Origin of the sequence: Corynebacterium sp. p3-SID1056, assembly GCF_025152525.1 — a bacterium.
GTDB lineage: Bacteria > Actinomycetota > Actinomycetes > Mycobacteriales > Mycobacteriaceae > Corynebacterium.
In genome coordinates, this window is sequence record NZ_JALXXL010000007.1 from 1 (window position 1) to 56,355 (window position 56,355).

A 56,355-nucleotide genomic window follows, 5' to 3' on the forward strand; every position below is an offset into this window, starting at 1 on the left:
CTGTGGTGGGATACTCCAAGCAGCTCACCGACCTCCGTGTAGGCGCGTTGCAGTGAGCAAGACTCCAGGCGGACCATTTCGATGATCTGATGGACCGCCTTCTCCTTGAACTCGACGGAATACTTTCTAGGCATAGTGCCAATCCTTCCTTAGCAGAGGTAGGAACTAAACCCAGGACGCTTCAGTTTGGTGCTTCATCAACGATGAGTTTCCCCGCCCGGGGTAGCCCTTTGTTTAGTACACCCCAATGCTTGTGATTCATGCTTCATCTACACGTAGACCGCACCACCAAGCCTCATCGCGATGAGCTGTTAGAAGTCGACCACAAGGGACAACAAAGGACGGCACCTCCCAAAGCGATATTGACATGACTCAACCGAATTGTGGCGTTGCCAACATCCTCTATAAAAGAAAACCCCTGCAGTACCGGGTACACGGAGCACCCCTGCAGTACCGGGTACACGGAGCAACAGTACCAACTGCACCGAATCGTCATTTAGGCCAAAAATCGTTACCCTGTTGGATTTAGCCCCCTAGGTCCCCAAAGCAACTCGACGATTAGAGCTAAAATAGACTAAAAACCTCATGTGCCGCCCTGACCGAACTGGAAAAGGTCATGGCAACCAACACCCGCTACCCGATCGTCCTAGAAGTCGAACTGCGCACCGAGCTGAAAGCTTCCAAACGACACTGCTACACAGGGTTTATCCTCCCTCAAACAAGGGTTTTCAAGAGCGCAAATCCTGCTCTCCGAAAAAGATAGAAAGCTCATCGCTGAGTCGCCACCAGCCTTCACGAAGTTCCTCGAACGCTCGGTCAAACGCGTCCACTAAGTGTACAGGCTCGGTAATTGCACTTATATCTGAGATAAGCGGAACCGGCTGTTTCTCCCCATGCCGCCAGCGAATACGAATCCCGTCAAAGTGGCCGGCAAAGATATCTCCCTCTGGCTCAGCGCTATTATCGACGCCACTGATCCTGTGCACCATCAGCTGGGCTCCATCTGGGAGAAGAGACGGTGAGAAGATATATTTACCTGCTAACCAAGCACCCCTTGTTTCGCCCATAGAGAACGAATCATGCACCCGCATCGAGTTAGTATCCTGAGCCCGGTTAGGAAACTGGCGAATAGGTTGCCGCTTGAAAAGCAGCGCCGGTTTCTGGGACTCCGCCAACATCAATGCGAGTGGTTGCCCTTTAGGTGAAATAGGCAGCTCATCGATGTCGATGACACACACCGTTTGAGCACTGCTTGAAAAAGCCCTTCTACAATGCTCCCACGATATGTGCTGTCCGAAATCGGAGTCCCAAACGCTATTTGGTCCACCGGTTGCGCCGTAGGGGGTATCCCACTTCACGACGATGTGATTCTTAATGCCCGGCACCCTCGAAATAACCTGGTCAACCAATTCGGCATTGTAAAGCGAACTAGAATTGTCGTAGACGATTAATGTGTCTACGCCGTTAATTTGTGAGTTAAAGTACGCCCAGTAGGCAATCCACTCGAGCCGATTATCTTGCTGCTGTGTCACGAGAATATTTGCCCCTTCGAGACATAAAGGCACGATCGAATCCACATTTAGCTTCCATAGCCCTAGAGGCCCCTCGATCTTGAGATGCCCATTGTCGTGATCTACTGGGAAGGATGCTCTCGACATCCGGTTGAAGTTCTCAAACAGAACGTCCTCCGTCACGTCAGACCAATTCCAATGAAAACTAGAAGCTCTCAGTTCCGCCTCTAGGTTAAGGAATGGTGGCCCGATCATCCAGACCCGACCATCCTGAATAAACACATCTGAAAAGAGCGTATGAAAATCGAAACGGTTAAGGTAGTCGGCCTGACGGTCCTTCGGATCCCTCGGTGGCACTCGCTTAAAGTTACCGTCTTTAGCCAACGCCACTCGTGTCGGAACGTAAATCATCGATATGAACTCCGTTATTTCGACGCCTTCTAGGAAAGGCTTTCAACTCTTGTCGAGCCAAGGAGATCCACGAGCCGATTTCCTATTTCCCAGAATTATCGATGCCCGTCACAACCATGGCCCTAATCAAAGGATACACTGACCGCTTCCTCGATCCTGGTTCTGGGCTTCCTCGAAAAATGTTGCGAGTCGAGGACCAGGCTTCCTGAGCGAAAGGAGCAAGGTCAAGGCTCACGGTCTTAGGGTTATCGTTCCCAAGCTCCCTGACATCATGGAGAATCACTAACCTCAATATCCAGTCAAATCTCGATCTAGAACTTAGAGTAGCGAAAAATTAACTGCAGCTGCCTTTGACAGGCTTATTGGCATCCAACAGGCCTGTGCATCGTTTCTAGGCTCGATATCACCAAGCGTTGGGGGTTGCTTTAAATGCACTGCAGCGCAGCGAACATTTTATTGTCCACGATCGACTGAGAATTTCCAAGCTTCACAACAGATCGCGCTACCGCGACCGCGTCATCGTACGCATCTGCTGCAGAGAGAGCCTTTAAGTCGTCTCGTACATTGGTAGGCGTGAACCGGAAGATACCGTGATCACCGAGGTTACTCCAGATCCCGGCACGCAAATTCTTTCCGATTTGAATCCCGACTGTTGCACGCGCGCCCGTGCCCAAGCACAATGATCCTGAAGCCAGCGCTCGCATTCCCGCCATTCCCGCAGTAACCGTAAGGTAGGCGCGATTCATCATCTTCGGAACTTCATCCGGTTCGACCCAGCCGTGCATGACATGCGAAACGTTTCGCACCGAGTGGGATAGCCGCCGATACCGTTGGTCGAAATGATCACGGAGCGGCCCATCGCCACAAACGTCGATAACCCATCTAATGTCTGGATAGAGTTCTGTGAGCACGCGTACTGCTTCCTCGACCGAATCGATTTGCGGTACTTTATCTTTCGAGAGTCTAGACGCAGTCACAATGTGACCGATGCCATCCTTGAGCTTGTCATCATGGCTGATTAGCGGTAACTCGAAGACTTCATCAGGCGCTGCGTTTGGAAGGCTCGTGACCTTCCAGGGTGCAACCCGGCCAAACGCCTGCACAAAATGTACGAGCGATGGACTCGCAGCCACAAAGGCATCCACTTGATCCGACCATTCATACATATAGTCGTGATAAGCACCGTGTACCATTACGACGTGTTCCTTTTTCGCAATGGAATTAGCTGCTAGGCCAAATTGTCTCCCAGCTGGGGCATGCGAAAAGATCAAGTCAAAGTCGCCCTTTTCCCCCATTTCGTGTGCGATTGGTTTCCAGTCACGCCGCCAATTCACTACACGGAAAGACGCTCCGGTTGCTTCAGCACGCTCTTTGAAGACAACGCCACTTCCGACAAAGGTCACCTCGTGACCGTTCTTTATCAGCGCCGATGCCGCATCCACGGTCCATTCGTGCACGCCGCCCCACTCTGCAACGGTACGGACCGGCATAAGAATCTTACGCTTCGCCATAATTCAGCAACCTTTCCATTGCGCTTTTCTCAACAATTCGAAGGCCAACACCGACTGAGGCACAGAGTTCGACCAACTCAGCACAAGTCGCTCGAGACAGTCCACCAATATTCTCGACAACGAGCATCGACGACTTCCAATCCCCAGCGAGCAGGAGACCAATGGACACCAAAAGCGTTGTTTCGTTACGCCCCGCTTGTACAGCGAATATCTTGTGATTGGCGGCGAATTCGACTCGATCTAGAGTAAACAGTTTCCCCGACCAACGAACGCTATCTAAGCATTGGACGAGCACATTCCGCCCCTTTCCTTCAGGCTGTAACGGAAATGCTCTATCACGGTAGTCTGCAAGGACCAGCTGTGTATGGTTCTGTGCATCAACCTCGCCTAATGGGTCTACCGTCAAGTGCGGCGACCTCTCTCCGCGTTGGCTTCGCAGCGTCCGATCCAGCTGCATTGTGGCACGCGGTGAATTGATAAGACCGTGTGTCTCATCAATGTCAAAGAGAAGCAAACCCGCCGTGAGCGCTTTTAGTGGATCAACATCAACGAGAGTGAGGTCCATGTGAAACTCTCGCGGAAACCTCAATACGTCAGTCTTTTCGTCGCTTACCTGTTGCAACGAAAACTTGCCGCTATCCCTATTCTCAAACGAAAAATGCACGGTCCTAAGCACCCGCCAATCCTGAATCATCTATCGACTCTTGAATCAAGGCGTCTTCTATCTCCTTGCCGATTTCAGCAAAAATAGTCGCTGGTTCTTCGTTCATGAGAAACACTCCGTCTGCGGCCTTCTGAACAGCCAACGTGTTCAATGTTTGGATCGCCTCACGCGCAGAATCGAAGCCGGCAAGATACATGCCCATCAAGACGCCAAATTCGCCGGTAGCAACAACGCGTCTGAGTACCGAGGGTCCACATACCCGTAGGTGGTCCTCACACGCTGAGTTCTCCCCGTGCGAGGAAACGACGACGTAGTGTAGGGGACCAAATTCCTCAGAGAGCTGCTTTGCTGCGTATCGTAAGCGCTCGAGGAGCAAGCCCTCGACGCGCTGTTCGACTTCTAATTCGACCGACTTTTCGTCAATGAAGCCGACACCACCTTTACTCTGTTTTGTCGGATGAACAGTGCCGCGAACTTCAAAATCAGTAACCCCTGCTTCACGAAGCGCTACCAAGTCAACCTGACGCACGTCTTTGATCTTGCCCTCTTCAGAAAGAAGCTTCCCACTGATGAGATCTCGGTCTGTCACAATGGAGGTAACACGCTCTGGCATGTCCGCCGCTCGCGACTTGGTCACCGAATTGCCGCGAAAAACCAACTCTCTCCGAACTAAATGATCAGGCAAGTAGCCCGAGAATTCTCGTGCTAACGAACCGGAACCTCTAACTGCCGGATACGGCGAGGCCGACCCTTCTGCAGCCATCTTCTGGAGTGCGGATTCTGAAGTAAGAAATCGATTCGCCAGCTTTGAGAGCGTGTGCCCAGCCTTTTGATTATCTGTGTCTTGCGAAGTGATCTGTAGATCATGTACACGCCGTAGATACATGAATTCCTGGACATGGTGCCACCGAACACCCGCATTTGCCAGGCGAGCAGCCAGCTCATGATCGACAGACGATGTTAACCGCTCGTCATACATGAATTGTTTTACTAGACGTGTCGGAACAGTCCAAGTGCTATGTCCAGGTCCAGAACCGTTGAACGCAATAAGATTCTCATTGAAACCTACTCGAGTGAGGAAACCTTTGAGTTCGCCGGTTTTATCATCAAAGTTAATCCAGCTCCCATATGTGGCATCAATTTCATCGCTTAACGGTTTGATCCCATTCAGCAAGCGGTCCGGAAGCATGAGGTCATCATCATCGTGCACGGCGGTGAGTAGGCAAGATGAGTGTCGTGCTGCTGTATTTCGCGCAGCCGCAACACCTTTACTTTCAGTATGCGCATAGAACCGAATTCGGGGGTCCCGCAAGTTTTCAACCAGCTCCCGCGCTTCCTCCTGGTTCTGGGATCCATCATCAACCACAACAATTTCAAATTCTTGAAAGCTCTGATATCGGACCGAATTAATGCTTTCAATCAACATTTCGCCACGATCTTTTGTGGCGATAGCTACGGAAACTAGCGGTTCTCGGAGACTTGGGGCAACGGACCAAGATTCCAGGTTCCTATACAAAGTACGATTCGTAACTGCAGCTTCTTTGAATTCCGTCCCGATTGTTTGCTCCACGCCGAATTCTTGATTTGGGATGAGCGCAGAAGGTCCCGTCCGAATTACTTCGACGTCCAAGCCAGCGCGACGTTGCCGCAACAAGAAGTCAAAGCCAAGCGCCCCGGAGATTGATTCATCTTCATCGTAGCCACGCATCTCGAGAAAATGTTTTTTAGAAACCAACAACGCCATACCCAGGGTCTCGTCCGGAACCGGAAGTGCCATTGCCTGCTCGTCCACATCAGCGTCGGCGGTAACACGATCGGAAATCTTCCGCTTAAGCTGCTTGACTAAGCGTGCGCTCGAGAATTCGAACCAATCGCTCGACGCCCCGGCAAAGGTCAGCCAATACGGCTGTTCAAGGAGCAGCAGCGTTTCGGATTTCGCCGACGCCGCTGCTTGGTTCAGCAGCTGGGCATCGTTATCGTCAGCATCACCAACGGCGACGGAAAAGAAGTCGTCGGAAAGCGACGAAACTGCCTCGCATTCGGATCCATTTCGCTCAGAGATTACAATTCGGCACTCGGATACATATTGAATCTCACGGAAATGGTCGATATACGACTGCCACAAGCCTTCGTCAGCCGGAAGAGACTTTAAAACAACCGATACAGTCACTTCGCCCCAATCCTTCCCGTCCAAATAAAGTTATTACCGCTGTCCTTCGCAACAACGAAAAGCTTATTCTGCACCTCATCTGCCTCGTAACCATCTCGCCGCTTCCAGGGTTGCACTTCCACGTGAACGGTCTTGGCCGGTGTACGAAGTCGGACCGGTTTCACAATATCGTTGCCGACTCCCACGCTTGAGGAAAGGAGGTATCGAAAGTAGGCGCCCAGCTTATCGGAGTAGCTGGCATCCAAATCGCTTTCATTCAGCGGATTTCCCGCACGATCAAAGAACCGGAAGGTAGCCACAAAATCCCGAAATTCAAACGATGTGACCTCGCCAAGCACAAGGCGAAATTCAGTAAAATCACTCGGAAAAGAGATGCTCTGTAAATGTCCTGACAATATATTGATATCCCTCTACGCGGCTTCTTCGGTCACTTTGCACAAACTGCTCGAATTCAATAACTTTGCGGATATTCTATAACATAATCCAGGCTCTCGGCTATGCATACCGCATATCAAACAGAGCCTCCGAGCTGTACCCCCACAGGGAAGCAATAGTTGCCGCCGGACTGCCCAAAGCACACGCTGCCGTCGGCCGACACGCTGGCGGCACAACAGAGTGTTACTACATCCGGGTCTTCCAACATTGCATCAAAGTGTCGGATACAAGCGCCGAAGACTGAAAAGGAGCGTCCACATGACGTCTAGAAAGATCAAATCGATAAGTTTCCACCATTATTCATCGGTGCAACAATTCCGTGAATCCTGGACCCCGGAAATCGTTGGACCAATTCGCATCGACGATGATTTACCGATCCTATTGAACTGGGAAAACAAGAACTCAGAACACACAATCATATGTTTTAGTGCCGCATCTCAGAAGATCCGCGAGTTACCATTTTGGTCAGGGCGTAAACTGGTAGCAGAACTCGACGCCAATGTGATTCTGGTATCCGACCCATCACTGTCGCTCGATCAAACTCTCAACTTAGCTTGGTACGCAGGAAGCCAGAAGCAGCCACACCTAATAGCAACGCTGTCTCGCATTTTAAAAACGATGATTCGTGATACAACGCCAGTCTTTTTCGGGGCATCCGCCGGTGGCTGGGCAGCTTTGACTTACGCAGCAGAGTTTGAAAACTCCATCGCAGTCCCAGTGAACCCGCAAATTGATATCTCTCGCTATCTTTACTTCCCGTACTACACGAGGAAAGCCTGGGGGACGGAACCGGATTCCGCCGAGCTTCCTTTTGAAGGCAACGTGGCCAACCGCTACTCGGATGAGAGCGTCCCAACCGTTATTTACCTCCAGAATAAGGGTGACACCCACCATTACGAGGAGCATTTCCTGCTGTTTCAACAGAAGCACGGCAACCCAGAACGTCTGATTGCTTTAACGCCCGAGTTAGGGGATGGCCATATTGCTCCAAGTCGAAACTCCCTCCGAAGAATATTGGAACTAGCAACCGATTCCTTGGGCCTCACTGAACTTACTTCTTCGCTCAGAGAAGTTCACATTGCTTCGAGTGGCGTCGATAAAGAAGCAAAGGCCGATGACTTGATGAGAAGCGGTAGCAACCTCGATGAGCGGTACCCCATTCTCTCGAAACAATCTTTTAGCGTCCCGGATAACACTGAATTATTAACTATAGAGATAAAGGCCACCTCCCCGCTCGCCCCCAAGTCGCTGCTGTTTGAAGTCAAGTTCGACGGGAGTACCAGCTCACCGACCACCGCGAAGCGACTAGGACTTAGCTGGTCACGCGCATTCGGCTCCCCATTTCAGTATTCTCCGGCTGTCGAAGCGGGCCAGTGGGTCGACGGCAAGACAATCAAAGTCCCGGCAGATGCAAGATCGATTGTGTTGACGATACGCAAGTGGAACACGGCTCCAATGCGATCCTCGACGGAATTCTCCACACGGCTCTCGTTTCACACCCCAGCTACAAGCGGTACAATCACCGCCACGTAGTGAAATTGTTATATTTATGCGCGCTACCTCCGCCACATCCGTGCATCGACGAATCGCAGGGCACGAGCGACGCAGGAACTATCGTCTCACCGCTCGATCACACCACCAGCCGCGCAGAGGTGCTTACCAGTGCCAAACCGTTCATCCCCGCCAATGAATCGGCCAAATTCAAGGGCGCACCGCCGATGTGGGCGGCCAGCTTGTCAACAAGCAACTGCTTGTTGACATTCAAAACAACTCCCTCCCGTCCAACGGCGATAATACGCCGGCTTTCAGGTTCCAGACCTTGGATAGGCAGAGTTCAACATAATTAGCCCCTTATTCTTGTCCTGTGCTTCCGGCTCATCTCGCCTCATGGTTTATGGTTGAAAGCAAGTCCTTAGCTCTCGAAACTATAGGTAGGAACATCTTGAACCCGTTTGCCAGAAATACAGCGCGATACGGCTCACCTGAGTTTGTTTACTCATCCCTCGAGGATTTTCAAAACAGGGAGATCCCCGATGGAGTCCACTCTATCGCTTACGGTGATGGCCACCTCGATGTTTTGACGGAGGACCGCGGAGCAGAAGCATCACTCATTTTCTTTCACGGAGCCGTTCCCTGGCGCAAGACTACGCTGCCAGTATTCAGCGGTAAAAGCGTGACAGACGGTCTAGAGGCGAACTTGATTTTGGTATCCGACCCGTCTCTCGAGCTGACACTCAACCTCGCTTGGTTTGTAGGAGACCACGAGCGGCGACTTCAACAGGATCTTCCGGCCGTTTTGAACCATATTTTGGCGTCCTTTTCGAATCACAAACACGTCATCACCTACGGCGGATCGGGCGGCGGTTTTGCATCGCTCTTCTACTCGACCTTTCTGAACAACGCGATTGCCATTGCTGCAAATCCGCAAACCAGCATTGCTAACTACCACCAGCAAGCTGTAGACCGATTTGTCAAAGCGACGTGGCCCGGCCGAAGCATCGAGGACATTGATGCGGTTACTGATGTTTCAACGCTTTACTGCAGACCAGTCGACAACCCAGTCATTTATGTACAAGCGCTCGGCGATGACCATATTGAACTCCACATGAAGCCCTTCTTGGACGCGATAGCGGCAGAGAACAGGCATGGCGTTCGTTTTCTTTGGAACGGCAAAGGCCACATTCCGCCTTCTAAAGGCAGCATCAATAAGATGCTCAAGGACGTTGTCGCATGCAGTGGTAACTGGAGTGATACGAGCGATCGTCTGTCGCTCATAAACGGGATTGTCACCCCAGACATCCTCGCCATGCAGCGTCAGTATTTAGCAGGGTTGGTCTAAGGCATTCCTCAAAGTGGCCTAGTATTAAGGAAGTAGGCCACTTTGGAGACTAGTTACTGCACGGTTAGCGCGAAGTCCCAACGCTTGGAAACATCTTGCCCACCACGCAGAACGCTTTCCAGCCTGATTTTCCACAGCGCCGGCTTGAATTGCTGGATGATCTCAAATTCCCCGCTCTCCTGATCTGCTACCACGGTTGCCAGCTCGGTGTACGTCCCCGACCTGCCTGTGGCGCTTAGGGTAACTTTTGCTCCCGGATTAGCTGCGCCTTTGAATCGGACATTCCCACGCCGCACTTTCGCTGGCGGAACATTTGGATAGACAAGGTATAAAAATGGCACGCTCGGATCGAAGATTCCCGAGTTCGTCTTAACTATCCCCTTTTTTAGTTTGCCAATCCGCTGATCTAATTCACGGATCTGATTTACTTCCGGCATGGTGCGGCGCCAGGTTAGACCGAGTGTTTGCTTCGCGCCACGTTGAAGGTCGGACCAACGCTCGAGCTCGGCAGTATCAATCCCGAATCGTTGTCGTATGTCTTCGTCTGCCACGCGCCAGGACTCGATTTTCTTGAGACGATCCTCATATGACCCGTCGCCCTGTTTGTGGAATGTATACAGGAAATACCGGCCGCGTCCAGTGATTGCTTGAGATTGAAAACCGACTTTCTCCGCATTCGACAACGCCTTGGTGTGGTTGTTCCAAAGGACCCTGCCCACCTCTTTAGTCGTGCCGTAGTAGTAGGTATTACAGGTGTTCGCTCGGTATGTCCATTCCCCGATGAGCTGCTCTGGACCGTTAAACGCATATCCTTCACTCAGGGAAATAACGGCTGCTCGCCCCCTGTCGGCAATCGCGTTCTCGACTACCTCGAACGCGTCATTGGAAATCGCGTCGTCATCATCTATTCGGATCACGATCACTCGATCAACGTCACCGGCTACAGAGCGTATGCAGTTCAACCCAGTTCGATTAGCTTCAACAGAGGTTCTAACGAACTGGAGACGGATATCGTTCTGCCCTCGGACCTCTTGAATCGCCTGACGCAGCTGACCGAGCGCTTCGATGGGCATGTTTTCGTCCAGTAACAAGAACCATGTAAAAGACCGCCCCTTAGCAGCGGCGAGCATACTGGGAAGAGTAACTGCTCGAAAAAGAGCAAGACGGGGTTCCCACCATTCCATGTCAAAAATTCCGATGCCGCATTTAGTTAGGGCTACTGCAGGGATGGGTGTTGACATACATTCCTCCGTGTGCGCGTCTTAGTCTAAGGCTGATTGCAGAATTGGTAAGTGTTTTTGGACTAGCTCAGATGGCGTGAGACACGACGGCGGAGCCTCATTGCCAGCGCTTCTGGCTCCGGTTTCTGCACAACCCAGCTGGCTTCTCCAGCATGGTCGCCTTCGACGAGTTCGACCCACGCTCGATCCATCAGTTTTTTGTAATCCTGGTTTGTTGTCACAGCCGGGCCGTAAATCTCGGCAATTTCCTCAATGAGCCGGTACGATTCTGCACGTTGCGCTGGCTCGACTCTCTCAAGTTTCTTGATGTACCAAAGATCGAGGAACTTTATAAAACGGCCTGTGGAGTAGTGTTCATGCAATCCAATCTCCTTAAGCCAAGCCGAACGTGCGGTCTCAAGCGGGAGGTACTTCCGGTAAAAATTCGGTGAGATTGAGTTGACCGTCGAGTTAGCAACCTCGGCGTAGTAGATGTGTACAGGCGTTGGGTCCAGCGCTATTTCCCGCGCGTAGTACAGCATCTGCTGGAAAAAATAGGAGTCCTGCCCCACTGCTCCTACAGGCTGGGTCAATTGGAGGCCAGCCAACCACTCGCGGTTCGCAACCAGCGCCTGAATACTCATCGGCTGGTAGTTCATCTGGCGCAAAAGCTCCGCGTTCCTTCCACGGAGATCGAACTTGTTCTCCGTTACAGGCTCAACATCTAGGGCTTTCAGAGCTTTCTTCAAAGCCCACGAGTTATTCACAAGGCTGCGCTTCCCCTTGTACCTGACCATGTTGCCTAGAGCGAAGTCAGGAGTCTCAGCCTCCATTATGTCCAGCAACATTTCGTAAGCATCATTTGTTTGCTCATTATCTGGATCCAAGTACGTGATATACGTCGTGTCGGCCAGTTCTAGCCCCTTGTTGCGTGGCCGGGAGGCGCTACCAGAGCCACCCTCGGGGAAGCGATATACCTGAACATTCTCGAAAATCTGATCGAGCAGGTTAAGGGAATGTATTGTCTTGAGGTCAGATGAGCCATCGTCTATCAATAGGATCTTCGACCTGGAGAACACCGAACTCCGTAATAGCGACTGGAAGCACTTGTGCACAAGGTGACGGCCATTATTATATACGGGGACAATGACAGAGAGATCCGGCGTTCTCTCGGTTCTATACTGGGCAACCCCAGAAGATGCACTTGTTCTAACCCGAATCTTGGTCTCCAGTCGTGTGGAGTCGAACGTTTCTCCTTGACCAAGCCACACCGCATGCACGGAAGACTTCACATCGACTGATTCAATCTCGTAAGCGCACGTCGGCGCATCAAACGCGACAAGTTCAACAGCATCCACTTCGCAGTAGCGGAACGGAACGACGATATCAGCAAGCAAATCCGGAGACTCAAAGTCAAATTTGTCTGCAAAGACTACAAGGTCGCCCTCATGCGACCCTTCGACGCTCGATACGTCTTCAGGTTTGAGCCAGACCAGCTCGGCTAAGTCGATTTTGGTCTTCGCGAAATCCTCGAAGCGTTCCTGGCTCTCTGTAACAACGTAAACTTTGTGGGTCGGCTGCTCAACGTCGAAGCCCGCCGTCTCTAGCAAGGTATCGATTCGGTCGAATGCGGTATCAGACAGAAAAACATCCCTGATTCCCTCCGCCCGGCTAAAACGTATGTAGTCGTCACTAATATTATCGACAAATTGGCGCGCATCTGTATCCGAGTCAATCATTGTGACATACGGATATAGGGAGTTTACTCCGTTGCTATAGTTTGAGAGTACTACCGTCCCCATTGCCAATAATTCGACGATTCGGTTGGCAAACATGGTCGAACTATCAGTAACCGAATTCAAATTGATAGCAAGCGGTAAGAGTTTCTGCAGGCGCAGCACTTGATCATGCGAGAGCGGCTTCCTAATGCTCTCTATGAAGCGATCAGGATACTGGTACTTAGTAAGGTCCTCAAAATCTTCGTCTCGGAGATTCAAGTTGCGGTCGAAGATTGTCAGGCGCGATCCAGATGCCTCAATCCCATCAAAGATGTTGGTTGCCGCACGCAAACGTTCCTTATATTTGTGCGCGAGCCACGAACCTGCGAACACCAGCTCCCGGCTGGTATTCCGCTCACACCCCAGAGGATTGTGCTTTCGGTAGTTTACCGCAAAGCGGAGAGATTGGATCGGGACATCATCGCCGACTCGCGCTCTATAACGCGGAATGACCTCTTCCGCGGATGTAAAAATGAAATCAGCAGTGTCAGCCAAATGGACAAACTTGTTAAAGTTTGGCGGATCCTCCTTCGAGTAGAAAGCAACAGGTATTGAGAGCTCACGGGCTAACGGTTCAATCTCATTCTCATAGAGTTTCCTGGCTTCTGAATTTCGGTTACCAAATCCGAGCCATTCACCGTTGAGTCCTCGCCAAGCAGACACAACCAGCAGAAGGTCGCACCCCGGCAGCACCTCACGAAAGTTTTCTGGCGTCAGAGGACGGAAATCCGCGGCAACTTCAATCGAATCGAAAAAGAAATCGTCTGCGATGATTCCAATTTTGACGTCACGCGGTCTATCCCACCGTTGACTTACGGGTGTTGGAAGCTGATCGGCTTCCTCGAGTAAGGCGCGGATACGAGGGGCATCCTCTTCGTCGAAGACTTCCGCGCGCTCCCGGTACTCGTCATAAGAAAAAGCTGGCTCAAGAAAATCGTTCTCTCCACGCAGCGCTGCTCGATGCACCCTCGACCCCATATAGTCGATAAGCTTCTGCGTGTTTTGGATGCTCTCCTGTGCCTTGGCACTAAGGGCATCAAGCCTCTTAAGTTGTTTTTTAATCGCACTGCGTTTCATCTGAACTCCCCAATCAATCTATTTGCTTGCCCAATACATTCGCTTCAGGCGCAATATGGGTGCGGGAACATCAGTACCCCGCAGACTTGCCGGAAGTAGGCAGCCGAGGCGTAGCCTGTGCAAGAGCTTGCCACCTCCAGGCTTGAACTTGAGCACCCTCGTTTTAAGAGAGGCGTCCGATCTAGCGGCTTCAAGCTCCGATTTCAGTCGGGCAATCTCTTTGTCCCTCTTCTGGATTCCTGCCATCAGCTTGCGGTCGCGCTCTATCTCCGCAATGAGCCGATGGTTGACAGCGATAACCTCTTCCGCGAGGCGCTCCGCTTGCAGAATGGCTCGGTCGAGTAACAGATCGTCGCCGGAGCTCGATTTCAAGATACGGTCCACCTCGTGACCCTTTCAGACTTTGTGTAGGGGTGACTGACAATGGCAATTAATTAACGATGATACTAAGAACTAGTGGCGGTATGGTACCCCACCCTTCGTCGGGTTAATGCCCTGAAAGGGGACGCGATTTCTCCGTCTAATTCGGGAGTACCTTCCACAATCTGTAAACTGTACCTGCAAAACCCAAGTACAGGACATTGGTGAAACGAATCAGAGGTCAACTTTGGAAAGCGACATCCTCCCCGTAAAGCCTATCGACGACTCGGGATTACAGGCCCTTCGTGCTAGGCCGACGTTCCGTCGTTACCTCGCACAACTCTGGCAGCGCCGTCACTTCATCTGGGCTGACGCACGCCGTAGGGCTTTCTCTCGCGGCCGCGATATGTACCTCGGCCGAGCGTGGATCATCTTGCAGCCCCTTCTGGATTGTTTGGTGTATGTCCTAATTTTCGGAGTAGTTCTCAAGCTCTCTCGAAATATTGACTACTTCATCGGCTACTTGGTTTTGGGTGTCATCTTCTACGGTTTTATGAACCGTGGCATCTCCAATGGCTCGGGCCTCATTCAATCATCTAAGGGAATGATCGCATCCTTCTCGTTCCCTGCGGCTTCGATTCCGATTTCTATTACGCTGCGCCAGCTGCTTGACAACATTCCAGCTGCCCTCGTTGGACTGCTGATTGCGATGGGATTCCACCAGATTGTTCCAGCTATTTCGATCATCGCGGTTATCCCTCTCTATTTGATGATTCATCTTTTCTCACTTGGTTTAATGCTCGTAACCGCTCGAATTACGGCATTTATCCCAGATATGAAAGCAATCGTCTCAACATTTTTGCGAGCATTGTTTTTTGTTTCCGGTGTGTTCTTCGATATCCATCGTTTCGATTCGAACGAAAATTTGCAGGCCATTATGCTTGCAAACCCCGTCTTTCAGTTTCTTACCGCAGTCCGCGAGGCCACGATTTACCAGCATTTTCCGCCGCTAGACAGGTGGCTGTACCTGGTGGCGTGGGCTGCCGGGACTCTTGTTCTCGGCATTGTATTCTTTTGGCGCGCGGAGGATAGGTACATCAATGTCAAGTAAACCGACGATTGTTTCTCGCGAAATCTCAAAAACCTACAGTTTGACAAGCTCCGGGTCGAGCTTGGGGCTGTCCCTGCCTAACCGCAGGACCCTTATTCATGCCCTAAAGCCTGCAAGTTTTGTTGCATACCAAGGCCAGTCCATCGGAATCATCGGAAAAAACGGTTCCGGTAAGTCCACCCTCATGCGTCTGCTGGCAGGCAGTGAAAGCCCTACAGCTGGCGCAGTTTACGCCTCAACAACCCCTACCCTGCTGGGGGTATCCGCTGCGTTGCAGTCATCACTGTCTGGGCGCCAGAATATCCAACTCGGATTGCTTGCGTCGGGAATGCACCCAGATGAAGCCAGTCGCCTTGAGCAACCAGTTATTGACTGGGCAGAACTCAATGACTCTATCGATAGGCCGCTACGTACATATTCATCCGGCATGGCAGCGCGTCTAAAGTTCGCGATCTCTACAGCCTCACCTGCGGAAATACTGCTCATTGATGAGGCGCTTTCTACAGGTGACGCAACGTTTAAAGCCAAGGCCAATAAGCGAATGGAAGATTTTCTCAATAACTCCGGAACCGTCATGCTTGTTTCGCATGGCGTTAAAAGCATCAGAGAGAACTGTGAACGGTCCATTTGGTTACACGAAGGCGAAATAATCGCGGATGGCGAAACCGGTGAAGTCAGTCGGGCGTACGTCAAATGGACCAACAGGGCCGTTAACGGTAAGCCCGAAGAAGCAGAGGCCATCATTCGCGAAGCCCGAGAGTCTTATCAGCGTCCAAACATAGTTTTTCAGAGCGAGATTACCAATTGAATTGAGTCCTAAACTTCCACGTTCAGAGGCCCGCTGCCGGTGGAAACGACCTTGCTGTTGGCCAACAGTTCAAGCTCATCAGCTTCCCAGGTATGCTCGCTTTTAGCGAACCGCATTTGCACAAAGTTGAACCGATCAGATGAATAGATTTGCATTCCGTTTTTCGTGACGTCGTATAAAAACGAGGAATCCTCGCCCCTATTCTTGTCGGGAAAACGCACTTTCTCTGTTACTTCGCGTCTCCAAACAAGCGTGGGTCCAGCTACAAAGTCCGTGAAGCAGTGTTCGTCTCGAGGATTACGCAGCGCGAAGAGATCCTTGCCTTCGATGTATATATACGAAGCTTTCTTTCCGACTACATCTGCCCCGGAATACATCAAAGCATCGATCTGGTCACGCAGGTAGAATTCACCATAAAAATCATCATCATCAAACTTCGCGATGTATTTGGCAGATGCCTGATCTACCAAGAAGTTCAAATTCTCACCAAGTGTGCTCTCCGCCGAGTGGCGATACACGTGCAGCGCCACTTCCGACGGGAGAATCCCTTCCATCTTCTCCGGACCCACATCGATCCCATGAAGCAGGATGTGGCACTCCACATTCACGTTTCTCTGTTTCGCTACCTGTTGGAGGAGGTGCTCAATCTGATCTGGACGATTAGTGGATGCCACCACCGAGACCGTCGGCACAGCCTCAACCATGCCTCCAGAACCGACGCCGGTCAGCTCGACTATTCGCTGCGCTCGGTGGGTATAAGTGTGTTCTTTCCAGATTTGACGCTGAGCTCGATGCGCTATTCGATCAGTCAGCTCGGGCGACCTTGCCAGTACTTCCAGCAATTTGCCACCGCGGGTTCCTTCTGGAAGTAGAATCACCTCATCTTCCCTAAAGAAGCTACGAACTGCTCTTCCTTCAGTTGACACCACCACCGCTCCGCACGCGGCGGCCTCGAAAATACGACGAGAACACATCGTAGGGCTGAAGGGAACAGTATTTACATTGAGGACAACTTTGAAGTTCTTGTAGGCCGTGACCATGCGATCGTAAGGCAAGAACCCCTTCTCATATTTACGATACTGGCTCGGAAAGCTGTATTTCGAGTCCTCATGGCCGAATCGCGAGTATATAGTTAGGCCGTCGTCGAGTCGTGTACTAGCCTGCTCGGCTGCATTAAGGATTCGCTCGGTTTGGGCTTTCCTTGAAGGAAACTTTTCAGTAAAATACGTTCCACCGAAAACGAAGTCTCTCCCCCTAACGTGCCCGCTTTCAACAATCGGGTTGTGTATTGCAGGCTGCGCTGCAAAGGGAAGCACTTCAATCGTTCTATTCGGAACGGCTTTCTCGTACTCCGAGATCGAGGCCTCATCCGTGGTAAAAATGTAGTCAAAGAGACGGGCCGAATCAATAAAATCATCGAAGTGTGCAGGATCTTCCTTGTTCCAAAAAACCGCTGGGATCCCATTCTTTTGCGCACACTCCACGAGAGTTCGAAGTTCGGCTGAAGGAGCGCTCGGGCCGACAATGTGCCCATTCCACGCTCCACCAGATCCACGCCACGCAGACTCAACTAAAAGGAGATCAAATTTAGAATCCCCTTTATGCGACAGGATGCGCTCGAAGTTTCCAGGTGTGACGGGAACTAACTCAAACTCCTGCCCCCAGGCTACTTCGGAAAACTCATCGAGAACCGCAGCTACACGAATATTCTTAAAGGGCTTACCCTGTTGTTTTAGAAGTTGGTAACGAGCAAAACCGTCGTCTGCCGACGCCACTTGCCGCCTTTGTTTACGCAAATACTTCTTGGTCTTTCGATACGCGTGCTTTACGCCTTGTCTGCGAGAGACAGCGATAAACTTCGTTAAATGTCCTTGAATCCTAGAAAAATACATAACTACTATCTTCCTTGAGGCAGCGGCCCGACAATCAGAAACTGACTAATCGGCAGGTCTCAGTTCAGTTCTTCGTAAACACTCTGAAGTCTACGGGCACTCGCTTCCCAAGAACGGGATTCTACAAATCTTCGCATTTCTTCCATGACTTCTGGTTTGTTTTGTTCCCGTGCAGCTCGTAGAATGCCGTCGGCCAAAGCTAGCGGCGATTCGGGCTCTACGAAGCACGCGAAGCCTCCAGTGGCCTCTCTCAACGCTGGAAGATCTGAAGCGACAATCGGTACCCCGACCTGCATGGCTTGCAAGGGCTTAAGCGGCGTGACCCTACGGCAAACGTCATAATCTTTTCGGGGAAGTACGAACACGTCTAAAGCCGCGTACCAATCAATGATAGTTTCAGCCGACTGCTTACCAACGAAAATGACGCGTGCTTCAAGTCCGCGTTCCTTAACTAGCTGCTCGAGCTCCTGGAGCGCGTCTCCATCGCCCACTATTAGAAGATGAAACTCCGGTGGTAAGTGTTCCAAAGCAAGGATCAGGATATCCAGACCTTCATACGCAACAATCGAAGTGACAGTTCCTACGATCACTTGATCTCTTTGGATTCCAAGCCAATCCCGCACACAACCAGAATTGGGTGAGCGCTGGGGTTGACTGACACCGTTTGGAACTACAACAATCCTTTTAGGATCGACTCCGCGTTGCTCTAGCGATCTCGCGGAAACATCGCTCAACGCAATCACCACACTTGCGGATTGCATTGCAGCGTTCTCCTTCTCACGCATTTTCTCTGGAATTTGCATCTGAGTCGAATCGCTCCGAGATTCTAGCGCGGCCCTCACTGACTCGTCGCGTTCGCCTCTAACCTCATACACCCAAGGACGACCGGTTCGATTTGCAACTTGGCTAATAATTGCGGCATTCCGAAAATCGGTCGTCGCGTGAAGAATATCGATGTCTTGATCCTCAACGAAACGCGAAAGCAATTCTACTGTTCGGTCCACCCTCTTTGAACGAGATACTGGCGTAGGTAATGGCAGCAAGTGCAGGTAACGCACTTCACCAAAGAAAGTAAAACTATTACTCACAATTTTGCCAATAGATGCAGGATAGCCCAGGCGCGTCACGGGCATGACTACCGTTTTCGAGTGATCGATTGATTCAAGTAGTGCTTGTGTGCGCAGAGTATAACCACTCGAAGTATGGGGAAGACTGCTATTTACAAAATATAGGATTCGGAGTTGACTCCGTGCGGTTCGGTTGCCCGGGGTAACACGCGTAATGCGGTCGTCGAAGTCTCCAGGAACGATGCCAATCGGCATCCTTGGGCGAACACCGATCTTTTCAAACAAGATCCTCAAATAGGGACGTCGAGCTGCAACTAACCCCGCTTTGTTAAGGAAATCCCTCGGGTTCGAAAGCATCTGTGCCGTCAGTTCGCAAATACTGGCCACTATTGTTCTCACAGACCGCCCCCTATCCAATCTGAATCTACTTGCTCGGATCGCAGACGCCATTGATAACTTCAAGGAACATAGAGGGAGCGACATTCATTCGCTGATTCACTACCCATCTGCGGCCGGAGTCCGTCGTACGAAGGCGACTGCGATCACTAGCGAGTTCAATCCACAGTGCCGCCAACTGTGTGGGATCTCCTGGCTCAACTACATCACCGGCTTTCAGCTTTCTGACTAGCTCTGCAGCCTCACCCTGAACTACAGCCGAAATATGAATTCCTCGCTCCATCAATTCATAGGTCTTTGAGGGGACCGTCCGCTCAAGCGGTTCCCATTCTGTGAGATGCACTAGCGCTGTATCGGCCCAGGTGTAGAAGCGGTCAAGTTTACCAGGAAGCTGTTGATTCACGAATGCTGCGTCTACGCCCAATTGCTCCGCTTGCTGCTTCAAATTCTCCTTGGATGCTCCTGCTCCGACAAAAGTGAGGGACACGTGAACACCTTGCTGTTCTGCGAGCTTTGCGGCCTCTAACGCGTTAAGAAGATTCTGCGCGCGTCCAATTGTTCCGGCATACAGCACCTTTAAGGTTGCATCGCTTTCGTACCCTTTGCTCTGATTCTTCCTCCAGGAGCTTTCTAAGGGAAATACGTTACGAATCACTTCAACTCTTGGACGCCGCCCACGCCTAAGTAAAGAACGTCGACGCTGCAGATTGTCCCGGAGGTTTGCCGAGGTCACCAAAATGGCTGATGAATTCCGGAGCACGATGTTCAGCGATATTTCGGTACCGCGGGAAAGAACCTGTAGTGGACCAAACTGTGCTATCACTTCCCTAGCCGACTTTCTGCCTACTCCGGTATTCCACTGATCAGCTTGACGCAGGAGGTCCGGCCATGCGTCTCGGAGATCAATTATGTACGGCGTTCTGCTCAGCTTGGAAAGGATATAGGTAACGACTGCTGTCGGAATAGCAGGAACCGTTCCAATGATCAGGTCCGGAGCCACATCTTTAACGACTCCTCGGCCTACAAGAATCTGCCCAGCGGCCACTAGCAGTTGCTCAGCCATCTTCGCGGAAATCGAATTGCCTGACTTGGGCCGGAAACTCCGGTAGACAACTTCAGCGTTCCTGCCCTCAATGGCTGGTCTTGAGTCTCGATGCCGTCCCGCGACATCAATCTTCTTTCCACGGCCAGTCCGCGGGGGAGGTGCGATGACAAAGACCTCGTTACCAGCGTCGATCAATACATCACAGAGCCAAGACCATCGTCGTTGGGGCACACCAGTTTCAGGAGACCAGTACTGCGTTAAGAATAGGATTTTCAACCTACGATGCCCTTGGCTTTCAGATAGCTAGTAAATATCGAGGCGAGAGGTGCCCTAGCCCGTTACCTACGGATTACGAGCTCTCGGCACCAATCACCCAAGCGCTAGTCGTTATTAGCTCCGCCCATTGGTTCGTGGAGCTAAAACGTTTGGACTAGAGCTGTCCCCAGATGCCCCGAGTATCGATCACTCTCTTACCCGCAATCGCCGCTGGATTAACAGCAATGAACTCGCGGTGGTCGACCAGTACTGCTACCACGTCTGCTTGTTCGACGGCTGGCTGAAGCTGTTCCAGTTTAATGTTCGACATACCTGCAAGGCTATCGGGCAACTTCTCGACGTTCGGTTCCACAACGGTGATTGTGCAATCGGGGTTGCGTGTCGCTAGTTCCTTGACGATATTGAGCGCCGGAGACTCCCTTAGATCGTCAATGTCCGCTTTGAACGCGATTCCAAGTGCAGCAACGTTCTTTCCATTCGTTTCCTTAAGCGCCGACTGGATTTTCTGCAACACAAACTCCGGCTTGTGATCGTTAATTTCACGAGCCTGGCGAATAATTTTTGCCTCTTCCGGTACCGCTGACACGATGAACCACGGGTCTACAGCGATGCAGTGCCCACCTACGCCGGGGCCTGGCTTTAAAATATTCACCCGAGGGTGGTGATTTGCAAGATCGATCAGTTCCCAAACATCGATGCCCAGACGGTCACAAATCAGAGAAAGCTCGTTTGCAAATGCAATGTTGACATCACGGAATGAATTCTCAGTGAGCTTTGCCATCTCTGCTGTCGTAGCATCCGTAAGAAGCAGCTCGGCGGTGCAGAAAGTGGAATACAGATCGCGGGCGAGCTCAGTACCTCGGCGGGTAAGGCCGCCGATGACCCGATCGTTATTCTCCATTTCCTCCATAATTTGCCCAGGAAGTACGCGCTCCGGGCAATGCGCAACAAAAATCGCGTTCTCGTCTTCTTCATTGAGTGAAAGGTCTGGGCGCTTCTCAATGATGTACTCAGCCATGTTGCGAGTAGTTCCTGGAGGAGACGTCGACTCCAAAACAACTAGTGCACCAGGGCGCAAATGCGGCGCCATCGCATCCACAGCTGCATTGATAAACTTAGTGTCGACCTGGTGATCATCGCCCTTGAACGGAGTAGGCACACAAACGATGTAGGCGTCTGCTTCGATTTGATCAAAACGAGCGGTGAGCAACCCCTTCTCCACTACGTCTTTCAGCAACTCGTCGAAACCCGGCTCGACGAACGGCACCTCGCCGCGGTTAATGGAGTCCACGTAGGTAGGGTTTACGTCCACACCTGTTACCTTGATGCCCTTCGAGGCGATAAACGCCGCCGTTGGAAGGCCAATGTAGCCAAGGCCAACGACACAGACGTTTTCGAACTGTTGCTGGGCAGCAGATGACATTGTCTTTTCCTTTCGTATTAGCCAGACCCCAAAGATGAGGAGATTCTAGGGCCCTCACTTATATTGACAAAGACTACCTTGCTTTGAAAAGTAACTCTTGCCTACGAGTACCCTATTTAATCGCGATGGTTGGAGCGAATTCATCAATCCGCTCACCGACGCCCATTAATGCGGAGATTGCGGCAATCGCGCGCTCAGCAGCTCTACCATCGCCGTAAGGATTGACTGCATTCGCCATCGCTTCGTATGCAGCATCCTGATCAAGCAAGTTTTTCGCTTCCGCAACGATCCGGTTGCGGTCAGTGCCGACGAGCTTGACTGTCCCAGCAACAACTGCTTCAGGACGTTCTGTGTTTTCACGCATGACCAAAACAGGTTTGCCCAGGGAAGGTGCTTCTTCCTGCACACCACCGGAGTCGGTGAGCACGAGGTAAGCACGGTTCAAGAGTGCAGTGAATTGGTCGTAAGGCAGAGGATCAGTGATGATGACATTCGGCAGGCTCTCCACCTCCGGCAGCACCGCATCGCGAACTTTCGGGTTCAGGTGAAGCGGTAGCGCGAACACAAAATCGGGATATGCCTTTGCAAGGTCTTGTACGGCTCCGCCAATTTCCGCCATTGCGTCAAGATTTTCGCGGCGGTGGGTGGTGACTAGGACTACCTTTTGGTCGCTATGCTGCAGCGCCTGCAGTCGCTCATCATCAAAGGTGACGTCCCATTCCTTGGCGGTCAGAAGGGCGTCGATAACCGTGTTGCCCGTGACTACGATGTCTTTGCTTCGGAAGTTTTCCCGCCTGAGATTCTCCTTCGACTGCTCGGTCGGCGCGAGGTGCAGGCTTGCGAGCTGCCCGATAATCTTGCGGTTCGCCTCTTCGGGGAACGGAGAGAAGATATTGCCAGTCCGCAGGCCAGCCTCCAGGTGGACGATTTTCACACCACGATGGAAACCTGCGAGCGCAGCGACCATTGCGGTAGACGTATCGCCCTGCGAGATGATCGCATCCGGCTGTTCTTCCTCGATGATGGGGTCCAAGCCCTGGATGGCACGGGAAACCAGCTCATTCAGACTCTGTCCTGGTTTCATCAGCCCCATGTCATGATCGGGCTCGATGCCAAAGCGCTTGTTTACCTGTTCCAGCATCTCACGGTGCTGGCCAGTTGACACTACGACAGATTCAAATCTGTCATCCTCCTCCAGTGCTTTGATGACTGGGGCCACCTTGATCGCCTCTGGGCGGGTGCCGTAGACGGTCATTACTTTGGGTTTGTGAGAAGACACGATTCCTCGCAGCCGGGTCAGATTCTAGGTACTTCTATTTAAACTACCGCATCTGAGACAACCACGTTGTCTTGGTACGTACCACAAGTATGGTGGTAGCCATGTACCAATTCGTTGTCGGAGCAGCCGCCGGGTACGTGTTCGGCACGAAAGCCGGCCGCAAGCGCTACCACCAGATTGTTAACGCCACCCAAGCGGCGATGAACTCGCCAATGACCAAGCAGGTGGTGGAGTCCACCCGCAAGGCCATTGCAAACAAAATCGACCCCGAACCACGCATGCGAGAGGTGAAGGACCTCCGCAGGGGTCGCAAGCTGCGGGGCAAGAAGAACGCAGAGCTCGAGGATCAGATCCTCGAGCCCGACGAGGACTAGTCTGCGAGTAAGCCGGCGACGATCCCGTCGAGAATGTCCTTCTCGCTGATGATGAAGGATGACGGGCCAGCTTCTCGCTCGAAAGCGTCCGTCATCTCCTCCACGACTGTTGAGCCGGATCCAATCACGTCTGCTCGCCCGGGGTGCATAGGCTCGTATTCGAGGCGCTGCTTCGCGGTGCGGGCGCGCAAATCCGCGGTGACCTGACGCATGCGGTCGAAAGGAATCTCCGACATGTGGATGCGCTCCGGGTCATAGGAGTCAAGCTCCTGTGCAAGTGCAGAGAGCGTCGTAAAGGTCCCCGCGCAGCCAACGAATGTGCGTGCTTGGGCAAAGGGAACTGCTTCGGCGGCCTCCGCGATACGCTCGCGGATGTAGGCGCGTGCTACCGCCGTTTCCTCTTCCGTGGGCGGATCGGTGCGCATGAAGCGCTCCGTGACGCGCACGCACCCCATCTGGGTGGAACGTGCCCCTTGCTCCATAACGAACTCCGTGGACCCGCCGCCGAGGTCGATAACACAGAAGGGCCCGCGTGCCGGGTCAATGTCCGCAGTGGCACCAAGGAACGACAGGTGGGCTTCCTCGTCACCGGAGATTACCTCGGCCTGCGCGCCCGGCTGGATCTGGCCGAGGAGCTCGCGAGTCATAGCGAAGAAGTCCTCACGGTTTTCCGCGTCGCGTGTCGCTGAGGTAGCGACCATGCGTACGCGCTCGACGCCTTCGGCGCGCATTCTTTCGGTGTAGGCGGCAAGCGCCTTGCGCGTGCGCTCAATTGCCTCCGGGTTAAACCTGCCGGTCTCGTCGACGCCCTGCCCGAGACGGACGATCGTGTTTTCGCGGGTGATCTCGGTGAGCGTGCCGTCGGCTTCTCGGCGAGTGATAAGCAGGCGGATGGAGTTGGTGCCGCAGTCGACGGCGGCGACGGTCAGTGGGGCGCTCATGCGAGCCCCTCCCCTGCCTCGTCGAGGGTGATGCCGAGGTCCTCGAGCCTGGGCCAGTCCGCAGGGATCGCTGTGCCGCGCAGGTTGCCGTGCTCGGCGGCAAGGGCTACGGCTTCGTCGCCGAAGCGGACGCGGCCGGGGCCTTCGGCAAGCGCGTAAGCGATAAGCACGTGGAGGCACTTCACACGTTCAGGCATCCCGCCGCCGGAGAAATCGGTCCCCAGGTCTTCGATGGCGTTGCGCTCGGCGAGGTAGTGCTCGTGCGCGGCGAGGTAGTCCTTGCGCAGGGTTTCGCTGCTGTCGGAGTCCTCGTTAAGCCGGGACTCCATCCACTTCATCACCTGGGCGACTTCGAGGCGGGACGCTTCGGCGGTGAGGCGTGGGTCTGTGAGGTAGTAGAGGGTGGGGAACGGCGTGCCGTCGTCAAGCTTTGGGGCGGTCTTGAGCACGGCGGGCTGGCCGTCGGGCGTGCGGTAGGCGATCGCGAGCACGCCGCGGGGTACGCGGCCGAGCTGGTCGGCGACTGTGGCGAGATCCTCCGGAGTGGGTGATTCATGTTGCATGAGCCATATTGTGACACAGGGCGGGGTGGGTGCTTGGACAGGAAACGGATTAGGCATCTTGAGAGAGCAACAGAGAATGCCATGAATCACTAGGCTCTTCTCTTATGAGCGACGAAAAGGTGCACCAAGCGAGCGGCGACCATGTTGCGAAACGTTTGCTCGACAAGAGCAAGGAGGCCTTCGCACTAGCTGTCGAACTTTATAACCGCCCAACGCTGCGATACCACGCAGAAGCTTGCTCAATTTTTCTTTGTAACGCATGGGAGCTCATGCTCAAAGCGCACCTGATTGAAGAAGAGGGCCTGGAGGCAATTTACTACCCCGACAATCCCGATCGAACAATCTCGCTCGAAGACTGCCTCAAAAGGATTTTCTCCAACGACAAATCACCGCTGCGGGTGAACATGCGTGAGCTCATCAGGTTTCGAAATACGAACACTCATTTCATTACTGATGAGTACGAACTTTTCTATGGTCCTTTTCTGCAAGCAGCGGTGACAAACTACGCGGAGCAGCTGGAAAACCTCCACGGCGATTCGGTGAGCGACATCATGCCAGAAAACCACCTCACACTGGCCGTGCGAAGAGGGTCGATCGAACCCGAAGTGATCCGAGCTAAATACGACCCTGCCGTTGCCAAAAAGCTTCTCGAGAACCAGAGGGACTTGGCCAGCGTTGTAGGAGACGAAGGAAATAGTTCTGTCGCCGCCGTATATGAAACTTCTCTTCGCTTAGTGAAACGCCAGCAAGACGCTGACCTGAATGTCTTTGTCACCAAAGACGCCAGCGAGGGGGTAAGCATTGTGAAAGATATTCGCGATGCCAGTAGTTATTACCCATTTCGAACTAGCGCGTGCATCGAAAAGGTTAATGCGCGCTTAAAAGGTCGGGGCGTGAAGATATTCTTCGGCGGAGAGGAGATCCCGCGATTTAACAAATTCCATTTCAACCTCTTTGTGAAGGGCCATAACTTCAAGGGCGATAGCAGGTTCAGTTACAACCGAAATAGCGCAGATGAAAACCCCTATTACGTCTATAGCCAACGAGCAATCGAGTTCATCGTGGAACGTCTCTCTAAGGAGCCGGATACGTACCTAGACAAACTAAAACACCATTCAACCAGCGCAAAGTAAAAGACACCAACCCCCGGAGCAAAGGAATTCTCGGCCTGAAGCCTTACTCCCATTCGGGAACCCAGCTTTATCCTTCTCGGGTTGGTGCCTACGCCCAAGGCTACTGTGCCGGCGCATCTCTGGCAAGAGCAAATCAGTTCAGTACCGCTACTCCTCGGTGTCCTCGGCAACTCCGCCAACTTCCTCTGGAACAGCTGAGGTGAGATCGGTCTGGGATGCATCTGTTGGTTGTTCGGAATGCTCCGTTGGCGCAGGAGCGTCCGGCTCCGGGAGTTCGCGGAGAGAATCCCACATGACTTCGCTCCAGGAGCGCTCGTCTGGGACCTCGTCGGTGGTGATGGACGGACTGTGGGACATCCGCGGGTCGATGATGCGCCACGCGGACTCCCCTTCTGCCATCACGCCGAGGCGGCGGCGCGCCTCCTGCTCCACGTAGGCGGGATCCTCGTACTTGGCGATGTCTGCTTCCAGCTCCGCCTTGCGGCGCTCGAGCTGCTCGATGGAAGACTGCGCACGGGCGATCTCGGCGCGGCCCTCGTAGTAGTTGCGCAGCGGGACGGCGATGGCGATGAGGACGGCGATCACCAGGGCGATCAGGATCGCGGTGCTGGTGATGTCTTGCTGGAACATCGCCGGGAGGCGGCGCTTCTTCGCCGTTGCCTTGGCGGCGCGTTGGTCCTTGCCGCGCTCGCGGGAGGCCACCGGAACGGTGCGGGGCGTTTTGCCTCGCCCGCGTTTCCGGTTCGTGGACTGCGATGCGCGTGGGGACATAGTGGTATTTGAGTCTAGTCCGTCGGCCTATGCGTGCGCGTAGGCGCGCGGGAATGCGAACGCCCCCTCCGGCCGCGGCGCGGGGCCGGGCGAAGGGGGCGTCGATAAGCAGGCGGGGCCTACTTGAAGCGCGGGAATGCGGAGCGGCCTGCGTAGACGGCAGCGTCGTCAAGCTCCTGCTCGATGCGCAGCAGCTGGTTGTACTTCGCCACGCGCTCGGAGCGAGCCGGGGCACCGGTCTTGATCTGGCCGCAGCCAAGGGCGACGGCGAGGTCGGCGATGGTGGTGTCCTCGGTCTCGCCGGAACGGTGCGACATCATGGTGCGGTAGCCATTGCGGTGTGCGAGGTCGACTGCGTCGAAGGTCTCGGTGAGGGTACCGATCTGGTTGACCTTGACCAGCAGGGCGTTGGCGGCCTTCTCCTCGATACCGCGGGCGAGGCGCTCCGGGTTGGTGACGAAGAAGTCGTCGCCGACGATCTGGACCTTGTCGCCGATAGCGGCGGTGAGCTTGGTGTAGCCCTCCCAGTCGTCCTCCTGCAGCGGGTCCTCGATGGAGACGATCGGGTACTCGTTGATCAGCTCCTCGTAGACCTTGGCCATGTCCTCGGCGGAGTGCTCGCCGCCCTCGAACTTGTACACGCCGTCCTCGAAGAACTCGGAGGATGCGACGTCGAGCGCCAGGGCGATGTCCTCGCCCGGCTTCAGGCCGGCCTTCTTGATGGCCTCGACGATGAGGTCGAGCGCAGCCTTGGTGGACTCGACGGACGGAGCGAAGCCGCCCTCGTCGCCCAGGCCGGTGGACAGGCCCTTGTCCTTAATCACGGACTTGAGCGCATGGTAGACCTCAGCACCCATGCGCAGCGCCTCAGCGAAGGACTCCGCACCGATCGGGGCGATCATAAACTCCTGGACGTCCACACCGGAGTCCGCGTGCGCGCCGCCGTTGAGGATGTTCATCATCGGCACCGGCAGGATGTGTGCGTTCGGGCCGCCGATGTAGCGGTACAGCGGGAGGCCGGCGGACTCTGCGGCGGCCTTCGCCGCTGCGATGGATACGCCCAGGATGGCGTTCGCACCCAGGCGGGACTTGTTGTCGGTGCCGTCCAGCTCGATCATGGCCTGGTCGATCAGGCGCTGGTCATCCGCCTCGATGCCGGCGATGGCGTCAGCGATCTCCTCGTTGACGTTCTCCACGGCCTTCTGCACGCCCTTGCCCAGGTAGCGGTCGCCGCCGTCGCGCAGCTCGTGCGCCTCGTGCACACCGGTCGACGCGCCAGACGGGACGCCTGCAATACCGTTGGACATGTCGTCCAGCAGCACCTCGGCCTCGACGGTGGGGTTACCGCGGGAATCAAGGATCTCGCGAGCGAAGGCGTGGATAATCATAGCCATTTTTGGACACAACTCCTTAGAAGAGTGAATGGAAGTTTCCAGCCACCAATTGTTCCAGAACTTCGCCGAAAATGCTTGCGCGTGGTGCGATTTTCGACGCTAGCGGCGGGCGGGCTGGTTCAGCGCGTAGTTTGCCGCGGCCTCGCGGACCTTGGCCACGTAATCGTTGGAGTTGTTGTAGCCGAACACGGCGGCGCGCCAGCCCTGCTCGGTGGCCAGGTCGCCGCCCTTTGCGCACAACAGGTTGGCGGCGGCGAGTGCGGAGTCGTCGATTTGCTGCGGGTCTGGGTAGCCGTCGCCGTCCGCGTCGCGGCCGTAGTGATACCAGGACTCCGGGATGAACTGCATGGGGCCGAGTGCGCGGTCGTAGACCGTGTCGCCGTCGAGTACCCCGCCGTCGGTGTCGTGGACCGTAGCGAAGCTTTCCGAGCCGTCGAGCGCCGGGCCGATGATATGGGGGTCGGCCACGCCCGCCTCGTTGAGCCGGCCCGGGTCGAAGGCGTGGCCGGTGTAGGTGCCGTGGCGGGTTTCCACCCAGCCAATGCCCGCGAGCGTGTTCCACGAGATATGGCAGGCGGGCCAGGCATCGGCAGCGATAAGCGCGGCGTTGCCGTAGGCGCGGACGGCCTGCGGGTCGATGCCGGTGGCGTCGGCGATCGGCGCGGCCCACTCGGCGAGCTGGTCGGCGGTGCGGCCGGGGCCGTGGACGTCGATAAGCGGCGGTGCCTCTGCTGCGGCCGGCGGAATGGTGTCGGGGACCGGCTCGCGGTTTTGGCCGGGCATTGGCTCGCCGAGGAAGGACAGTACCCACGCCACAAGCGAGATCGCCAGGATGATGGCAAGCGTAACCACGAGGAGCCCGGCGCAGCCGCAGCCCCTTGCGATGCGGCGAGGATTTGTCATAAGGGCACAGCTTACCCACGGCCCGTTGGGCATTGATGGTGGGCGGGAACGACCTGTTCGGTCGTCACATTGGCCACCTAATTCACACCTGTCACTTCAGTTACGTGTAGGCTGTTGCGCGAGCGGTCACGCTTCGTGGCCGACGCTTCCTCAGAACCCATTCGAAAGGACCCGAAACCATGAAGCGCATCACCACCGCCCTCGTTGCTGGCGCACTCGCATTCGGCGCGCTCGCCGCACCTGCGAACGCGCAGACCAACTACGCCGAGCTCATCCGCGCGCTCAACGGCAATGTGAAGACCATGGACTGCAACGCCCTGCGCACCGTCGTGCGCGGCGCTGGCTTAGCCAACGAGAACACCACCCGCTCCGAGTTCGTGGGCAACGTAAACAAGGCCGTCGGCGAGGATGCTGCGCTGCGCCTCGTTGCTGCGCCGACCGTGAACACGCTGGGCGACCGCGCGCTGGAGTGCGGCGTTGTCAAGCCGGACGAGGTCACCCCGCTCAACCAGGCCATCGCCATGAGCTCGCAGATGTCCTCGCAGGCGGGCCTGCCGGAGATCCGTAACCTGATCCCGGCGCTGCCGGCGCGCTAGTCGGGGTTACTCGGCCTGTTCGCGGGCCTTGCCCTCGGTCCAGAGGCGCTCCTGCGTTTCTAGGTCGACCAGGCCCGTTGAGCCGTCGAAGAAGTACGGGGCGCGCACACGCATCTTTTCCACGAACGCCGCCGCGACGTCCGCGAAGTCGAAAGCTTCGCGCTCGGCGGCGATTTCGGCATGGAAGAGGACCTGCAGGAGGACGTCGGAAAGCTCTTTTTTGAGCTCCTCATCGACGGCCCCCGACTCGATTGCCTCGGCCAGCTCCGCTGCCTCCTCGCGCAGGTAGGGCACGAGTTTTTCGTGCGACATGGTGCGCTCCCACTCGCCGCGGCGGCGGGCCTGCCCCATCACGCGCACGGCCTCGGCCACGGGGTCTTGCAGGGAGGGCACGGTGAGGATCTCCTCCCCGGCTGCCGCGCGCTCGCGGACCTGGGGGTCGTCGGGGTCGGTTGTGATCAGCCACGGGGTGCCCACCGTGGAGGCGGGGTTGAGCGACCAGCGCACCGAAATGGGCACCTCCGCCGTAAACTCCAGCGGACCCACGAGCCTCTGCGCAACGTCCACCGGCACCATCTGCGGCCACCGAGCATCAAGCACCAACACAGTCATACACCGCATTGTAAACGCGGGGCGTTGCCACCAACGCGTGCGGACATGCAAGGATAGACCCATGACTATCGCAGAAGCGCTTGCCGCCCAGAAACCGACCGCCGAGGACGTCGCCGCAGCGTCGTCGACCTTCTCCCCCATCCGCTGGAAAACCGGCTGGCCACACCACCTGCGCCGCGTCCCGCCCTTCCGCGACGACGCGACCGCGTCGCTGACCCGCCGCGATGTCTTCCTCTTCGCGCAGGACGTGGTGGACTCCGGCTATAACCGCGACCAGATCATCGACTTCCTCGGTGCCGCGTTTGCCTATGCAGCTGGCCAGAGCAACCAGGTCCTGCAGCTGCAGCAGTTTTTGCGCAACAAGCACAACGCCAACCAGCTACTGCAGGCCATCCGTGGGATTGAGGGCAAGGACGCGGTCGCGGCCTACGGGTCTCTGGTTGCGACCGGGCTTGCACCGAAGTTCGCCTCGCACCTGGCGTACTTCCTCGCCGGGCCACAGGAGGCCGCGGACGAGAAGCCGGTGATTATCTGCTCCAAGCGCGCGGCCGCAGCCGGGCTGGAGAAAACCGCCGACTGGACGGCAGAAGACTACGCCGAGTACCTCGCCGCGCTGAAGAAGGCGCGCGACGAGTACGACGCGTCACTGCCGCTGGATGCGGTCGAGTACGCGATCCGCAAGAACGCGGAGAACTAGCTACTCAAGCCGGCACCCGCAGTGCCGAGGTTGTTGAACTTGTAGCCGATAGCCAGGAAGAAGCCGATCACCGGTGCGAAGGGAGCGACGTTTGCGTCCGTGGTGATCGTCTTCGGGTAGCCGGAGAACTCCGTGATCTTCTGATCCTTGACATAGCACCCCTGCATGCCTGCTTTGGCGTTTGACATACAGAGAACGCGATCGCCGTCGAACTTGCCAACGACGCGCACGCCCTGCGTGCCATAGTCGAAGAAACGGCGGTCACCCAGCCGGATGACCTCGTAGCTGCGCCAGGCCGTGGCGTAGCCGGGGTCCGACGGGTAGTCCTCCTCGGGGACGTAGTAGCCGCCGGTCCAGTCGGGGCCTTCGAAAGGCTCGTCCGCGAGCGCGGTGCCGGTGCCGACGACGGAGGTGGCGGAAAGTACAAGAGCTGCTGAGAGAGCGGCGACGCGGGCCGCGTGTGTGTTCTTGGTCATACTCTAGAAATCTACGCGCAGACGGCTGGCGTTACAGGCGTCGTGATTGTTTTGGTACGGAAAACTGACGCGGCCGTGACGCGCGCTCACGCTCGCGAGGCGCGGTCGTTGAGCTCCCGGCGCGCCTGCTCGAGTGCGACCAGGTCGGAGAAAAGCGCGTTGTAGGCCTCCGGCTCCTCCGAGGGTCGCATGCGCTCGAGCTGGGATTTCAGCTGCGCGATCTGGTCGCCCACGCGAGTTTCCTGCAGTCGAGAGAGGACGGAGTCGACGTAGCGGTCGATGTCGTCGGCGTGGATCGGCTCGACGGCGAGCTCAGAGACGAAGTTACGTCCGGCAAGGTCGCGCATCTCGCCGGCGACCGCGGCGAGGAAGTTCGGGCCGTGCTCTTCCGCGGCAGCTACGCCCCCGGCGGCACCGATGGCCTCGCGGACTTGGCGGTAGGCGTCGTTGGTGAATGCGTCCGGGTTGATGCCCTCGAAATACGTACCGGCCTTGTCCGGGTACTGCAGCGCGACCTTGAGCGCTTCGCGCTGGGGCCACAGGATCGGGTCCCGCGGGTTCGGCGGCTGCAGCGCGGGCGGTTGGCCGGGTGCTGCGGTTTCTGTGTCGCGCTTGACCGCGACGCGGCGCTGGTCCTTCTTCGGGCGTTTTGCCTCGGCGCGTACCTGGTCGAGGACTTCGTCCGGGTTGGGCCAGCCCACCCAACCGGCCAGCCTGCGTGCGTACTCCTTTTGCAGGACTTGATCCTCGATGGCGGCGACGACGGGCACGGTGCGTCGTAAAGCTTGCACCCGGCCTTCAGCGGAATCGAGCGAGTAGTCCTTGAGCAGCGACTCGATGACGAACTCGAACATGGGCACGCGGCGGGCGACGAGGTCGCGCAGGGCCGCATCGCCCTGGGCCAGGCGCAGGTCGCAGGGGTCCATGCCTTCGGGCGCAACCGCGACGAAGGACTGGCCGGTGAACTGCTGGTCCCCCTCGAAGGCGCGCATCGCGGCCTTCTGGCCGGCCTCGTCGCCGTCGAAGGTATAGATGAGCTCGCCACGGAAGTAGCTGTCGTCGAGCATGTGGCGGCGGATGGCGGCGAGGTGCTCCGCACCGAAGGCGGTGCCGCAGGAGGCGACGGCGGTGGTCACGCCCGCAGCGTGCATCGCCATCACGTCCGTGTAGCCCTCGACGATGACGGTCTGGTGGCGCTCGGAAATGTTGCGCTTGGCCAGATCCAGCCCGAAGAGCACCTTGGACTTGTGGTACAGCAAGGTGTCCTGGGTGTTCATGTACTTGCCCATGGGGTCGTCGTCGAAAAGCTTGCGGGCACCGAAGCCGATCGTGTTGCCGGCCGCGTCCTTGATCGGCCAGATCAGGCGGCGGCGGAACTTGTCGATGGGTCCGCGGCGGCCCATGGAGGAAATGCCGGCGTCGATAAGCTCTTGCACCTCGAAGCCGCGGCGCAGCAGGTGCTTGGTCAGGGTGTCCCAGCCGTCAGGCGCGTAGCCGCACTCGAAGCGGTAGATGAGCTCCTTGTCGAAGCCGCGCTCCAGCAGGAAATTGCGGCCAGGCTCGGCCTCGGGGGTCTCGAGCTGCTCGCGGTAGAACTCGTGCGCCGCCTTGTTGGCCGCCAGCAGGCGCTTGCGGGTGCCGGGCTTGACGTCGCGCGCGCCCGTGGAACCGCCCTGGTAATTGATGTGGTAGCCGATCGTGTCCGCGACCGCCTCGACCGCCTCCGGGAAGGTCAGCTGCTCCAACTCCATGAGGAAGTTGAAGACATCGCCACCCTTGCCGGTGGAAAAACAGTGGTAGTAGCCGCGCGCGGGGCGGACGTGGAAACTCGGCGTCTTCTCGTCCTTGAAGGGGCTTAAGCCCTTCAGCGAATCGTGGCCGGCCGGCTTGAGCTGGACGTACTCGCCGACGATCTCTTCGATCGCCGCGCGCTCGCGGATCGCCTCGATGTCGCTTTCCGGAATCCTGCCCCTTGCCATGCGCCCATCCTATCCCGCAACGCAAAACGACCGGATGCGCGTGCCGCTATCAGAACATTTTCTCAACGCGCGGGGTGCTCACCGGCGTCAGGCGCTGGCCATCGACGCGGTAGGTTCCCTCGACGAGGAGCGAAGGTGCCGCCATCGCGTCGCCCTCGTCAGCGGCCCCGTACTTCAGGCGTACGGTGTCGCCCTCCGTGTCGAAGACGTAGAACGGCCGGCGCGCCAGCGGACGCTGCGGATCAACCTGCAGGCCGCTACGGTTCTCGCCGACCCCGACGAAATTCAGGTCCTTGTCCAAGAGGAAGAGACTCTGCGGCCACCCGACGCCGCCTGCGAAGCACTGCGCGACCAGCAGGATCCGCTCCTCGCCGTCGACGGTGATCTGCTTCGCGTTGACGGTGCGCGGGGCGTCGACGCTCTCGCCGACACGCGTCCGAATGTCAACGAACCCACCGGTGTAGGTGATCGCCGATTCTTCCAAACGGCCGTCGTGCAGCCGCCCGCCGTTGTGCCCGCATACCGCGGGGATCTGCATGTTGAGCATCTTGCGCTTCAGCTCATCTGATACCTCAGTGCCCTCGCTCTCCGTCGTTACGCCGCTGTCCTTGTCAGCACAGCCAAGGTCCCACTTCTTCTTCAGCGCCTCGTTTTTCAGCTTGAGGCTGAAAAACTCCAGCGCTGCCCAGTCGCCCAACAGGGCTCCAGTCGGTGACTCAACGGTGATCTCGCCCTTCGGCGCGTTGAGTGTCAGCGTCGCGTCGCAAATTTCTTTCTTCCGTTCCGCTTTGGCCTCAAGGCTTGCGCCAAGCGCACCGTTGAATGTCTTCCACAGACCGGCGGTCACCTGCGCGCCGGGCTCGATCTTCGCGGTAAAAGCGACCTCCCCGTTCTTTAGCTCAGATGTCACCTTCGCTGGGGAAACTTCGCGGGAAATCTGCTCGAGTCGGTCTTCAGAAGCATCGAACTTGTAGCCAATGACCTGTTCCTTCGAGGCGTCGAGGGTGATCCCCCATGCGCTCTCGGCGGAGAGTTTCGACGCAAAGGTAGGCTCAATCCCTGTCTCCAGGTAAATCCACACGGGCCCTGCCGGGAACGTCCACTGCCTCGTCGCAGAAAAACGCTTCTGCAATTCCTTCTCGACGATCTTGCCCAGGTCCTCACCAAGGTCAACCTTGGCGCTTGTTTTGGCGTTGAAGTTCACGTTCAGCTTCGTTGTCAGCTCAAAGCTCTTATCCGCTTCCTTCTCGGCGCTTTCCTTATCCAGGCCGAGCTGCGTGGTGAAGGTTGCGGTGCCGGTAAGCTTTGCCTCGGACAGTGCATCGGCACCTGCGATCTTCTTCGCCTTGGCGAGCTTCTTCATGTCCGCCTCCAGCTTCAGTTGCGCTTCTCTGCCCGCATCCGCCGTCTGCACCGCGTCGATCTCTACGCCGGTCACCGGGTCCGTAATTTTCATCGGCTCGGCGGTGTACAGGACGCCGTCGAACTTCACCTCGCCCTTCGTGTACTCGATGACGTCATCGAGGATTCCGGGCTTAGTTACGACGGTGACGCCTTCCTCGCCCTGCTCGACCTTGAGGATCTTCGCCAACGCCGCACCGGGGAACTTCGCGCTCGGTGGGATGGACAGCACATCGCCAGCGCGCAGACCCAGCTGTGCAAACTCCTCGTTGCTCAATGTGATTGTCGAGCCAATCTCGTCCGCACCGCCCGGAAACAGCACCGCCGCCTGCTGCGTAGAAACGTTGCGGGCCTGCGGATTGACCTTGTACACAGTCCCGTTATCGGCCCGGTACTCATCCGGTTTCAGGCCAATGCGCGAGCTTCCGCCTGCGCCCGAGGACCCGCCCGGTGTCTTGGACGTCATCGCCACAATCGTCGCGATGATCGCCAACACCCCGGCAACCGATGCTACGCCGACGAGCTCACCCGGCAGCACGACGTTTCCGACCCGCACCGACTGCATCTTCGGCAGCTGCGGGCCGGCCGCGTAAGGATCCTCCACGCTCGAGCCGAACTCAACCTCCTGCGCGGGGGCAGACACTGCCCCCGCGCCCAATGCCAACGACACGCCTATTGCAACGGTTGCGCGGCGCAAGCCTTTGACCTGTGTTCTCATGTGCTGCCTTTCGCAGGGCACGGCTTCGTGACCAACGCAAAGCCGCACTGATTTGTAATTCTCGACAGCAGCTTATACCAAATACCCAGTGTCTACTACGGATTTTGCTAGGCACTTCGCAAGCACTTTGGGGCTGCTCTGATGCAATGGCACAATGGCTCAGCGTGAGCCGAACATCGAAGAACACCGCCGTCGGCGTCGTCATTGTCGCCGCAGCGCTCCTCATCAATACGTTCCTCCCTACCAGCGACTCCAGCGGCGCTGGTGATGTCGGCGATCTCGACCCCTGCCAGGACCTGCCGTCGGAGGCACGAGACACCATCTCGCTTGTGCAAGAGGGCGGGCCATACCCCTACCCCGACAACGACGACGCGCGCTTCGGCAACTACGAAGGCGTCCTGCCCGACGAGAAGCTCGGCTACTACCGCGAGTACACCGTGGACACGCCCGGGGTGTCGCACCGCGGCGCGCGGCGTATCGTCACTGGCGGCGAAGGCGACCCCGAGGTGTGGTACTACACCGACGACCACTACGAATCCTTCTGCGAGGTGACCGATGTATAGAACAGGACACGGCCGAAGCCGAAACCCAGTACTGCTCACCGCGCCGGTTGGCAGCGTCGCTGACGTCTGCGCCGCGCTTTCCGTGGCCGTGTTCGGTCCTAAGCGGCCCGCGCCGACGAACCTCGACGGCCTTGCGGATTTGCTGCGGGAGGCGCACCCGGCGCGCGTAGTCGCCTGCGACTGGCAGCTACCGGCGGATGAGACGCGGAAAGTCGTGGCGGTGTTTCGGGATAACCGCGTGGAACTTGTGCGGTAACGGGCCTGCGATGCGTTGACGACTGGTTTTGGTTTCGGCCAAACCAGTCGTCAGCGTTTTTGCTACCACAAAAGCCCAGGTCGAAGTGTAGTCGCGGCGCTGTTTGCGCGTTGACGACTGGTTCGCGCTGGGCCGAAACCAGTCGTCAGCGCGTGCGCCGGCCTAGAGCTGGAGGTCGGCCAGGCCGGAAAGGTCCGGCAGCTCCGGGAGTGCAAGCCCGAACTGCGGGCCGACCGTGGCGAGCAGCGCGAGCGACACGCCAAGGGCGGCGAGCAGGGAAAACACCACGACACCGGCTGTTGTACCCGCCGAGGAGGCGCGCCCCTGCCCAGGTTGCGAGCTCCCCGGCGCAGGATCCTGCTGCGTCGGCGTGCTGGTGGGCAGGTCGACGTGGGCGAGCTTGTCGCCGCTTGCCTTAAGGTCGCGGCAGTCCCACGAGGCTTGGGCAAGCACATGCTCGTAGGCCAGGCGGGTGTTGAAGTACTCGCCGGTGGCGTCGTTTTGCATGACTGCGGCGAGCGCTTCCGCCTCTTTCCTCTTTAGGCCCGGGAAGTGGCGCTCAAGCGCGCTGGTCAGCGACTGCGCGTGTGCCCGGTCGCGCACGCTGGCCTGCGGGTCGGCGTATACCGGGCGCGCCTCGCCCTCCGCAGCTTCGACGTGGGCAAGGTCCGAAACCTCTGCGCCGGTCGGGCCGAAGGGGATGTCGGCGCTCGAGGCCGAGTCGCGCACGGCGAGGTAGTGCTGCGCGAGCGACTCCGGCATGAGTTTCTTCAGCAGTTCGACGTCCGTGTACGTCTCCGCGCTTGGGAATACGCGCTCGATGGCGTGGACCCACTTCCCCACGATCAGCTTGCCGCCGAGGTCTTTCTCCTCGTCGGCGTAGGTCTTGGCAAACTCGCGCTCGGCGGCGGTGGTCACCACCGAGCAAGTCTTCTCATCCTTCGGCGCGAGGTCGGCGGCGAGGGCAGATGTGGCGGGGACAGCGAGGCTCGCGACAACGCTCGTTGCGACGATCACGGGCATCAAGAAACGGCGCATGACGGTTTCCTTTCTGTGAAATGCATACAACTCTTCTACCCCCTTCATCGTATATAGCTGGGAAAACGTAACGGGGCGTCGGGAAGCGATGGCCCCAACGGTGGGAAGATGCTGTGAGATGTGGCATACTTTTGCCCACTGTGACACGAAACACCGAAAGAAAGGTGAGCGCATGAACTCGCTCTTCCTGGTATTCATCGGCCTAGCCATGCTGGGGTCGGGCTACCTGCTGTACTCGAAATTCCTCGGAAGGCGCGTCTACCAGCTCTCCGAGAACTACCAAACGCCCGCGCACACCATGGAAGACGGCGTGGACTACGTGCCCACCAACAAGTACGTGTTGTGGGGCCACCACTTCACCTCAGTGGCCGGTGCCGCGCCCATTATCGGCCCGGCCGTCGCCGTGATCTGGGGTTGGCTACCCGCCTTCCTGTGGGTCACGCTCGGCACGGTGTTTTTTGCCGGGCTGCACGACTTGGGGGCGCTGTGGGCGTCGCAAAGGCACAAGGGCCAGTCGATCGGTACGCTGTCCGGCCGCTACATCGGCGCGCGCGGGCGCAACCTCTTCCTCGTGGTCATCTTCCTGCTGCTGCTCATGGTCAACACCGCGTTCGCCGTGGTGATCTCCAACCTGCTCATCTCCACCCCGTCGGCCGTGATCCCCACGTGGGGCGCGATCCTCGTCGCCGTGCTCATCGGCCAGGCCATCTACCGCTTCAAATGGAACCTGCCGCTCGTCTCCGTCGTCGGCGTGGTCGCGCTCTACGCGCTCATGGTGCTCGGCGACCGCGTGCCGCTCGCGTTGCCGGAGACCGTGCTGGGCATCCCGGACCGCGGCATCTGGATCATCCTGCTGTTCGCCTACGCGTTCGTCGCCTCGCTGTTGCCCGTGTGGGTGCTGCTGCAGCCGCGCGACTACATCAACGGCCTGCAGCTGTTCGTCGGCCTGATTATCCTCTACGGTTCCTTCTTCATCGTCCGCCCGGAGATTGTCGCGCCGACGCTGAATAGCGCCGTGCCGGACGGCACCCCCAGCATCTTCCCGCTGTTGTTCGTCACCATCGCCTGCGGTGCCATCTCCGGCTTCCACGGCATCGTCGCCTCCGGCACCTCGGCAAAGCAGCTGGACAAGGAAACCGACGCCCGCTTCGTCGGCTACTTCGGCGCCGTCGGCGAGGGCCTGCTCGCGCTCGGCACCATCGTCGCCACCACCGGCGGCTACAAAACGCTCACCGACTGGGAGAACGTGTACAACGAGTGGAACGCCGGCGGCGTCAACGCGTTCGTCGAGGGCGGCGGCGCGCTGATGAACCAGGGCCTGGGTATCCCCACCTCCCTGTCCGCGACGATCCTGGCCACCATGGCCGTCCTGTTCGCCGCCACCACCATGGACTCGGGCGTGCGCCTGCAGCGCATGGTCGTCGGCGAAATCGCCGAGATCATGGGCGTGAAGCTCTCCGGCCTGGTCGCCACCATCATCGCCGTTGGCGCCGCGCTCGGTTTGACGTTCTCCACCGGCCTCGACGGCTCCGGCGGCATGATCATCTGGCCGCTGTTCGGCACCACCAACCAGCTCATGGCCGGGCTCACCCTGTCTGTCCTGGTGGTCATCCTGACCAAGCTGCGCCGCCCCACCCTGCCGCTGCTGATCCCGCTCGCCTTTGTCACCCTCATGTCGCTGTGGGCCGCGGTGCTGCAGCTGCGCACGCTGTTTGAGGCCGGCAACTGGCTGCTGCTTGTCATCGACGTCGTCATCATCATCTGCGCGATCTGGGTCATCGTCGAGGCGATCACCGCGATCAGCAAGGCGCGCCGCGAGCCGGCGATCGAGTGGTCCGACGAGTATGAGCCTGCGCAGTAAGCTGGCCGCGCTCGGCGCGGGCTTAAACGAGTTCTACCAAGCGCCCTACCGGCGCGAATTCGCCCGCGCCGCACGCGAGGAAGACGACCTGTTTACCCTGCTCGTCGCCTCGGAAATGCTCGGCATCCCCAACCCCGCCAGCTACTACACGCTCGAGCTTTTGCCCTTGCTGTACGAAGACTTCCACGCCTGGCACACCCGCATGGGTATGGAACGCTCACCACTCGACGGGATCTCATGCTGCTAGACGCCCCAGTCATGTTCTTCGGCGGCAAAGGCGGCGTCGGCAAGACGACCGTCTCCGCCGCCACCGCAGTCCGCCTCGCCGCGCGCGGGCGCCGAGTCTTGCTCGTCTCCACCGACCCCGCCCACAACCTCGGCCACATCTGGGGCCAATCGCTTCTCGACGCCCCGCTCACCCTCGAGCCCCGCCTCGACGCCATCGAACTCGACCCGGCCGCAATCACCGCGCAGCACTTGCGCGCCGTCGGCGACTCGATGCGCGCCATGATGCCGGAACGCCTCCACAAAGAGGTAGACAAGCACCTGGAGATGTCGCGCCACTCCCCCGGCATGCACGAGGCGGCGCTGCTCGAGCGCATTGCGGATTTGGTTGCTGGTTCCGACTACGACCATCTGATCTTCGACACCGCACCCTCCGGCCACACCTCACGGCTCATGGCGCTGCCCGAGCTCATGGCCGCCTACACCGACGGCCTGCTCGCCCGGCGCGACAAGTCGGACAAGTTCAGCGAGCTCGTCCGCGGCATGGGCGGCGATTCTGGCGGCTCGCCTGTCGACCGCCGCAACCAGCAGATCCGCTCCACCCTGCTCAAACGGCGGAAGAAGTTCGAGCACTTACGCTCCGTACTTACCGACCCCGCCCAGTGCGTCTTCCACATCGTGCTCACCGCCGAACGCCTGCCGGTGCTGGAGTCGATGGAGTTCTACGAGGAACTCTCCTCCCACGGCGTGCACGTCGGCGGCGCGGTGGTCAACCGGCGCACGCCGGATGAGGCCGGCGAGTTCCTCGCGGCGCGCCGCCGCGTCGAGGACGACGCGCTCGCGCTGCTCGACCTGCCGGTGCCGGTGCACGAGCTGCCATGGCTGCCGGGCGAAATCGGCACGCGCGCAGCGCTCGAACAGATCGCCGCGCTGCTGTAGGCCAGCTAAAAGAACCCGTCGAACGCGGCAGCTTTCTTCGCCAACCGTTCCAGGCGCGACTCCGTCATCGACGCAATCTGGTCCACGATCACCCGCTCGCGCTCCGTATCCGTTTCCGCTGCCTCAAACCAGGTGCGGAAGATGGTGTCGAGTGTGCCCGGCGCGCCCGCGCGCAGGTACTCGTGGACGCGGAAGATACGCTCGCGCTGCCTGTCTTGGCGCGCGAGGTGTGCGGGCACGTCCATCACGTAGAGCACGGCGACGGTTTTGAGCAGGCGGACCTCGGCCTCCACGTCGGGCGGGATGACCAGGTCGCCGTGCGCCCGGCCAAGCCCGGTGGATAGTGTCTGGTTCGCCTCATCCGCGAGCGTCGCCTGCGTGACCCCGCCGACGTAGCGCCCCACCAACTGCGACGTCAACGCCTTCAGCCCCGTCCAGGACCGCAGCGTGAAGTCGAAGTCGGCGGCCGCGGCGATCGCCGGCAGGGAACGCAGCCGGTCGGCGGCATCGATGAGCGAGTCGGCGGTGCCGCCGAACGCGTCCGCGCCCTTCTCCGCCAGCGCCGCCAACTCCACGAAGTCCCACAGCACCTTCAGCGACACGCGCCCCGAGACGATGCCGTCTTCCACGTCGTGGACAGAGTAGGCGATGTCATCTGAGAAATCCATCACCTGCGCCTCCATCGGCGGCCTATCGTCGTTGTGCCCGGCGCGCGCCCAGGCGAGCACGTCGGCGTCCTCGTCGTAGGCCGAGTACTTGCGGTTGACGGTCCCGTCGGCGTTGGTGCGGGTCCGCGGGTATTTCACTGCGGCGTCGAGGCTGGCGCGAGTGAGGTTAAGGCCGTAGGACGTGGCGTCGACAAGCACTTTGGGCTCGAGGCGGGCGAGGATGCGCAGCGTTTGCGCGTTGCCTTCGAAGCCGCAGGGCGCGCACGCGTTGAGCGCGTTTTCACCGTTGTGGCCGTACGGCGGGTGGCCGATGTCGTGGGTCAGCCCGGCCATTTCGCACAGGTCAGGGTGCAGGCCGAGCCCGGCGCCGATGCCGCGGGCGATCTGGGCGACCTCGAGCGAGTGGGTCAGGCGCGTGCGCGGCGTGTCCCCGTCGCGAGGGCCGACGACCTGCGTCTTGTCGGCGAGCCGACGCAGCGCCGCGGAGTGCAGCACGCGCGCGCGGTCGCGCTCGAACGCGTCGCGCAAGTCGTGGCCGGGCGCAAGCTGCGCGTGCTTCGTGGCCTCGGGCGCGCGGCGCATGACGTCGTCGGTGTTGTAGGTGTACACGACACCCAGCGTAACGGTTACGCTTGTGGGCATGTATTCGCGCTACCTTCGCATCCTCGCCGCAGCGCCGCTGTTCGCTGCGCCCTTGCTTCTCGACGCCCCCGTGCACGCCCAGCCGCCCGCCACCGCGGCAAGCGCACCCGCCATGCTCACCGCACCGGTGACCGACGACGCCGGCGTGCTCAGCGACGCGGAACGCGCCGAACTCGAGCAGGCCGTGGCCAACGTGTCGAAGGAGAAGCACCTGTCGCTGCGGATCGTCTACGTGTCCTCGCTCGGCGGGATGAAGGGGCAGCAGTGGGCGGAGCAGGCCGTCGCCGCGAACGGCTCGAACACGGGCGTGCTCGTGGTTTCGCCCTCGGAGCGCGGTTACGGTGTGTTCGGCGGGGACGAGTGGCAGCAAAGCGAGATTGACGCGATGGATAAGGCCGCCTACGACAAGCTCGTCGACGAAGACTGGGCCGGCGCCGGCCTTGCGGCCGCAGATGCCGCGGTTTCTGGCGGCGGCGGTTCGGGCGCCGGCTGGGCCGCGGGCGGGGTCGGTGTGCTCGCGCTTGCCGGCGGCGGCGCGTGGGCGGTTAACCGGCGCAACTCCAAGAAGCGCGGCGCGGCGCAACTGGCCTCCGCGAAGGCGCTAGCGCCGGGTGACACGGATTCGCTCGGCCGCCTGCCCACGAACACGCTCGAAGAGCTGGCGCGCGAAAGCCTCGTCGCCGCCGACGAGTCCATCACGCAGGGCAAAAGCGAGCTGAAGCTGGCCAACGACGAGTTCGGTGCCGACCGCGTGCGCCCCTTTACCGCCGCGATGAACCAGGCAACCTCGACGCTGCAGCGCGCCTTCCACACGCACCAAAAGCTCTACGACGCGATCCCGGAAACCGAGCCGGAAAAACGCGCGATGCTCATCGACATCATCTCCTCCTGCGGCGAGGCCGAACAGGCGCTGCAGGCGAAAACGGAGGAGTTCAACCAGATGCGCGGCACGCTCATGCGCGCCGGCGAAGAGGTGGACAAGGTCCGCGCCCGCACGATCGACATTCGCGCCCGCCTTGAACCCGCGTCCGCGCGCTTGGCCGAGCTGCGCGAGCGCCACGCCGAGGAGGTATTGGCCTCACTCGACGACAACGTCGACGTCGCGCGCGAGTCGCTCGCCGAGGCGGAGGCGCAGCTCGAGCAGGCGTCGCAACTCGCTGCGAAGCCCGCCGGCCAGCAGGGCCCGCTTATCGACGTCCTCGCGACCGCCACCAACGCCATCGACGTTGCCGACCACAACCTCGCCGCCATCGAGCACGCCGAGGACAACCTCCGCAACGCGCAGGCGAACCTGCCCGCCCTCATCCAGGAAATCGAAGACGAACTCGTCGAGATCGAGCAGGTCAAGAGCTCGACGCAGCAGGGCGCGCGCATTGACGTCGCCGCGCTCGATGGAATCGCCGCTACCGCCCGCGAGGCGCTGAACCGCGTTGGCAACCGCGCGGAGACCGACCCGCTTGCGCTGTATACCGAGCTGACCGACCTGGATACGCGCATCGACGCCGAACTCGACCGCGCCAAAGGCGCCGCCCACGACCAGTCGCGCGCGCTGCAGCTTTTCGACCAACAAATGCAGGTCGCGACCAGCCAAATCCAGTCCGCCGAGGACCTCATCCGCTCCCGCGGCCGCATCATCGGCTCGCACGCGCGCTCGCTGCTTGCCGAGTCGCAGCGCCAGTACGCCGAGGCGCACCGGCGCCGCGTGGACGATACGCGCAACGCCATCGACTACGCCCGCGCCGCCACCGACACCGCCCGGCGCGCCTACCAGGCGGCGAAAGACGACGTTGACAATTACCGGGCGCAGCGCAACCGGCAGACAGCTAGCGACGTCGCACGTGCAGCGATGTGGGCGGCGATCTTCTCCGGCGGGGGCGGCGGCCACCACGGAGGCGGCGGTTTCGGCGGCGGAGGCGGGTTCTCCGGGGGCGGCGGGAATATCAGCCGCGGCGGTACGTTTTAGAAGTTGGACTCCCGCATAGAACGTTGCCGGGTCTGCGGTACTTCCGTAGTCTCAAGAGATGTACGTCACCACGCGCAATGAGGAAGGAGTAGGCGCGATGCGCTCCTTGCTGAGCCAAAAGCTCACACGCACCGACATCAGCGAACTCGAATCGCTCGCCCGCTGCTCCTCCTCCGCCACCGTCCGCGAATTGCTGCGTGACATCGCTCGCACCGCGCGCGACGGAGAGGACATCGTCGCCGCGAAGCCAAGTAACGCCCGTTAGTAGTACGTGCGGCGCACGGCCGCATCCACATAGGTCAGCCCCCATGTAATGAAGACCAAGTCGACCGTGGGCTCCACGTAGGCCTCCACCTCGAGCGCACCGTCGGGCCGGGGCGTGGTCAGGGCGAGCAACTCCCCCTCCGCGTTGCGAACTTCCCGGCGACCACGCACGCCCACCCGGTGTACTGTGTAGTCCCGGCAGCCGCTCGCAGTGCCACAGCGCGCCGAGTAGCGCGACACCGTCAGCGAGCGTTTGCGCAACGTGAACATTTCGCCGTTATCGGAGGCGGCGCGCAGGTACGCCGGGCTCATGCTGCTGAAGCGCAGCGTGCGGCACCCGAAACGCAGCACGTCGCCGTCACCGTCGACGTCGACGTCTGCGATTGCGTCCGCTCCGGGCTCGCGGTACAGCGTGTGCGCGCGCCAGATCACAGGACGAAAACCAGCACGGCGACGAGCGAAAACAGCAGCAACGTCGCGATCAACACGTTAGAGGACACGAGCTTGCGGGCTTCGAGGATTTCACGGGAGATCCAGGCCAGCGACGCGACGTCGACAAGCGGGAGCCTCGTCTCGCCCTCAAATTCCAAGATGGCCTTGCGCACGCCGTTGTGATCGGAGGTGAACTGGGCGACCTTTGTGCCGGATGCGTCGTCGATGATCCAGTTCTGCGAGGTCTCGCCGACGAAATCGTAGGTGCGGCCTTCTACTTCTACTCGGATCTGGCGGGAGCGCTTCAGCGAATCGTGCGCGCGCACAATCTCAACGCCATCGCGGGTGGCCACCGCGCCAGATTCCGGCGACGCGACCAGGTCCCACTGCTCGCCGCCGACGTTCGCCCGCTCGTGCGTGAACACGCCGAGTACTTCAGGGCCGGCCTCGGCGAGCAGTTTCAGGTTGTCGCGGTCCGTGCGATCCCAGCTGACGTAGTGCATTAGCAGCCAATCAGGCGTGCGGCGAGGTACGCCTCGAGCTCGTCGATCTTCACGCGCTCCTGCTCCATCGTGTCGCGCTCGCGCACGGTCACGGCGCCGTCCTCGAGCGAGTCGAAGTCGTAAGTGACGCAGAACGGGGTGCCGGTCTCGTCCTGGCGGCGGTAGCGACGACCGATCGCGCCGGAGGTGTCGAAGTCGACATTCCAGTGCTTACGCAGCGTGGTTGCGAGCTCCTCGGCGGGCCCGGCAAGTTCCGGCTTCTTCGACAGCGGCAGCACGGCGACCTTCACCGGTGCGAGGCGGCGGTCCAGCTTGAGCACGACGCGGGTGTCCGTGCCGCCCTTCGCGTTCGGCGCTTCTTCCTCGTGGTAGGCGTCGATGAGGAAGGCCATCATTGCGCGACCCAGGCCGGCGGCGGGCTCGATGCAATACGGAATCCAGCGCTCCTCGTTCTGCTGGTCGTAGTAAGACAGGTCCTCGCCGGAGGCCTCAGCGTGGGTCTTCAGATCGTAGTCGGTGCGGTTGGCAACGCCCTCGAGCTCGCCCCACTTCGAGCCGGTGAACTCGTAGGCGTACTCGATGTCGACGGTGCGCTTGGAGTAGTGGGAAAGCTTTTCCTGCGGGTGCTCGTAGAGGCGCAGGTTATCCGGGTTAATGCCAAGGTCGACGTACCAGTCGTAGCGGTTGTCGATCCAGTACTGGTGCCACTTCTCGTCCTCGCCCGGCTTGACGAAGAACTCCATCTCCATCTGCTCAAACTCGCGGGTGCGGAAGATGAAGTTGCCCGGGGTGATCTCGTTGCGGAAGGACTTACCAATGTTGGCGATACCAAACGGCGGCTTCAGGCGCGCCGCGGTCATCACGTTCTTGAAGTTGACGAAGATGCCCTGCGCCGTCTCCGGGCGCATGTAGTGCAGGCCCTCCTTGTCGTCGACGGGGCCGAGGTAGGTCTTCATCAGGCCGGAGAATTCCTTCGGCTCGGTCCAGTTGCCGGGCTGGCCGGTCTCGGGGTCGTTGATGTCGGCGAGTCCGTTTGCCGGCGGGTGGCCGTGCTTCTCCTCGTAGGCCTCGAGGAGGTGGTCAGCACGGTAACGCTTGTTGGTGTGCAGCGACTCAACGAGCGGGTCGGTAAACACTTCGACGTGCCCGGAGGCTTCCCACACCTGGCGCGGCAGAATGATCGAGGTATCCACGCCGACGGTGTCGGGGCGGGAGGTCACCATGTGGCGCCACCACTGGCGCTTGATGTTCTCCTTCAGCTCAACGCCGAGCGGGCCGTAGTCCCAGGCAGAGCGGGTGCCGCCGTAGATCTCGCCGGCGGGAAACACCAGTCCGCGGCGTTTGCAAAGGTTGACGACGGTATCGATCTTGCTGGCTGCCATGCCTAGCCTCCTGTACTCGGGTTACACGTAACGCTGACAGTCTAGCCTGTCAGCGCTTTCGCTTATCGACGCCCCGCGCCCACCCCAAGTTACGCTGCGCAACCCCCAGGGTTTAACTAGACTGAAAATTCCATGAACAAAGTCGCGTGACCGTGTTCTTTCGGTAGATTCGTGCATGCCATAGAGTCCGCAGCCTGCGCACGGCCGCCGACCGGAATTCACAGCGATTACTTGCCCACTTGGACGACCAACAGAAAGGCACGGGCCATGACCACGCCCGAAAACACCACCCTCGACATCGAATTGACCACCTCGCTGATCAAGGCGATCGATTCCCCAATACGCATCAAGATTCTGTTGCTCCTTGCAGAACGGAACCACGTCGTCCACGAGATTGTTGACAAGCTTGGCTACTCTCAGCCACTCATTTCCCAAAACCTGCGCACCCTCAAAAGCCTCCGACTCGTCGCTAAAGTTCGCCGCGGCCGCGAGTCCCTCTACTCACTGCCCCGGACGGACATCATCGACGCGATCTACGCGCTGGGAAAGATCGCGGTCAACACCCTGCCCGCCGAGCCCGAGAAGTCCGCATCACCCAAGAAAGAAAAGAAGCCGCGCAAGGACACACCGTCCGCCAAAGCGCAATCAAGCGCCGACACCGAGCCTTCGACACAACGCCCCACGTACTTGAGCTCGGCGATCCCCTTCGAGGAGTTTGAGAAGCGCCGCGACAAAGAACGCGACTGACAATGCCCGCTTTCACCGCGTTGGGGCTACGGTAGACAGGTATGGCACAGCAGCGACGTACCCGTACCCAAAAGGAACCAATCCCCAAGCTTGGTCCACGGATGACGCGCCAACGGACGGCGGTCGTTGAGACGCTGCGCGACGTCGATAAGTTCGCGACCGCGAAAGACATCCACCACGAACTTCAGCTTCGCGGCGACAAAGTCGGGCTGACTACCGTTTACCGCACGCTACAGTCGCTGGCCGAGATCGATGCCGTCGACGTGCTACAGAACGCTGAAGGAGAAACGCTTTACCGTCACTGCCTCAGTGAGCACCATCACCACCACCTTGTCTGCACAAAGTGCGGGCGTAGTGAAGAAATTGACGGCGGCCCTATCGAATCCTGGGCGCAGGACACCGCGCGGGCCTTCGGGTACACACTCGTCGCCCACGACGCCGAGATTTACGGCATCTGTGGGCCGTGCACGCAGCGCGCAAGCGCCGACAGCGAATAGCACTCGCTACTTGTCGGCGAACTTGTCAATCGCACCGCCGAAACGGCGGTCGCGCTTCGCGTACTCGTAAACCGCGTCGAACAGGTCGTCCTTGGTGAAATCCGGGAACAGCTTGTCCTGGTAGACCATCTCCGCATACGCGGACTGCCAGAGCAGGAAGTTCGACGTGCGCTTCTCCCCACTCGGGCGCAGAAAGAGGTCCACATCCGGCATATCGGGTCGGTACAGGTACTGCGAAAGCGACTTCTCGGTAATGTCTTGCGGGCGGATCTTCCCATCGCGGGCATCCGCAGCGAGCTTGCGCACCCCGTCGACGATTTCTGCGCGGCCTCCGTAATTAATGCACATGGCCAGCGTCAATCCGGTGTTGTCTTGTGTCAGCTCTTCCGCGGCCTCAAGCTCGCGCAACACGGAGCGCCACAGACGCGGCCGGCGCCCTGCCCAGACGATGCGGACGTTCTTTTCGTGGAGCTCGTCACGCTGGCGGTGCAGCACGTCGCGGGAAAACCCGAGAATGAACCGGACTTCAGACGCCGCGCGCCGCCAGTTTTCGGTGGAAAACGCGTACGCCGACAGCCACTCAACCGTGCCCATCTCGATGCACGCGTCCACACAGTCCATCAGCACCGCCTCACCCTGCTTGTGGCCTTCGGTGCGCTTGAGGCCGCGCTTTTGCGCCCAACGGCCGTTGCCGTCCATTACGAGCGCGATGTGGCGGGGGATGAATTCCGGGTCGATCTGGCGCGAAGTCATTCCCCTATTATGCCTGTTCCATCATGCGCAAGCTCTTCAACCCAGCTTCCAGGTGGTACTGCAGGTGCGCAGACGTTGCGCGGTGCACTTGGGCTAAAACTGCCGCGCCCGCGTGCGGTTTCGCGGGGTCGGGTGCGTAGGCGTAGCCGCGGGCAAGTAACCACATCGCGTGCAGCGTTTCAGGATCCACCTCCAACGACCCGGGCGGACGGCAGTTGTTGCACACCGCCCCGCCGACGGCCGCATGAAACGCGTGGTGCGGGCCGGGGCGTTCGCAGTTCGCGCAGTTGTACAGGGACAGCCCCCAGCCGGCGTGTTCTGTGGCGCGAAGGATAAACGCATCGAGGACCTGCGTCGGGTCCTGTGCTGTTTGCAGCTGCGCGATCGCATCCTTGACCAAGTCGAACAAGACGACATCGCCTTCTTCGTACGTCAGCTTCTCCGCTGTCTCCAGGACCGCGCAGGCCGCTGCGTAGCGTTCAAAGTCTTCAATAATGCGCGCGCCGTGGTACGCGACAGTGTCTGCGGCGGTGATGGTCGAGAGACCTTTGCCCGGATACACCTGAACATCAAGGTCTACAAAGGGTTGCAGCCGCGACCCGAACCGCGACCGCGATTTACGCACCCCCTTCGCCACGCCCCGCACCAAGCCGTGAGTGCGGGTGAGCAGCACGATGACGCGATCGGCCTCGCCAAAATCGTAGGTGCGCACCACGAACGCGCGATCCCGCCACGAGGGGCGCGAGCCCCCACGACGCCTAGAAGCCAAGACGCCCCAACGCCTTCGGGTCTTGCTGCCAGTTCTTCAGCACCTTGATACGCAGGTCAAGGTATACGTTGCGGCCCAGCAGTTCGATGATCTGTTTGCGCGCGCGGTGCGTAATCCCCGACAGACGCCTGCCCCCGGGGCCCTCGAGGATGCGCTGCTGGCCCGGGCGTTCCAGGTAGATCACCGCATAGATCATGGTGCGCTCCGGGTTGTCCGGGTCGGGAACCATTTCGTCGACTTGTACCGCAACCGAGTGCGGTAGCTCGTCGCGAAGCCCCTGCAGCGCTTCCTCACGGATCAGCTCTGCGATGCGCGCTTCAACGCCTTCGTCGGTGACATCGCCGACTGGGTAGAAGCGCGGGCCTTCGGGCAACTGGCTAATCAGCACGTCGAGCAATACGTCGGTTTGCACCCCACCGGTCGCAGACACGGGCACGACCTCGCTCTCTTCCCCGAGCAGGTTGTGCAGTTCCAGGAGGCGCTCGCCCACGGTGTCGCGCGATGCTTTGTCCAGTTTGGTCACAACGCCCACCACAGGCGTGTTCGGTTTGATGCGGCGAATCTGCTCCAGGATGAAGCGATCACCGGGGCCGATTTTCTCGTCCGCCGGCACGGTAAACCCGATCACGTCAACGTCGGCGAAGGTGTCCTTCACGACGTCGTTGAGCCGCTCGCCAAGGAGGGTGCGCGGGCGGTGCATGCCGGGCGTGTCGACGAGGATGACCTGCGCGTCGGCCCGGTTGACAATCCCGCGGATCGGCCGCCGTGTCGTCTCCGGCTGGTCAGCCATGATGGCCACCTTCTCCCCCACCAGCGCGTTGGTCAGCGTCGACTTGCCTGTATTGGGGCGGCCGACGAAACTGACAAAGCCAGAGCGGAAGCCCTCCGGGGTGTTGGTAAACCCTGGCGCACCGGCGTTCGCGTTTGCATCCTCGGGCAAGTCGGCTTCATCGGGGAAGAAAGTGCTCATGGGGCGCAATCTTACCCGGTAAAGCCCGGCAACTGTATGACGCTAGTGCGAGCCTTCGGGGCGGACCGCGTGCAAGTGCGGGGCCGGTGACCGTGGATGTCCGGCATCGGCGCTACGGTACTCCGCGAGGTCGGCGCGGCGCTGCCGACGCTCGTCTTCAACGAATCGGGCTTTGCCGGTCGCGTCCGACACCCACGCGAGCTTGCCGTTAATCCGTTCCATGCGGCCGAATCCCTCCTGGCCATTGACACCATTGTGATACGGGCACAGCCAGCACAGGTTTTCCGGCGTGGTCTCGCCGCCACGGGCATGCTCGGTCAGGTGGTGCGCTTCGCACTCCTCAGAGGGGCAGTGACAGCCGGGCCAACAGCAGGTCTGCGATTCGGCATCGCACGCGCGGCGCTGTTTGTAGGTGGCGAGGCGTCCGTCGTAGGTATTTATCGGACCAAGTGTGGGACCGACCAGCGTAATGAGGCATTGTTCTCGTAGTTCGCGCTCGACGACTTCGGCACCGGTGAGGATGGTGCCGTCGGTAAGCTCGACGAGCACATCGTCGCCTTGGCCATGGATGACACGCGCGAGGTCGTGCACGCTGAGCACTGCATGCGTGGTGATGTCTGAGTGGACGATGGGCCGGTGCCGCCGTATCCATTCGATGGGATCAAGCGGGCGACCGGACTCGTCTTTAGCGTTCCTCAACGTGGTCACCAGCGGCTGGACGTCCTTGGACGACCCAGTAATCGACATGGTGATTTTGTCTCCGACCCGGCGCGTGCGTAGCCCGTCGACAAGCGGTTTTTTCGGCTGGTATTTGCTTTTGATTCTCCGCGCAGCCCGGCGCACCGTCTGGGTGTCGCCACCCACGTTGCAGAGCTCCTCCCGAAACCGCCAGCGCGCGTTCGCGTCTTTGATGCTGCGCGAGGCTTGCTTCACGACGGCCAACGTCTCCACACAGTAGCGCTGCCGCTGCGCCGACTCTCGACATCGTTTCTGATAGCGCGAATGCGAGACCGAGCCGTAGAAGATTTCGGCGAGTTCTACCAGGTCGGTGGCGTAGTCATCGGGCAAGCCAAGGGCTATGAGGTCGTCGTAGGTTTTCGCTCCCTCCGCAACCCAGGCGACAAGAGCCATACCGTCGTTACGAAAGGAGAAGTAGGATTCGATTGTTTCGCTTGTTATCATGCGCCAAAGACTACAGCGAATCGTTTATTTCGTCAATAGCTTTCCAAAAAGTTACCCTTATCCGCTGGTCAAATCCACTATTCGGGAACGCTAATCGACTCGCAAGTTTCGAAAACGGTTCACCGCCGCGAGAAGCTCGTTGCGCCGCGGCAGCGTGAGGTGCCCAGGGTGCGCACGCCCTGGCGTGAGCGAATCCATGCCCTCGCCAAGCTCTTCGCAAAGTGCATCAACCACCTCGCTAGGAGACGCCTCCCCGTCAGCCAACGCGTCTATCCGCCGCAACGTGAGCGCGATGGCCGACACCTGGGGCGCGCCAGCAAGCTGCGAGAGACTGCCAAGGTCAATGTCGCTTTTCCCAACGGAAATGGTGTCGACACCACGCGCCTTCGGAGGCTTCGAGCGGTACGTGAATTGCGCGCCCTGCAGGCAGCGCGCGTCAGGGCCAAACATCTCCGAAGAGACCGGCAGCTGCTCGGGCTCATACCCGCGCCCAACCGCGTGCGCGCGCCGAGTGACATCTTCCGGCACGTACGCATCCATCGCAATCACGGTATCCGCAAGCCCCAAGAAGGCACCGGTCCCACCAGATACCAGCACCGTCGATACACCGCATTGCACGTACAGGCCCCGCACACGCGCACTGAACGGGGTAATTGGCTCCCGATCCCCCTCGATGAGCTGGGCCATCACGGAGTCCCTAATCATAAAGTTGGTGGCGGACGTGTCCTCGTCGATCAGCAAGGCACTGGCTCCAGCCTGCAGTGCCTCGACGACGTTGGCGGCCTGCGAGGTCGACCCGGACGCGTTTGCCGTAGAAAAGCGCGTGGTATCCGCACCCGTCGGCAGGTCGCTGATGAACGGCGAGATGTCCTGTGCGGTCACCGGCCGCCCATCCTCGGCGCGGACGGCGGCGGCATCGGCGCGGGTGAGGACGAACTCGCGGCCGTCGCCAAGCGTGTGCGCGTAGACGCCCCGCTCGAGCGCTCGCAACAGCGTGGATTTGCCGTGAAAACCACCCCCGACGATCACCGTTACCCCTTCTGGCACGCCCATCCCCTTCACTTTACGCCCGCTCGGCAGCGCAAACTTCTCGCGCAGGCTCGACGGACTACGAAAGGGTACTCCGCCCGAAAGCGGAAGGTCGCTCGCGCCGGAGCGCCGCGCGAGCATTGCACCATCAGCTACAAAGGCCACAAGACTTCGCTCTTTCAACGCGGCTCGCAGCGCCTCCTGGTCGCGCAGCAGCCACACGGCACGCTCGAGCGCTTCCCGCTCCAGTCTCATGCCGGCGGCGACCGCGGCAACCACATCATCCACGAGCAGCGTCGCCGCCTGCCGCCCCAGCACCCTGCGCCCGCGCGCAGGTAGCCCAACAAGCAGGCGAAACTCGATCCGCTCAGGTGTGACGAGGACGTTCGTACGCTCAATAACCTCTTGCCCCAGCGCACCGATACTGATGCTGTTTGACTTCCCGCTGCCGCTACGGCCCGCGGTCGGAGCTTCCTCGGCAAGGTACGTGGCGGCCTCGCGGGCCAACGCATCTGCGACCGCAACGCGGTCCAACCGCGAATGCGTGAACTCCGGATCCAGGTCAAGATCATCGCGCGGCACGATCACCCGCACCTTCGACGGAGCGGCGAAAGGATCCGACTGCACGCGGTCCACCACCAGCTGCCACCCCTGACCTTCATCGTGGTAGGTCCCAGTGAGCTGCTTATACGCGCCGTAGCCTGCTCCGTCGAGCTCCCGGCAACGTGCGGCCAGCTGTGCCCACGTGCCGCCACTGCGCGACTGCACTTTTCGACGCTTCCCTCGATGTTGTCTCATACCGCCACCGTAACGGCTCACACCTGCGACGACCGCCGTCACCACCCCCGAGCGAGGGCTTCACTTCTGACACCAATTGAAGCACGCGTTACACTGGCAGCACTTCTGTGACCATTGCCACGATACGAAAGCGAGCACCATGCCGTTCTACGAATTCCGTTGCCACACAGGCCACACCACGGAGCGTCTCCTCCCCATGTCCTCGGACACTCGCACCACCGAGTGTCAGACCTGCGGCAACGAGGCAACCCGGGTAATCAGCGCGCCTGCGGTAGCGGGCGTGGACAAGAACAAAGCCCGCCTCGTCGAGGCAACACAGAAGAGTGCGTACGAGCCTGCGGTGGTCAACTCGTTACCGCGGTCAGGTAACCGCCGAGCCACACCGGTGACGCACAATCCGCAACACGCAAAACTGCCGAAACCTTAGGAGGAACCATGCCTCAGAATCTCTTCCCGCTCGATTCGACAAAGACGTTCCCCGAGCAAGAACACGTCGGCCACAACCGCTGGCACCCCGACATCCCACCCGTCCACACCGTGCAGCCCGGAGATTCCTTCCGCATTGACTGTCGCGAGTGGTTCGACGGCGACATCCACAACGACGACAGCGCCGACGACATCCGCGACGCACCGCTGAATAAGGTCCACGCACTGTCCGGCCCGTTCCGCATCGAAGGCGCAAAGCCTGGTGACCTCCTCATCGTCGACATTCTCGACGTCGGGCCGATCCCCCAGGAAGAAGGCCCGCTCGCCGGCCAGGGCTGGGGTTACACGGGCATCTTCGCCAAGAAGAACGGCGGCAGCTTCCTCACCGACCAGTTCCCCGATGCGTACAAGGCCGTGTGGGACTTCAACGGCCAGACCGCGACTTCCCGCCACATCCCGGGTGTCAGCTTCACCGGCATTATTCACCCAGGCCTCATGGGCACCGCGCCCTCCCACGAGCTGCTGAATACGTGGAACCAGCGCGAGGCTGCGCTGATCGCTACTGACCCGGAGCGCGTCCCGCCACTGGCGCTGCCGCCCGAGCCGGACCACGCCATCCTCGGTTCGCTCACCGGCGCCGATTTCGACCGCGTCGCGGACGAAGGAGCGCGCACCGCACCGCCGCGCGAAAACGGCGGCAACCAGGACATCAAGAACCTGTCAAAGGGCACGCGCGTGTTCTACCCCGTCTTCGTCGACGGCGCGAACTTCTCCGTCGGCGACCTGCACTTCTCCCAGGGCGACGGCGAGATCACCTTCTGCGGCGGCATCGAGATGGGCGGCTTCATTGACGTCCACGTCGACATCATTAAAGACGGCATGGCGAAGTACGGCGTGAGCGAAAACGCAATCTTCATGCCCGGAAACGTGGAGCCACGCTACAGCCAGTGGCTCGCATTCTCCGGTACCTCCGTCACACTCGACGGCGAACAGCGCTACCTCGACTCGCAGCTCGCCTACCAGCGCGCGTGCCTGCACGCCATCGACTACCTCACCACGTTCGGGTGGTCGCCGGAGCAGGCCTACCTCCTGCTGGGTGCAGCGCCGATCGAGGGCCGCTTCTCCGGCGTCGTGGACATCCCGAACGCGTGCGCCACGGTGTACCTGCCGACGGAAATCTTCGACATCGATATCCGCCCCGGTGCCGGCGACCCGCCGCGCATCGATCCAGGCATCGGCGCGCCGCGCTCGTCCTTCGCCTAAGCCGTGCGCGCGGGGTCGACGATGTAATCCTGCAACTCGATGAGCGGCAGTTCGTCGAGCCCGCGCTCGCGTACCGCGCGCACCATCGCGCCCATAGTCCCGGCGAGGTGCGTGAGGCGTGTGTGCGCTGGGGCGTCGATAAGCGCTGCGTACAACGCTGTTGCCAAATCGCCCGCCCCGACGACGTTGCCGCCAAGTCGCGGGGCGTCGACGCGCCGCACGCTTGCCGGCGCCACGTCGATCATTCCAATCGTTTCCGGATCCCCGGTCTCCACCGACGTAATCAGCGCATTGCCACACAGCGAACGCGCCGCATCCGCGAGCGCCTCCGTATACGCGGTGTAGGTTGCATCGGTCGGGTCGAGACGCGTACCTGTGAGCAGCGAGAGCTCCCACTGGTTTGGCGTGATGGCGTCGGCAAGCGGGATGAGCGTTTCCGTGTAGACGTCCGGGATGTCGTCGCTGACAAAAGAGCCGACCTCCGCGTTGCCGATAACCGGATCGCACACGTAACGCGCCCGCGGGTTGGCCTTCTTCACGGCCACGACCGCATCGTGGACGACCTCCGCCATTTCAGCGGTGCCTAGGTAGCCGCTCACAAACAGATCCACCTGCGGAAACGCGAACTCCATGCCGCGCAAGATCTCGCGCACATTGTCCGCGCCGAGCACCGGGCCGCGCCACGTTGGGTACTCCGTGTGGTTGGAAAAGTTGACGGTGTGCACAGGCCACACCTCGTGGCCGAGGCGCTGCATAGGGAAGACGGCGGCAGAATTGCCGACGTGCCCGTAGGCGACGGCCGATTGCAACGAGATGATGTTCACTACAGTTTTTCCACGCTGAACTGCAGCTGCGGCTCGGCGTAGTAGTCCTGCGCCTCGACCAGCTTCAACTCTGGCGAGTCGGCTTCAAAGGTCAAGCGCAGCAAGTCGTAGACGGAGCTGGCGGTGCGCGCAAGCGCGTCCGCGGCATCGGCGCTGCGCAGGTAGTGGCCGGTGAACAGCGCCGCGGTCACGTCGCCGGAGCCATTGCGCTTAAATGGCAGGCGCGGCGTGCGCACGATCCACTTGCCGTTGTCGTCGACGGCGAGCATCTCCATGGTGTCCTCCGGCGCGTCGGGACGCTCGACGGAAGTGACGAGCACGGTCGACGGCCCCATCTCGCGGGCGGCGTCGACGGCCGCAAGTGTGGAGTCGAGGTCGGTGACGTCACGCTCGGTGAGGTAGCCGAGTTCAAACTGGTTCGGTGTAATCAGGTCCGCGACTGGCACAACCTTGTCGCGCAGCAGCGGCGGGATGTTGTCGGAGACGTGGCAACCGGACTTCGCGTTGCCCATCACGGGGTCGCAGGCGTA

The 56,355-nt window shown here is 59.2% G+C and carries 54 protein-coding genes and 1 pseudogene (1 of these 55 only partly in view); 19 read left to right on the top strand and 36 right to left on the bottom strand.

Annotation, left to right across the window (positions count from 1 at the left end; translation table 11 throughout):
* The 6 genes and pseudogenes from M3G14_RS07385 to M3G14_RS07410 form a co-directional block, all read right to left on the bottom strand.
* Positions 1-134 (bottom strand): annotated as a pseudogene (locus M3G14_RS07385) (IS3 family transposase); the annotation flags it as partial.
* Between the two features lie 594 nt (positions 135-728).
* The gene (locus M3G14_RS07390; RefSeq protein ID WP_259925871.1) at positions 729-1,922 is read right to left on the bottom strand and encodes a hypothetical protein; all 1,194 of its coding nucleotides are present in this window, start codon (positions 1,920-1,922) and stop codon (positions 729-731) included.
* A gap of 425 nt (positions 1,923-2,347) precedes the next feature.
* Entirely contained in the window at positions 2,348-3,433 is a 1,086-nt protein-coding gene (locus M3G14_RS07395; protein ID WP_259925872.1) for a glycosyltransferase family 4 protein, read from the bottom strand.
* Complete coding sequence (locus M3G14_RS07400) at positions 3,420-4,127, bottom strand: hypothetical protein (RefSeq protein ID WP_259925873.1); 708 nt, start codon at positions 4,125-4,127, stop codon at positions 3,420-3,422. The genes M3G14_RS07395 and M3G14_RS07400 overlap by 14 nt, the downstream gene beginning before the upstream one ends.
* On the bottom strand, positions 4,102-6,267 hold the full coding sequence (locus M3G14_RS07405) for a glycosyltransferase family 2 protein (RefSeq protein WP_259925874.1): 2,166 nt from the start codon (positions 6,265-6,267) through the stop codon (positions 4,102-4,104). Before M3G14_RS07405 ends, M3G14_RS07400 begins: the two co-directional genes overlap by 26 nt.
* A complete protein-coding gene (locus tag M3G14_RS07410; RefSeq protein WP_259925875.1) occupies positions 6,264-6,662 on the bottom strand; it encodes a hypothetical protein in 399 nt (132 codons plus the stop codon). Before M3G14_RS07410 ends, M3G14_RS07405 begins: the two co-directional genes overlap by 4 nt.
* A 298-nt stretch (positions 6,663-6,960) precedes the next feature.
* On the opposite strand from M3G14_RS07410, the gene M3G14_RS07415 reads away from it, so the two are divergent.
* Entirely contained in the window at positions 6,961-8,235 is a 1,275-nt protein-coding gene (locus M3G14_RS07415; RefSeq protein ID WP_259925877.1) for a hypothetical protein, read from the top strand.
* 97 nt (positions 8,236-8,332) lie between these two features.
* Here M3G14_RS07415 and M3G14_RS07420 read toward each other — a convergent pair whose 3' ends face one another.
* The gene (locus M3G14_RS07420; protein WP_259925879.1) at positions 8,333-8,467 is read right to left on the bottom strand and encodes a hypothetical protein; all 135 of its coding nucleotides are present in this window, start codon (positions 8,465-8,467) and stop codon (positions 8,333-8,335) included.
* 177 nt (positions 8,468-8,644) lie between these two features.
* On the opposite strand from M3G14_RS07420, the gene M3G14_RS07425 reads away from it, so the two are divergent.
* On the top strand, positions 8,645-9,541 hold the full coding sequence (locus tag M3G14_RS07425; protein WP_259925881.1) for a hypothetical protein: 897 nt from the start codon (positions 8,645-8,647) through the stop codon (positions 9,539-9,541).
* A 53-nt stretch (positions 9,542-9,594) separates the two neighbouring features.
* Here M3G14_RS07425 and M3G14_RS07430 read toward each other — a convergent pair whose 3' ends face one another.
* From M3G14_RS07430 to M3G14_RS07440, 3 genes are all read right to left on the bottom strand, one after another.
* Complete coding sequence (locus tag M3G14_RS07430) at positions 9,595-10,782, bottom strand: glycosyltransferase (RefSeq protein WP_311201357.1); 1,188 nt, start codon at positions 10,780-10,782, stop codon at positions 9,595-9,597.
* A 62-nt stretch (positions 10,783-10,844) separates the two neighbouring features.
* Positions 10,845-13,616: a glycosyltransferase family 2 protein gene (locus M3G14_RS07435; protein ID WP_259925883.1), complete on the bottom strand. Its 2,772-nt coding sequence runs from the start codon at positions 13,614-13,616 to the stop codon at positions 10,845-10,847.
* Between the two features lie 18 nt (positions 13,617-13,634).
* Entirely contained in the window at positions 13,635-14,000 is a 366-nt protein-coding gene (locus M3G14_RS07440) for a hypothetical protein (RefSeq protein ID WP_259925884.1), read from the bottom strand.
* A 223-nt stretch (positions 14,001-14,223) separates the two neighbouring features.
* On the opposite strand from M3G14_RS07440, the gene M3G14_RS07445 reads away from it, so the two are divergent.
* Entirely contained in the window at positions 14,224-15,087 is an 864-nt protein-coding gene (locus tag M3G14_RS07445; RefSeq protein ID WP_259925885.1) for an ABC transporter permease, read from the top strand.
* Positions 15,077-15,895, top strand: coding sequence for an ABC transporter ATP-binding protein (locus M3G14_RS07450; protein ID WP_259925886.1), 819 nt, complete (start codon positions 15,077-15,079; stop codon positions 15,893-15,895). Before M3G14_RS07445 ends, M3G14_RS07450 begins: the two co-directional genes overlap by 11 nt.
* An 8-nt stretch (positions 15,896-15,903) precedes the next feature.
* On the opposite strand, the gene M3G14_RS07455 is transcribed toward M3G14_RS07450, so the two are convergent.
* The 5 genes from M3G14_RS07455 to wecB form a co-directional block, all read right to left on the bottom strand.
* Positions 15,904-17,670, bottom strand: a complete 1,767-nt coding sequence (locus tag M3G14_RS07455; RefSeq protein WP_259925887.1) for a glycosyltransferase — start codon at positions 17,668-17,670, stop codon at positions 15,904-15,906.
* 176 nt (positions 17,671-17,846) lie between these two features.
* Entirely contained in the window at positions 17,847-19,139 is a 1,293-nt protein-coding gene (locus M3G14_RS07460) for a glycosyltransferase family 4 protein (RefSeq protein ID WP_259925888.1), read from the bottom strand.
* Positions 19,140-19,278: 139 nt separating this feature from the next.
* On the bottom strand, positions 19,279-20,313 hold the full coding sequence (locus M3G14_RS07465; protein WP_259925889.1) for a glycosyltransferase: 1,035 nt from the start codon (positions 20,311-20,313) through the stop codon (positions 19,279-19,281).
* Positions 20,314-20,725: 412 nt separating this feature from the next.
* A complete protein-coding gene (gene wecC, locus M3G14_RS07470; RefSeq protein ID WP_259925890.1) occupies positions 20,726-21,994 on the bottom strand; it encodes a UDP-N-acetyl-D-mannosamine dehydrogenase in 1,269 nt (422 codons plus the stop codon).
* 112 nt (positions 21,995-22,106) lie between these two features.
* Positions 22,107-23,249, bottom strand: a complete 1,143-nt coding sequence (gene wecB / locus M3G14_RS07475) for a non-hydrolyzing UDP-N-acetylglucosamine 2-epimerase (protein WP_259925891.1) — start codon at positions 23,247-23,249, stop codon at positions 22,107-22,109.
* Between the two features lie 125 nt (positions 23,250-23,374).
* On the opposite strand from wecB, the gene M3G14_RS07480 reads away from it, so the two are divergent.
* On the top strand, positions 23,375-23,647 hold the full coding sequence (locus M3G14_RS07480; RefSeq protein ID WP_259925892.1) for a hypothetical protein: 273 nt from the start codon (positions 23,375-23,377) through the stop codon (positions 23,645-23,647).
* Here the strand turns inward: M3G14_RS07480 and M3G14_RS07485 are convergent.
* Positions 23,644-24,588 carry a Ppx/GppA phosphatase family protein gene (locus M3G14_RS07485; protein ID WP_259925893.1) on the bottom strand — a complete coding sequence of 315 codons (945 nt, stop codon included), beginning with the start codon at positions 24,586-24,588 and terminating at the stop codon, positions 23,644-23,646. The two genes, M3G14_RS07480 and M3G14_RS07485, sit on opposite strands and share 4 nt — an antisense overlap.
* A complete protein-coding gene (locus M3G14_RS07490) occupies positions 24,585-25,151 on the bottom strand; it encodes a DUF501 domain-containing protein (protein WP_259925894.1) in 567 nt (188 codons plus the stop codon). Before M3G14_RS07490 ends, M3G14_RS07485 begins: the two co-directional genes overlap by 4 nt.
* A gap of 104 nt (positions 25,152-25,255) precedes the next feature.
* On the opposite strand from M3G14_RS07490, the gene M3G14_RS07495 reads away from it, so the two are divergent.
* Entirely contained in the window at positions 25,256-26,284 is a 1,029-nt protein-coding gene (locus tag M3G14_RS07495; protein ID WP_259925895.1) for a DUF3644 domain-containing protein, read from the top strand.
* 147 nt (positions 26,285-26,431) lie between these two features.
* Here M3G14_RS07495 and M3G14_RS07500 read toward each other — a convergent pair whose 3' ends face one another.
* The 3 genes from M3G14_RS07500 to M3G14_RS07510 form a co-directional block, all read right to left on the bottom strand.
* Positions 26,432-27,055, bottom strand: a complete 624-nt coding sequence (locus M3G14_RS07500) for a septum formation initiator family protein (RefSeq protein ID WP_259925896.1) — start codon at positions 27,053-27,055, stop codon at positions 26,432-26,434.
* Between the two features lie 119 nt (positions 27,056-27,174).
* A complete protein-coding gene (eno, locus tag M3G14_RS07505) occupies positions 27,175-28,449 on the bottom strand; it encodes a phosphopyruvate hydratase (RefSeq protein ID WP_259925897.1) in 1,275 nt (424 codons plus the stop codon).
* Positions 28,450-28,548: 99 nt separating this feature from the next.
* A complete protein-coding gene (locus M3G14_RS07510; protein ID WP_259925905.1) occupies positions 28,549-29,352 on the bottom strand; it encodes a lytic murein transglycosylase in 804 nt (267 codons plus the stop codon).
* Between the two features lie 179 nt (positions 29,353-29,531).
* Here M3G14_RS07510 and M3G14_RS07515 point away from each other — a divergent pair, with 179 nt between their 5' ends.
* Positions 29,532-29,948, top strand: a complete 417-nt coding sequence (locus tag M3G14_RS07515; protein WP_239244438.1) for a hypothetical protein — start codon at positions 29,532-29,534, stop codon at positions 29,946-29,948.
* 6 nt (positions 29,949-29,954) lie between these two features.
* Here the strand turns inward: M3G14_RS07515 and M3G14_RS07520 are convergent, their stop codons facing one another.
* A complete protein-coding gene (locus M3G14_RS07520) occupies positions 29,955-30,560 on the bottom strand; it encodes a MazG nucleotide pyrophosphohydrolase domain-containing protein (RefSeq protein WP_259925907.1) in 606 nt (201 codons plus the stop codon).
* A 61-nt stretch (positions 30,561-30,621) separates the two neighbouring features.
* On the opposite strand from M3G14_RS07520, the gene M3G14_RS07525 reads away from it, so the two are divergent.
* Positions 30,622-31,257, top strand: coding sequence for a hypothetical protein (locus M3G14_RS07525; protein ID WP_259925908.1), 636 nt, complete (start codon positions 30,622-30,624; stop codon positions 31,255-31,257).
* Here M3G14_RS07525 and M3G14_RS07530 read toward each other — a convergent pair.
* The 3 genes from M3G14_RS07530 to M3G14_RS07540 form a co-directional block, all read right to left on the bottom strand.
* A complete protein-coding gene (locus M3G14_RS07530) occupies positions 31,254-31,733 on the bottom strand; it encodes a Stf0 sulfotransferase family protein (protein WP_259925909.1) in 480 nt (159 codons plus the stop codon). The two genes, M3G14_RS07525 and M3G14_RS07530, sit on opposite strands and share 4 nt — an antisense overlap.
* A gap of 86 nt (positions 31,734-31,819) precedes the next feature.
* Positions 31,820-33,712 (bottom strand): DNA primase, encoded by a 1,893-nt coding sequence (dnaG, locus tag M3G14_RS07535; RefSeq protein WP_259925911.1) that lies wholly within the window; start codon positions 33,710-33,712, stop codon positions 31,820-31,822.
* 49 nt (positions 33,713-33,761) lie between these two features.
* Positions 33,762-35,831, bottom strand: coding sequence for a hypothetical protein (locus M3G14_RS07540; protein WP_259925912.1), 2,070 nt, complete (start codon positions 35,829-35,831; stop codon positions 33,762-33,764).
* 146 nt (positions 35,832-35,977) lie between these two features.
* Here M3G14_RS07540 and M3G14_RS07545 point away from each other — a divergent pair, with 146 nt between their 5' ends.
* Positions 35,978-36,394 carry a ribonuclease domain-containing protein gene (locus M3G14_RS07545; protein ID WP_259925913.1) on the top strand — a complete coding sequence of 139 codons (417 nt, stop codon included), beginning with the start codon at positions 35,978-35,980 and terminating at the stop codon, positions 36,392-36,394.
* Entirely contained in the window at positions 36,387-36,650 is a 264-nt protein-coding gene (locus M3G14_RS07550) for a hypothetical protein (protein WP_259925914.1), read from the top strand. The genes M3G14_RS07545 and M3G14_RS07550 overlap by 8 nt, the downstream gene beginning before the upstream one ends.
* A gap of 162 nt (positions 36,651-36,812) precedes the next feature.
* Here M3G14_RS07550 and M3G14_RS07555 read toward each other — a convergent pair whose 3' ends face one another.
* Complete coding sequence (locus M3G14_RS07555; RefSeq protein WP_259925916.1) at positions 36,813-37,688, bottom strand: hypothetical protein; 876 nt, start codon at positions 37,686-37,688, stop codon at positions 36,813-36,815.
* 172 nt (positions 37,689-37,860) lie between these two features.
* Between M3G14_RS07555 and M3G14_RS07560 the strand changes: the two genes are divergently transcribed.
* Genes M3G14_RS07560 through M3G14_RS07570 form a run of 3 tightly spaced genes read left to right on the top strand, consistent with a single transcriptional unit; the run spans position 37,861 to position 40,713 of the window.
* Positions 37,861-39,549 (top strand): carbon starvation protein A, encoded by a 1,689-nt coding sequence (locus M3G14_RS07560; RefSeq protein ID WP_259925917.1) that lies wholly within the window; start codon positions 37,861-37,863, stop codon positions 39,547-39,549.
* Positions 39,533-39,796: a cory-CC-star protein gene (locus M3G14_RS07565; protein WP_259925918.1), complete on the top strand. Its 264-nt coding sequence runs from the start codon at positions 39,533-39,535 to the stop codon at positions 39,794-39,796. The genes M3G14_RS07560 and M3G14_RS07565 overlap by 17 nt, the downstream gene beginning before the upstream one ends.
* Positions 39,787-40,713: an ArsA family ATPase gene (locus M3G14_RS07570; RefSeq protein ID WP_259925919.1), complete on the top strand. Its 927-nt coding sequence runs from the start codon at positions 39,787-39,789 to the stop codon at positions 40,711-40,713. The genes M3G14_RS07565 and M3G14_RS07570 overlap by 10 nt, the downstream gene beginning before the upstream one ends.
* A 5-nt stretch (positions 40,714-40,718) precedes the next feature.
* On the opposite strand, the gene M3G14_RS07575 is transcribed toward M3G14_RS07570, so the two are convergent.
* The gene (locus M3G14_RS07575; RefSeq protein WP_259925920.1) at positions 40,719-42,023 is read right to left on the bottom strand and encodes a deoxyguanosinetriphosphate triphosphohydrolase; all 1,305 of its coding nucleotides are present in this window, start codon (positions 42,021-42,023) and stop codon (positions 40,719-40,721) included.
* On the opposite strand from M3G14_RS07575, the gene M3G14_RS07580 reads away from it, so the two are divergent.
* A complete protein-coding gene (locus M3G14_RS07580; RefSeq protein ID WP_259925921.1) occupies positions 42,022-43,986 on the top strand; it encodes a TPM domain-containing protein in 1,965 nt (654 codons plus the stop codon). The two genes, M3G14_RS07575 and M3G14_RS07580, sit on opposite strands and share 2 nt — an antisense overlap.
* A gap of 58 nt (positions 43,987-44,044) precedes the next feature.
* Positions 44,045-44,251, top strand: a complete 207-nt coding sequence (locus tag M3G14_RS07585; protein WP_259925922.1) for a hypothetical protein — start codon at positions 44,045-44,047, stop codon at positions 44,249-44,251.
* Here M3G14_RS07585 and M3G14_RS07590 read toward each other — a convergent pair.
* Genes M3G14_RS07590 through M3G14_RS07600 form a run of 3 tightly spaced genes read right to left on the bottom strand, consistent with a single transcriptional unit; the run spans position 44,248 to position 46,567 of the window.
* Complete coding sequence (locus M3G14_RS07590; RefSeq protein WP_259925923.1) at positions 44,248-44,682, bottom strand: hypothetical protein; 435 nt, start codon at positions 44,680-44,682, stop codon at positions 44,248-44,250. The two genes, M3G14_RS07585 and M3G14_RS07590, sit on opposite strands and share 4 nt — an antisense overlap.
* On the bottom strand, positions 44,679-45,185 hold the full coding sequence (locus tag M3G14_RS07595; RefSeq protein WP_259925924.1) for a hypothetical protein: 507 nt from the start codon (positions 45,183-45,185) through the stop codon (positions 44,679-44,681). The genes M3G14_RS07590 and M3G14_RS07595 overlap by 4 nt, the downstream gene beginning before the upstream one ends.
* A complete protein-coding gene (locus M3G14_RS07600; RefSeq protein ID WP_259925925.1) occupies positions 45,185-46,567 on the bottom strand; it encodes a glycine--tRNA ligase in 1,383 nt (460 codons plus the stop codon). Before M3G14_RS07600 ends, M3G14_RS07595 begins: the two co-directional genes overlap by 1 nt.
* Before the next feature lie 267 nt (positions 46,568-46,834).
* Between M3G14_RS07600 and M3G14_RS07605 the strand changes: the two genes are divergently transcribed.
* Both M3G14_RS07605 and M3G14_RS07610 read left to right on the top strand, forming a co-directional pair.
* Positions 46,835-47,314: a helix-turn-helix transcriptional regulator gene (locus M3G14_RS07605; RefSeq protein WP_259925930.1), complete on the top strand. Its 480-nt coding sequence runs from the start codon at positions 46,835-46,837 to the stop codon at positions 47,312-47,314.
* A 41-nt stretch (positions 47,315-47,355) separates the two neighbouring features.
* Entirely contained in the window at positions 47,356-47,811 is a 456-nt protein-coding gene (locus tag M3G14_RS07610; protein ID WP_259925932.1) for a Fur family transcriptional regulator, read from the top strand.
* A gap of 6 nt (positions 47,812-47,817) precedes the next feature.
* Here M3G14_RS07610 and M3G14_RS07615 read toward each other — a convergent pair whose 3' ends face one another.
* From M3G14_RS07615 to M3G14_RS07635, 5 genes are all read right to left on the bottom strand, one after another.
* Positions 47,818-48,564, bottom strand: a complete 747-nt coding sequence (locus M3G14_RS07615; protein WP_259925933.1) for an isoprenyl transferase — start codon at positions 48,562-48,564, stop codon at positions 47,818-47,820.
* 7 nt (positions 48,565-48,571) lie between these two features.
* Entirely contained in the window at positions 48,572-49,333 is a 762-nt protein-coding gene (gene recO / locus M3G14_RS07620) for a DNA repair protein RecO (RefSeq protein ID WP_259925935.1), read from the bottom strand.
* Positions 49,323-50,303, bottom strand: coding sequence for a GTPase Era (gene era, locus M3G14_RS07625; RefSeq protein WP_259925937.1), 981 nt, complete (start codon positions 50,301-50,303; stop codon positions 49,323-49,325). Before era ends, recO begins: the two co-directional genes overlap by 11 nt.
* Before the next feature lie 42 nt (positions 50,304-50,345).
* Complete coding sequence (locus M3G14_RS07630) at positions 50,346-51,485, bottom strand: HNH endonuclease (RefSeq protein WP_259925938.1); 1,140 nt, start codon at positions 51,483-51,485, stop codon at positions 50,346-50,348.
* Between the two features lie 90 nt (positions 51,486-51,575).
* The gene (locus tag M3G14_RS07635) at positions 51,576-53,282 is read right to left on the bottom strand and encodes an ABC-ATPase domain-containing protein (RefSeq protein WP_259925939.1); all 1,707 of its coding nucleotides are present in this window, start codon (positions 53,280-53,282) and stop codon (positions 51,576-51,578) included.
* Positions 53,283-53,451: 169 nt separating this feature from the next.
* Here M3G14_RS07635 and M3G14_RS11695 point away from each other — a divergent pair, with 169 nt between their 5' ends.
* Positions 53,452-53,739 carry an FmdB family zinc ribbon protein gene (locus M3G14_RS11695; protein ID WP_396122211.1) on the top strand — a complete coding sequence of 96 codons (288 nt, stop codon included), beginning with the start codon at positions 53,452-53,454 and terminating at the stop codon, positions 53,737-53,739.
* A gap of 8 nt (positions 53,740-53,747) precedes the next feature.
* Positions 53,748-55,001: a formamidase gene (fmdA, locus tag M3G14_RS07640; protein WP_259925940.1), complete on the top strand. Its 1,254-nt coding sequence runs from the start codon at positions 53,748-53,750 to the stop codon at positions 54,999-55,001.
* Here fmdA and pdxY (M3G14_RS07645) read toward each other — a convergent pair.
* Both pdxY (M3G14_RS07645) and pdxY (M3G14_RS07650) read right to left on the bottom strand, forming a co-directional pair.
* Positions 54,998-55,825: a pyridoxal kinase gene (gene pdxY / locus M3G14_RS07645; RefSeq protein ID WP_259925941.1), complete on the bottom strand. Its 828-nt coding sequence runs from the start codon at positions 55,823-55,825 to the stop codon at positions 54,998-55,000. The genes fmdA and pdxY (M3G14_RS07645) overlap by 4 nt on opposite strands.
* Positions 55,825-56,355 carry the 3' portion of a pyridoxal kinase PdxY gene (pdxY, locus tag M3G14_RS07650; RefSeq protein ID WP_259925942.1) on the bottom strand. 321 nt of this gene lie beyond the right edge of the window, so the window shows 531 of its 852 coding nt (coding positions 322-852); the start codon falls outside the window, past its right edge; the stop codon is at positions 55,825-55,827. The genes pdxY (M3G14_RS07645) and pdxY (M3G14_RS07650) overlap by 1 nt, the downstream gene beginning before the upstream one ends.

What these genes read in the sequence shown, in the direction of transcription:
- dnaG (WP_259925911.1), bottom strand. Translation starts at nt 33,712, where the DNA reads ATGGCAAGGGGCAGGATTCCGGAAAGCGACATCGAGGCGATCCGCGAG.
- M3G14_RS07465 (WP_259925889.1), bottom strand. Translation starts at nt 20,313, where the DNA reads ATGGCTGAGCAACTGCTAGTGGCCGCTGGGCAGATTCTTGTAGGCCGA.
- M3G14_RS07480 (WP_259925892.1), top strand. Translation starts at nt 23,375, where the DNA reads ATGTACCAATTCGTTGTCGGAGCAGCCGCCGGGTACGTGTTCGGCACG.
- M3G14_RS07495 (WP_259925895.1), top strand. Translation starts at nt 25,256, where the DNA reads ATGAGCGACGAAAAGGTGCACCAAGCGAGCGGCGACCATGTTGCGAAA.
- M3G14_RS07450 (WP_259925886.1), top strand. Translation starts at nt 15,077, where the DNA reads ATGTCAAGTAAACCGACGATTGTTTCTCGCGAAATCTCAAAAACCTAC.
- era (WP_259925937.1), bottom strand. Translation starts at nt 50,303, where the DNA reads ATGAGCACTTTCTTCCCCGATGAAGCCGACTTGCCCGAGGATGCAAAC.
- M3G14_RS07550 (WP_259925914.1), top strand. Translation starts at nt 36,387, where the DNA reads ATGTATAGAACAGGACACGGCCGAAGCCGAAACCCAGTACTGCTCACC.
- M3G14_RS07565 (WP_259925918.1), top strand. Translation starts at nt 39,533, where the DNA reads ATGAGCCTGCGCAGTAAGCTGGCCGCGCTCGGCGCGGGCTTAAACGAG.
- M3G14_RS07545 (WP_259925913.1), top strand. Translation starts at nt 35,978, where the DNA reads ATGGCACAATGGCTCAGCGTGAGCCGAACATCGAAGAACACCGCCGTC.
- M3G14_RS07595 (WP_259925924.1), bottom strand. Translation starts at nt 45,185, where the DNA reads ATGCACTACGTCAGCTGGGATCGCACGGACCGCGACAACCTGAAACTG.
- M3G14_RS07580 (WP_259925921.1), top strand. Translation starts at nt 42,022, where the DNA reads ATGTATTCGCGCTACCTTCGCATCCTCGCCGCAGCGCCGCTGTTCGCT.
- M3G14_RS07615 (WP_259925933.1), bottom strand. Translation starts at nt 48,564, where the DNA reads ATGACTTCGCGCCAGATCGACCCGGAATTCATCCCCCGCCACATCGCG.
- M3G14_RS07490 (WP_259925894.1), bottom strand. Translation starts at nt 25,151, where the DNA reads ATGCAACATGAATCACCCACTCCGGAGGATCTCGCCACAGTCGCCGAC.
- M3G14_RS07570 (WP_259925919.1), top strand. Translation starts at nt 39,787, where the DNA reads ATGCTGCTAGACGCCCCAGTCATGTTCTTCGGCGGCAAAGGCGGCGTC.
- M3G14_RS07415 (WP_259925877.1), top strand. Translation starts at nt 6,961, where the DNA reads ATGACGTCTAGAAAGATCAAATCGATAAGTTTCCACCATTATTCATCG.
- wecB (WP_259925891.1), bottom strand. Translation starts at nt 23,249, where the DNA reads ATGACCGTCTACGGCACCCGCCCAGAGGCGATCAAGGTGGCCCCAGTC.
- M3G14_RS07500 (WP_259925896.1), bottom strand. Translation starts at nt 27,055, where the DNA reads ATGTCCCCACGCGCATCGCAGTCCACGAACCGGAAACGCGGGCGAGGC.
- fmdA (WP_259925940.1), top strand. Translation starts at nt 53,748, where the DNA reads ATGCCTCAGAATCTCTTCCCGCTCGATTCGACAAAGACGTTCCCCGAG.
- M3G14_RS07525 (WP_259925908.1), top strand. Translation starts at nt 30,622, where the DNA reads ATGACTATCGCAGAAGCGCTTGCCGCCCAGAAACCGACCGCCGAGGAC.
- M3G14_RS07630 (WP_259925938.1), bottom strand. Translation starts at nt 51,485, where the DNA reads ATGATAACAAGCGAAACAATCGAATCCTACTTCTCCTTTCGTAACGAC.
- M3G14_RS07515 (WP_239244438.1), top strand. Translation starts at nt 29,532, where the DNA reads ATGAAGCGCATCACCACCGCCCTCGTTGCTGGCGCACTCGCATTCGGC.
- M3G14_RS07605 (WP_259925930.1), top strand. Translation starts at nt 46,835, where the DNA reads ATGACCACGCCCGAAAACACCACCCTCGACATCGAATTGACCACCTCG.
- M3G14_RS07435 (WP_259925883.1), bottom strand. Translation starts at nt 13,616, where the DNA reads ATGAAACGCAGTGCGATTAAAAAACAACTTAAGAGGCTTGATGCCCTT.
- M3G14_RS07555 (WP_259925916.1), bottom strand. Translation starts at nt 37,688, where the DNA reads ATGCGCCGTTTCTTGATGCCCGTGATCGTCGCAACGAGCGTTGTCGCG.
- M3G14_RS07520 (WP_259925907.1), bottom strand. Translation starts at nt 30,560, where the DNA reads ATGACTGTGTTGGTGCTTGATGCTCGGTGGCCGCAGATGGTGCCGGTG.
- M3G14_RS07400 (WP_259925873.1), bottom strand. Translation starts at nt 4,127, where the DNA reads ATGATTCAGGATTGGCGGGTGCTTAGGACCGTGCATTTTTCGTTTGAG.
- M3G14_RS07390 (WP_259925871.1), bottom strand. Translation starts at nt 1,922, where the DNA reads ATGATTTACGTTCCGACACGAGTGGCGTTGGCTAAAGACGGTAACTTT.
- M3G14_RS07610 (WP_259925932.1), top strand. Translation starts at nt 47,356, where the DNA reads ATGGCACAGCAGCGACGTACCCGTACCCAAAAGGAACCAATCCCCAAG.
- M3G14_RS07485 (WP_259925893.1), bottom strand. Translation starts at nt 24,588, where the DNA reads ATGAGCGCCCCACTGACCGTCGCCGCCGTCGACTGCGGCACCAACTCC.
- M3G14_RS07560 (WP_259925917.1), top strand. Translation starts at nt 37,861, where the DNA reads ATGAACTCGCTCTTCCTGGTATTCATCGGCCTAGCCATGCTGGGGTCG.
- wecC (WP_259925890.1), bottom strand. Translation starts at nt 21,994, where the DNA reads ATGTCATCTGCTGCCCAGCAACAGTTCGAAAACGTCTGTGTCGTTGGC.
- eno (WP_259925897.1), bottom strand. Translation starts at nt 28,449, where the DNA reads ATGGCTATGATTATCCACGCCTTCGCTCGCGAGATCCTTGATTCCCGC.
- M3G14_RS07540 (WP_259925912.1), bottom strand. Translation starts at nt 35,831, where the DNA reads ATGAGAACACAGGTCAAAGGCTTGCGCCGCGCAACCGTTGCAATAGGC.
- M3G14_RS07600 (WP_259925925.1), bottom strand. Translation starts at nt 46,567, where the DNA reads ATGGCAGCCAGCAAGATCGATACCGTCGTCAACCTTTGCAAACGCCGC.
- M3G14_RS07510 (WP_259925905.1), bottom strand. Translation starts at nt 29,352, where the DNA reads ATGACAAATCCTCGCCGCATCGCAAGGGGCTGCGGCTGCGCCGGGCTC.
- M3G14_RS07585 (WP_259925922.1), top strand. Translation starts at nt 44,045, where the DNA reads ATGTACGTCACCACGCGCAATGAGGAAGGAGTAGGCGCGATGCGCTCC.
- M3G14_RS07395 (WP_259925872.1), bottom strand. Translation starts at nt 3,433, where the DNA reads ATGGCGAAGCGTAAGATTCTTATGCCGGTCCGTACCGTTGCAGAGTGG.
- M3G14_RS07530 (WP_259925909.1), bottom strand. Translation starts at nt 31,733, where the DNA reads ATGACCAAGAACACACACGCGGCCCGCGTCGCCGCTCTCTCAGCAGCT.
- M3G14_RS07575 (WP_259925920.1), bottom strand. Translation starts at nt 42,023, where the DNA reads ATGCCCACAAGCGTAACCGTTACGCTGGGTGTCGTGTACACCTACAAC.
- M3G14_RS07430 (WP_311201357.1), bottom strand. Translation starts at nt 10,782, where the DNA reads ATGTCAACACCCATCCCTGCAGTAGCCCTAACTAAATGCGGCATCGGA.
- M3G14_RS11695 (WP_396122211.1), top strand. Translation starts at nt 53,452, where the DNA reads ATGCCGTTCTACGAATTCCGTTGCCACACAGGCCACACCACGGAGCGT.